The organism is Citrobacter sp. Cm046, from assembly GCF_030333065.1.
GTDB classification, from domain to species: domain Bacteria; phylum Pseudomonadota; class Gammaproteobacteria; order Enterobacterales; family Enterobacteriaceae; genus Citrobacter; species Citrobacter murliniae.
Map to the genome: position 1 here is coordinate 1 of NZ_JAOWGP010000034.1, position 57,671 is coordinate 57,671.

At 51.8% G+C, this 57,671-nt stretch carries 54 protein-coding genes and 1 riboswitch (1 of these 55 running past the window's edge); of the genes, 32 read left to right on the forward strand and 22 right to left on the reverse strand.

Features of this window, described 5'->3' with window-relative positions:
• Window positions 1–290 precede the first annotated feature (290 nt).
• Window positions 291–1,334 (forward strand): quinolinate synthase NadA, encoded by a 1,044-nt coding sequence (nadA, locus tag OGX98_RS04870; RefSeq protein WP_286594977.1) that lies wholly within the window; start codon window positions 291–293, stop codon window positions 1,332–1,334.
• Window positions 1,335–1,361: 27 nt separating this feature from the next.
• Window positions 1,362–2,081, forward strand: coding sequence for a nicotinamide riboside transporter PnuC (pnuC, locus tag OGX98_RS04875; RefSeq protein WP_286594912.1), 720 nt, complete (start codon window positions 1,362–1,364; stop codon window positions 2,079–2,081).
• Here pnuC and zitB read toward each other — a convergent pair.
• Both zitB and OGX98_RS04885 read right to left on the reverse strand, forming a co-directional pair.
• The gene (gene zitB, locus OGX98_RS04880) at window positions 2,078–3,019 is read right to left on the reverse strand and encodes a CDF family zinc transporter ZitB (RefSeq protein WP_200010609.1); all 942 of its coding nucleotides are present in this window, start codon (window positions 3,017–3,019) and stop codon (window positions 2,078–2,080) included. The genes pnuC and zitB overlap by 4 nt on opposite strands.
• 112 nt (window positions 3,020–3,131) lie before the next feature.
• Window positions 3,132–3,506 (reverse strand): YbgS-like family protein, encoded by a 375-nt coding sequence (locus OGX98_RS04885; protein WP_045449506.1) that lies wholly within the window; start codon window positions 3,504–3,506, stop codon window positions 3,132–3,134.
• Window positions 3,507–3,829: 323 nt separating this feature from the next.
• On the opposite strand from OGX98_RS04885, the gene aroG reads away from it, so the two are divergent.
• The 5 genes from aroG (at window position 3,830) to OGX98_RS04910 (ending at window position 10,084) form a co-directional block, all read left to right on the forward strand.
• Window positions 3,830–4,885 carry a 3-deoxy-7-phosphoheptulonate synthase AroG gene (aroG, locus tag OGX98_RS04890; RefSeq protein WP_045441125.1) on the forward strand — a complete coding sequence of 352 codons (1,056 nt, stop codon included), beginning with the start codon at window positions 3,830–3,832 and terminating at the stop codon, window positions 4,883–4,885.
• A gap of 171 nt (window positions 4,886–5,056) precedes the next feature.
• Window positions 5,057–7,225 carry a TonB-dependent siderophore receptor gene (locus OGX98_RS04895; RefSeq protein ID WP_286594913.1) on the forward strand — a complete coding sequence of 723 codons (2,169 nt, stop codon included), beginning with the start codon at window positions 5,057–5,059 and terminating at the stop codon, window positions 7,223–7,225.
• 11 nt (window positions 7,226–7,236) lie between these two features.
• Window positions 7,237–8,223, forward strand: a complete 987-nt coding sequence (locus tag OGX98_RS04900) for an ABC transporter substrate-binding protein (protein ID WP_286594978.1) — start codon at window positions 7,237–7,239, stop codon at window positions 8,221–8,223.
• Window positions 8,224–8,240: 17 nt separating this feature from the next.
• A complete protein-coding gene (locus OGX98_RS04905; protein ID WP_370637064.1) occupies window positions 8,241–9,311 on the forward strand; it encodes a FecCD family ABC transporter permease in 1,071 nt (356 codons plus the stop codon).
• A complete protein-coding gene (locus OGX98_RS04910) occupies window positions 9,308–10,084 on the forward strand; it encodes an ABC transporter ATP-binding protein (protein WP_045441129.1) in 777 nt (258 codons plus the stop codon). Before OGX98_RS04905 ends, OGX98_RS04910 begins: the two co-directional genes overlap by 4 nt.
• Window positions 10,085–10,144: 60 nt before the next feature.
• Here OGX98_RS04910 and gpmA read toward each other — a convergent pair whose 3' ends face one another.
• The 7 genes from gpmA to modE form a co-directional block, all read right to left on the reverse strand.
• The gene (gene gpmA / locus OGX98_RS04915; RefSeq protein ID WP_045441130.1) at window positions 10,145–10,897 is read right to left on the reverse strand and encodes a 2,3-diphosphoglycerate-dependent phosphoglycerate mutase; all 753 of its coding nucleotides are present in this window, start codon (window positions 10,895–10,897) and stop codon (window positions 10,145–10,147) included.
• Between the two features lie 232 nt (window positions 10,898–11,129).
• A complete protein-coding gene (gene galM / locus OGX98_RS04920) occupies window positions 11,130–12,170 on the reverse strand; it encodes a galactose-1-epimerase (protein WP_286594914.1) in 1,041 nt (346 codons plus the stop codon).
• Complete coding sequence (gene galK / locus OGX98_RS04925; RefSeq protein WP_225760672.1) at window positions 12,164–13,312, reverse strand: galactokinase; 1,149 nt, start codon at window positions 13,310–13,312, stop codon at window positions 12,164–12,166. The genes galM and galK overlap by 7 nt, the downstream gene beginning before the upstream one ends.
• 3 nt (window positions 13,313–13,315) lie before the next feature.
• Window positions 13,316–14,362 carry a galactose-1-phosphate uridylyltransferase gene (galT, locus tag OGX98_RS04930; protein ID WP_045441133.1) on the reverse strand — a complete coding sequence of 349 codons (1,047 nt, stop codon included), beginning with the start codon at window positions 14,360–14,362 and terminating at the stop codon, window positions 13,316–13,318.
• Between the two features lie 9 nt (window positions 14,363–14,371).
• Window positions 14,372–15,388, reverse strand: a complete 1,017-nt coding sequence (galE, locus tag OGX98_RS04935; RefSeq protein ID WP_045441134.1) for a UDP-glucose 4-epimerase GalE — start codon at window positions 15,386–15,388, stop codon at window positions 14,372–14,374.
• A 217-nt stretch (window positions 15,389–15,605) separates the two neighbouring features.
• A complete protein-coding gene (gene modF, locus OGX98_RS04940; protein ID WP_286594915.1) occupies window positions 15,606–17,078 on the reverse strand; it encodes a molybdate ABC transporter ATP-binding protein ModF in 1,473 nt (490 codons plus the stop codon).
• Between the two features lie 67 nt (window positions 17,079–17,145).
• A complete protein-coding gene (modE, locus tag OGX98_RS04945) occupies window positions 17,146–17,934 on the reverse strand; it encodes a molybdenum-dependent transcriptional regulator (RefSeq protein ID WP_048221822.1) in 789 nt (262 codons plus the stop codon).
• A 130-nt stretch (window positions 17,935–18,064) separates the two neighbouring features.
• Here modE and OGX98_RS04950 point away from each other — a divergent pair, with 130 nt between their 5' ends.
• The 4 genes from OGX98_RS04950 to modC all read left to right on the forward strand — a co-directional run bounded on the left by OGX98_RS04950 (window position 18,065) and on the right by modC (window position 20,974).
• Window positions 18,065–18,214 carry an AcrZ family multidrug efflux pump-associated protein gene (locus OGX98_RS04950; RefSeq protein ID WP_045441137.1) on the forward strand — a complete coding sequence of 50 codons (150 nt, stop codon included), beginning with the start codon at window positions 18,065–18,067 and terminating at the stop codon, window positions 18,212–18,214.
• 236 nt (window positions 18,215–18,450) lie between these two features.
• Window positions 18,451–19,224, forward strand: a complete 774-nt coding sequence (gene modA, locus OGX98_RS04955; RefSeq protein ID WP_045441138.1) for a molybdate ABC transporter substrate-binding protein — start codon at window positions 18,451–18,453, stop codon at window positions 19,222–19,224.
• Window positions 19,224–19,913 carry a molybdate ABC transporter permease subunit gene (modB, locus tag OGX98_RS04960; RefSeq protein WP_045441139.1) on the forward strand — a complete coding sequence of 230 codons (690 nt, stop codon included), beginning with the start codon at window positions 19,224–19,226 and terminating at the stop codon, window positions 19,911–19,913. Before modA ends, modB begins: the two co-directional genes overlap by 1 nt.
• 2 nt (window positions 19,914–19,915) lie before the next feature.
• Window positions 19,916–20,974 carry a molybdenum ABC transporter ATP-binding protein ModC gene (modC, locus tag OGX98_RS04965; RefSeq protein ID WP_286594916.1) on the forward strand — a complete coding sequence of 353 codons (1,059 nt, stop codon included), beginning with the start codon at window positions 19,916–19,918 and terminating at the stop codon, window positions 20,972–20,974.
• Here modC and OGX98_RS04970 read toward each other — a convergent pair whose 3' ends face one another.
• The gene (locus tag OGX98_RS04970; protein WP_045441141.1) at window positions 20,975–21,793 is read right to left on the reverse strand and encodes a pyridoxal phosphatase; all 819 of its coding nucleotides are present in this window, start codon (window positions 21,791–21,793) and stop codon (window positions 20,975–20,977) included.
• A 164-nt stretch (window positions 21,794–21,957) separates the two neighbouring features.
• On the opposite strand from OGX98_RS04970, the gene pgl reads away from it, so the two are divergent.
• Entirely contained in the window at window positions 21,958–22,953 is a 996-nt protein-coding gene (pgl, locus tag OGX98_RS04975) for a 6-phosphogluconolactonase (protein WP_286594917.1), read from the forward strand.
• A 55-nt stretch (window positions 22,954–23,008) separates the two neighbouring features.
• Here the strand turns inward: pgl and OGX98_RS04980 are convergent, their stop codons facing one another.
• Window positions 23,009–23,962 (reverse strand): LysR family transcriptional regulator, encoded by a 954-nt coding sequence (locus OGX98_RS04980; protein WP_286594918.1) that lies wholly within the window; start codon window positions 23,960–23,962, stop codon window positions 23,009–23,011.
• A gap of 178 nt (window positions 23,963–24,140) precedes the next feature.
• Here OGX98_RS04980 and OGX98_RS04985 point away from each other — a divergent pair, with 178 nt between their 5' ends.
• The 3 genes from OGX98_RS04985 (at window position 24,141) to OGX98_RS04995 (ending at window position 29,053) form a co-directional block, all read left to right on the forward strand.
• Window positions 24,141–25,193: a 4-oxalomesaconate tautomerase gene (locus tag OGX98_RS04985; protein ID WP_286594919.1), complete on the forward strand. Its 1,053-nt coding sequence runs from the start codon at window positions 24,141–24,143 to the stop codon at window positions 25,191–25,193.
• Window positions 25,194–25,276: 83 nt separating this feature from the next.
• A complete protein-coding gene (locus tag OGX98_RS04990) occupies window positions 25,277–26,710 on the forward strand; it encodes an anion permease (protein ID WP_048221819.1) in 1,434 nt (477 codons plus the stop codon).
• A gap of 81 nt (window positions 26,711–26,791) precedes the next feature.
• Window positions 26,792–29,053 (forward strand): hydratase, encoded by a 2,262-nt coding sequence (locus tag OGX98_RS04995; protein WP_286594920.1) that lies wholly within the window; start codon window positions 26,792–26,794, stop codon window positions 29,051–29,053.
• Window positions 29,054–29,115: 62 nt separating this feature from the next.
• Here the strand turns inward: OGX98_RS04995 and OGX98_RS05000 are convergent, their stop codons facing one another.
• The gene (locus OGX98_RS05000) at window positions 29,116–30,399 is read right to left on the reverse strand and encodes a putative acyl-CoA thioester hydrolase (protein ID WP_200010625.1); all 1,284 of its coding nucleotides are present in this window, start codon (window positions 30,397–30,399) and stop codon (window positions 29,116–29,118) included.
• A gap of 224 nt (window positions 30,400–30,623) precedes the next feature.
• Between OGX98_RS05000 and hutI the strand changes: the two genes are divergently transcribed.
• The 5 genes from hutI to hutH all read left to right on the forward strand — a co-directional run bounded on the left by hutI (window position 30,624) and on the right by hutH (window position 36,942).
• On the forward strand, window positions 30,624–31,847 hold the full coding sequence (hutI, locus tag OGX98_RS05005; RefSeq protein ID WP_286594921.1) for an imidazolonepropionase: 1,224 nt from the start codon (window positions 30,624–30,626) through the stop codon (window positions 31,845–31,847).
• The gene (gene hutG, locus OGX98_RS05010) at window positions 31,844–32,785 is read left to right on the forward strand and encodes a formimidoylglutamase (protein ID WP_286594922.1); all 942 of its coding nucleotides are present in this window, start codon (window positions 31,844–31,846) and stop codon (window positions 32,783–32,785) included. The genes hutI and hutG overlap by 4 nt, the downstream gene beginning before the upstream one ends.
• An 85-nt stretch (window positions 32,786–32,870) precedes the next feature.
• Window positions 32,871–33,596, forward strand: a complete 726-nt coding sequence (locus OGX98_RS05015) for a histidine utilization repressor (RefSeq protein WP_045441147.1) — start codon at window positions 32,871–32,873, stop codon at window positions 33,594–33,596.
• Between the two features lie 138 nt (window positions 33,597–33,734).
• A complete protein-coding gene (gene hutU / locus OGX98_RS05020) occupies window positions 33,735–35,420 on the forward strand; it encodes a urocanate hydratase (protein ID WP_045441148.1) in 1,686 nt (561 codons plus the stop codon).
• A gap of 1 nt (window position 35,421) precedes the next feature.
• Window positions 35,422–36,942 carry a histidine ammonia-lyase gene (gene hutH / locus OGX98_RS05025; protein ID WP_045441149.1) on the forward strand — a complete coding sequence of 507 codons (1,521 nt, stop codon included), beginning with the start codon at window positions 35,422–35,424 and terminating at the stop codon, window positions 36,940–36,942.
• Window positions 36,943–36,982: 40 nt separating this feature from the next.
• On the opposite strand, the gene OGX98_RS05030 is transcribed toward hutH, so the two are convergent.
• On the reverse strand, window positions 36,983–37,459 hold the full coding sequence (locus OGX98_RS05030) for a kinase inhibitor (protein ID WP_045441150.1): 477 nt from the start codon (window positions 37,457–37,459) through the stop codon (window positions 36,983–36,985).
• 57 nt (window positions 37,460–37,516) lie between these two features.
• On the reverse strand, window positions 37,517–38,806 hold the full coding sequence (gene bioA, locus OGX98_RS05035) for an adenosylmethionine--8-amino-7-oxononanoate transaminase (RefSeq protein ID WP_286594923.1): 1,290 nt from the start codon (window positions 38,804–38,806) through the stop codon (window positions 37,517–37,519).
• Between the two features lie 76 nt (window positions 38,807–38,882).
• Between bioA and bioB the strand changes: the two genes are divergently transcribed.
• From bioB to bioD, 4 genes are read left to right on the forward strand one after another with little or no spacing between them, the layout of a single operon-like run.
• Entirely contained in the window at window positions 38,883–39,923 is a 1,041-nt protein-coding gene (bioB, locus tag OGX98_RS05040) for a biotin synthase BioB (RefSeq protein WP_200010631.1), read from the forward strand.
• On the forward strand, window positions 39,920–41,074 hold the full coding sequence (gene bioF / locus OGX98_RS05045; RefSeq protein ID WP_286594925.1) for an 8-amino-7-oxononanoate synthase: 1,155 nt from the start codon (window positions 39,920–39,922) through the stop codon (window positions 41,072–41,074). Before bioB ends, bioF begins: the two co-directional genes overlap by 4 nt.
• Window positions 41,061–41,816, forward strand: a complete 756-nt coding sequence (gene bioC / locus OGX98_RS05050) for a malonyl-ACP O-methyltransferase BioC (protein ID WP_045441154.1) — start codon at window positions 41,061–41,063, stop codon at window positions 41,814–41,816. Before bioF ends, bioC begins: the two co-directional genes overlap by 14 nt.
• Window positions 41,809–42,507: a dethiobiotin synthase gene (gene bioD, locus OGX98_RS05055; protein ID WP_045441155.1), complete on the forward strand. Its 699-nt coding sequence runs from the start codon at window positions 41,809–41,811 to the stop codon at window positions 42,505–42,507. The genes bioC and bioD overlap by 8 nt, the downstream gene beginning before the upstream one ends.
• Here the strand turns inward: bioD and OGX98_RS05060 are convergent.
• A complete protein-coding gene (locus OGX98_RS05060; protein WP_045441156.1) occupies window positions 42,473–43,195 on the reverse strand; it encodes an ABC transporter ATP-binding protein in 723 nt (240 codons plus the stop codon). The genes bioD and OGX98_RS05060 overlap by 35 nt on opposite strands.
• Window positions 43,196–43,966: 771 nt before the next feature.
• On the opposite strand from OGX98_RS05060, the gene uvrB reads away from it, so the two are divergent.
• On the forward strand, window positions 43,967–45,988 hold the full coding sequence (gene uvrB / locus OGX98_RS05065) for an excinuclease ABC subunit UvrB (protein ID WP_045441157.1): 2,022 nt from the start codon (window positions 43,967–43,969) through the stop codon (window positions 45,986–45,988).
• A gap of 90 nt (window positions 45,989–46,078) precedes the next feature.
• On the opposite strand, the gene yvcK is transcribed toward uvrB, so the two are convergent.
• Complete coding sequence (gene yvcK, locus OGX98_RS05070) at window positions 46,079–46,987, reverse strand: uridine diphosphate-N-acetylglucosamine-binding protein YvcK (protein WP_045441158.1); 909 nt, start codon at window positions 46,985–46,987, stop codon at window positions 46,079–46,081.
• Between the two features lie 264 nt (window positions 46,988–47,251).
• A riboswitch (molybdenum cofactor riboswitch) is annotated at window positions 47,252–47,397 on the forward strand.
• Between yvcK and moaA the strand changes: the two genes are divergently transcribed.
• The 6 genes from moaA (at window position 47,385) to OGX98_RS05100 (ending at window position 50,834) form a co-directional block, all read left to right on the forward strand.
• Complete coding sequence (moaA, locus tag OGX98_RS05075; protein ID WP_045441159.1) at window positions 47,385–48,374, forward strand: GTP 3',8-cyclase MoaA; 990 nt, start codon at window positions 47,385–47,387, stop codon at window positions 48,372–48,374. (Overlaps the previous riboswitch by 13 nt.)
• Before the next feature lie 21 nt (window positions 48,375–48,395).
• Window positions 48,396–48,908, forward strand: a complete 513-nt coding sequence (moaB, locus tag OGX98_RS05080; RefSeq protein ID WP_045441160.1) for a molybdenum cofactor biosynthesis protein B — start codon at window positions 48,396–48,398, stop codon at window positions 48,906–48,908.
• A gap of 2 nt (window positions 48,909–48,910) precedes the next feature.
• Complete coding sequence (moaC, locus tag OGX98_RS05085) at window positions 48,911–49,396, forward strand: cyclic pyranopterin monophosphate synthase MoaC (RefSeq protein WP_045441161.1); 486 nt, start codon at window positions 48,911–48,913, stop codon at window positions 49,394–49,396.
• Window positions 49,389–49,634, forward strand: coding sequence for a molybdopterin synthase sulfur carrier subunit (gene moaD / locus OGX98_RS05090; RefSeq protein ID WP_045441162.1), 246 nt, complete (start codon window positions 49,389–49,391; stop codon window positions 49,632–49,634). Before moaC ends, moaD begins: the two co-directional genes overlap by 8 nt.
• Before the next feature lies 1 nt (window position 49,635).
• The gene (gene moaE, locus OGX98_RS05095) at window positions 49,636–50,088 is read left to right on the forward strand and encodes a molybdopterin synthase catalytic subunit MoaE (protein WP_048221808.1); all 453 of its coding nucleotides are present in this window, start codon (window positions 49,636–49,638) and stop codon (window positions 50,086–50,088) included.
• 41 nt (window positions 50,089–50,129) lie between these two features.
• Window positions 50,130–50,834: a Bax inhibitor-1/YccA family protein gene (locus OGX98_RS05100; protein WP_040230421.1), complete on the forward strand. Its 705-nt coding sequence runs from the start codon at window positions 50,130–50,132 to the stop codon at window positions 50,832–50,834.
• Between the two features lie 55 nt (window positions 50,835–50,889).
• Here OGX98_RS05100 and OGX98_RS05105 read toward each other — a convergent pair whose 3' ends face one another.
• From OGX98_RS05105 to OGX98_RS05115, 3 genes are read right to left on the reverse strand one after another with little or no spacing between them, the layout of a single operon-like run.
• Window positions 50,890–51,852: a lysylphosphatidylglycerol synthase domain-containing protein gene (locus OGX98_RS05105; protein ID WP_286594926.1), complete on the reverse strand. Its 963-nt coding sequence runs from the start codon at window positions 51,850–51,852 to the stop codon at window positions 50,890–50,892.
• Entirely contained in the window at window positions 51,852–53,093 is a 1,242-nt protein-coding gene (gene clsB, locus OGX98_RS05110) for a cardiolipin synthase ClsB (RefSeq protein ID WP_045441165.1), read from the reverse strand. Before clsB ends, OGX98_RS05105 begins: the two co-directional genes overlap by 1 nt.
• On the reverse strand, window positions 53,090–53,851 hold the full coding sequence (locus tag OGX98_RS05115) for an endonuclease/exonuclease/phosphatase family protein (protein WP_286594927.1): 762 nt from the start codon (window positions 53,849–53,851) through the stop codon (window positions 53,090–53,092). The genes clsB and OGX98_RS05115 overlap by 4 nt, the downstream gene beginning before the upstream one ends.
• A 130-nt stretch (window positions 53,852–53,981) precedes the next feature.
• On the opposite strand from OGX98_RS05115, the gene OGX98_RS05120 reads away from it, so the two are divergent.
• Window positions 53,982–54,392: a YbhQ family protein gene (locus OGX98_RS05120; RefSeq protein ID WP_045441167.1), complete on the forward strand. Its 411-nt coding sequence runs from the start codon at window positions 53,982–53,984 to the stop codon at window positions 54,390–54,392.
• On the opposite strand, the gene OGX98_RS05125 is transcribed toward OGX98_RS05120, so the two are convergent.
• The 3 genes in view from OGX98_RS05125 to OGX98_RS05135 are tightly spaced (at most 10 nt apart) and all read right to left on the reverse strand, a layout consistent with a single transcriptional unit that may run on beyond the window.
• Window positions 54,354–55,460 carry an ABC transporter permease gene (locus OGX98_RS05125; protein WP_045441168.1) on the reverse strand — a complete coding sequence of 369 codons (1,107 nt, stop codon included), beginning with the start codon at window positions 55,458–55,460 and terminating at the stop codon, window positions 54,354–54,356. The two genes, OGX98_RS05120 and OGX98_RS05125, sit on opposite strands and share 39 nt — an antisense overlap.
• A 10-nt stretch (window positions 55,461–55,470) precedes the next feature.
• On the reverse strand, window positions 55,471–56,604 hold the full coding sequence (locus tag OGX98_RS05130; protein WP_048221805.1) for an ABC transporter permease: 1,134 nt from the start codon (window positions 56,602–56,604) through the stop codon (window positions 55,471–55,473).
• On the reverse strand, window positions 56,597–57,671 hold the 3' portion of the coding sequence (locus OGX98_RS05135) for an ATP-binding cassette domain-containing protein (RefSeq protein WP_284096544.1). Its footprint extends 662 nt past the window's final position; only the last 1,075 of its 1,737 coding nucleotides appear in the window; the start codon falls outside the window, past its right edge; its stop codon occupies window positions 56,597–56,599. The genes OGX98_RS05130 and OGX98_RS05135 overlap by 8 nt, the downstream gene beginning before the upstream one ends.

Below are 57,671 nucleotides of genomic sequence, written 5' to 3' on the forward strand. Positions count from 1 at the left end.
GGCCCGGAGGGCGAGCGAAGCGAGTCATCCTGCACGCCCCACCAGTGTAAAAAGGCGCCCTAAAGGCGCCTTTTTGCTATCTGCGATTTATAAGATTCGAACCTGCTTCCCTGATGCGCTTCGCTTATCAGGCTTACAAAACATATCCGGCATTCATCAAACGCAATTATTGTGACTTTTATACGCCAATCCGCTATCTTGTTTAGCATATAAAACAAATATAGCCGATTGCAGCGTGCATCTCGCTTTAAGTCGGTTGTTTCGTTAAGCCAGTAAAACGAGAAAGCATGATGAGCGTGATGTTTGACCCTGAAGCTGCAATCTATCCGTTTCCGCCGAAGCCTGCACCGCTGGGTGTGGATGAAAAGCAATTCTATCGCGAAAAAATCAAGCGCCTGTTGAAAGAGCGCGATGCAGTGATGGTTGCGCACTATTATACCGATCCTGAAATCCAACAATTGGCTGAAGAGACCGGCGGTTGTATTTCTGACTCACTTGAGATGGCGCGATTCGGATCAAAACACCCAGCATCCACACTGCTGGTTGCGGGCGTCAGATTTATGGGAGAAACGGCCAAAATTCTTAGCCCGGAAAAAACTATCCTGATGCCAACGTTGCAGGCGGAGTGTTCATTAGATTTGGGCTGTCCGATCGACGCCTTCAGTGCATTTTGTGATGCTCACCCGGATCGCACAGTAGTGGTTTACGCTAATACGTCAGCCGCCGTTAAAGCGCGTGCTGACTGGGTGGTAACATCCAGTATCGCCGTTGAACTTATTGAGCATCTTGATAGTTTAGGTGAAAAAATCATCTGGGCACCGGACAGACATCTCGGCAACTACGTGCAAAAACAGACCGGTGCGGATGTGCTCTGCTGGCAGGGAGCCTGCATTGTCCATGACGAATTTAAGACCCAGGCATTAACGCGCATGAAAGGGCTTTATCCTGACGCGGCTGTTCTGGTACACCCTGAATCCCCTCAGTCGATTGTTGATATGGCCGATGCAGTGGGGTCAACCAGTCAGCTAATTAACGCAGCTAAAACGTTACCGCACAGACAACTTATTGTGGCGACTGATCGGGGCATTTTTTACAAAATGCAGCAGGCTGTTCCTGATAAAGAGTTGCTCGAGGCTCCGACGGCTGGTGAGGGGGCAACCTGTCGCAGCTGTGCACATTGTCCGTGGATGGCGATGAACGGCCTTAAGGCGATCGCTGAAGGTCTTGAGCAGGGTGGAGTGGCTCATGAGATACAGGTTGATGCAGCACTGCGAGAAGGGGCACTATTGCCGTTAAACCGCATGCTGGAATTTGCGGCTACACTACGAGCTTAATTATCGCGTTTCGCTCTGGGGGGAAAGATGGATTTTTTTAGCACGCAGAATATTCTGGTTCATATTCCGATTGGTGCAGGTGGTTACGACCTGTCATGGATTGAAGCGGTAGGTACTGTCGCTGGTTTACTGTGTATTGGCCTGGCTAGCCTGGAGAAAATCAGCAATTATTTCTTTGGTCTGATCAACGTTACGTTATTTGCGATTATTTTTTTTCAGATCCAACTCTACGCCAGCCTGTTGTTACAGGTGTTCTTTTTTGCCGCCAACATCTACGGCTGGTATGCATGGTCCCGGCAAACCAGTCAGCATGAGGCTGAACTGAAAATTCGCTGGCTGCCGTTACCAAAAGCGCTAAGTTGGCTGGCTGCTTGCGTGGTGGCGATTGGTTTGATGACGGTGTATATCGATCCGGTGTTTGCGTTTTTGACCCGCATGGCAGTGAATATTATGCAGGGGCTGGGGTTACAGGTTGCCGCACCAGAACTTCAACCCGACGCTTTCCCGTTCTGGGATTCCTGCATGATGGTGCTGTCAATTGTGGCGATGATCCTGATGACACGCAAATACGTCGAGAACTGGCTTTTGTGGGTGGTCATTAACGTTATTAGTGTGGTGATCTTTGCCCTGCAAGGCGTGTATGCCATGTCGCTGGAATATATGATCCTGACGGTTATTGCCCTCAACGGCAGCAGGATGTGGATAAACAGCGCGCGCGAACGCGGCTCACGCGCGCTTTCCCATTAGTGATGGTGATGTGAATGACCGGACAGTCCCTGATAAAGGTGACAGTCCGGTCCATTACATGGCTGATACTCCATCTGAATGGTCGCGTGTTCAATTTGATAGTGATGCGTCAGGAAGTGCTGAATGCGCTCCAGCAAGGCATCATGATCGTGCGGTGGGATCACCTGCACATGCAATGTGATTACCGGTTTTTCTCCCACCATCCAGACGTGCACGTGATGCACATTGCGAACTTCAGGAATATCCCGACTAAGATGGCGCTGTAGTGCAGCAATATCCAGTGCAAGCGGCGCACCTTCCAGCAATTCATTCACGCTATCTTTCAATAAACGCCAGGCGCTGCGCAGTACCAGCACGGAAACCAGGATAGAAAGAATGGGATCCGCAGGCGTCCAGCCGGTCCATATAATGATCAGCGCAGCGATAATCGCACCTACCGAACCGAGTAAATCGCCCATCACGTGTAGTGCAGCGGCGCGGACGTTGAGGTTTTTCTCTTCACTTCCGCGATGCAGAACCCAGAAGGCGAGTACATTAGCCAGCAAACCCGCGACGGCGATAACCATCATCATTCCGCCAGCTACTGGTCGGGGCGTATGGAAGCGCTCAATCGCTTCCCAGACGATTAAAATAGTGATCACCACCAGCGCAATAGCGTTAACAAACGCGGCCAGTGTGGTGAGTCTCAGCCAGCCGAATGTGTGGCGGATAGTGGGAGGACGACGGGAAAACTGGACGGCCAGCAGTGCGAAAAGTAGCGCAGCCGCATCGGTAAGCATGTGCCCCGCATCCGCCAGTAGCGCCAGAGAGCCTGAAAGTATTCCTCCCACCACCTCAACCAGCATAAATCCTGCTGTAATACAGAATGCGAACAGCAGTCGACGGGCATTGTTATCTTTGTGCTGGTCCGGGGAAGTATGAGTGTGCGAGTGAGCCATAGTGTCATCCCTTTGTTATTCTCATCTTTACTGTATGACATCATACCGGGTTTGGGCTGACAAAATTAAAAAGGAGAGCTTTTGCTCTCCTGTTATTAGCCATATTTTAGCTTTACTGGGTGGTACCATCAGTTTTGGTATCGACATCATTATTGATGCCGTTTCCGGTCTCGACCTTCTTATTCACATCCGGACAGCGACCGTCTTTACACATAGAGTTTTTGTGCACCTCGTCTTTTGTCATTCCTTCATGGTTCATCGATGAACCGTTCGGGTGCAGCATGGTTCCACCCGAATTGATTTTGTTATTGTTGACGTTATTTGGTGCAACGTTTTCACGGGCGTCAGGTGCTACTTGACCAGCATCCGCCGAAGAATTTGCCTGGCCGTTATTGGACTGAGCGTTTGTTTCTGCAGCCAGCGCTGCGCCGCTGGCGAGGCTAAGAGTTGCAGTAAGAAAGAGTGAGGCCAGCTTTGTCATTGTCATTTGCATAATATGCTCCTGTAATGGTCAATATGTCGGATAACCTCTTCCAACAGTGCATGTGCCAGTTAAATCGTCAGGGTGTGGTTTAATGTTTCAGTATGGAAATAAAAAACAGCATAGAATCTTGAAAATAATAAAAAAGTAAGTTGTTACAGTTAAAAATTGTAGTTTAGATCTCGTTTTTCGCTACTTTATTGCGTTTTTTTGATTGATTCCAGGATTAATCCGTCCAAACTGTAAAACCCCGTTTACACTTTATGATTGAAGATATAGATTGGAGGGATTGCATTCATTTATATAAGTATGGCAACGCTGGAATAATCATGAATTATCAGAACGACGATTTACGTATTAAAGAGATCAACGAGTTATTACCGCCAGTCGCACTGCTGGAAAAATTCCCTGCTACTGAAAATGCCGCAAATACGGTTGCTCACGCCCGTAAGGCGATCCATAAGATCCTGAAAGGGAGCGACGATCGTTTGCTGGTTGTTATCGGACCGTGTTCTATCCATGATCCGGCCGCAGCCAAAGAGTATGCTGCTCGCCTGCTGGCACTGCGTGAAGAGTTGAAAGATGAGCTTGAAATCGTCATGCGCGTCTATTTTGAAAAGCCGCGTACTACCGTGGGCTGGAAAGGGCTAATCAACGATCCGCATATGGACAACAGCTTCCAGATCAACGACGGTCTGCGCATAGCGCGTAAGTTGCTGCTGGATATTAACGATAGCGGCTTACCGGCTGCGGGTGAATTCCTTGATATGATCACCCCGCAATATCTCGCGGACCTGATGAGCTGGGGCGCGATTGGTGCACGAACTACCGAGTCCCAGGTGCACCGTGAGCTGGCCTCTGGTCTTTCCTGCCCGGTTGGATTCAAAAATGGTACCGATGGCACAATTAAAGTCGCCATTGATGCAATCAATGCCGCAGGTGCGCCGCACTGTTTCCTGTCTGTGACCAAATGGGGTCACTCCGCAATTGTGAATACCAGTGGTAATGGCGATTGCCATATCATTTTGCGCGGGGGCAAAGAGCCGAATTACAGTGCTCAACACGTTGCTGACGTGAAAGGAGGGTTGGTCAAAGCGGGTCTGTCTCCGCAGGTCATGATCGACTTTAGCCATGCGAATTCCAGCAAGCAATTTAAAAAGCAGATGGATGTTGCTAAAGACGTGTGCGGGCAGATTGCCGGTGGCGAAAAAGCGATTATTGGCGTGATGATTGAAAGCCATCTGGTTGAAGGTAATCAGAACCCGGATAGCGGCGAACCGCTGACTTACGGTAAGAGCATTACCGATGCCTGCATTGGCTGGGAAGATACTGACTCTGTGCTGCGCCAACTGGCAAAAGCGGTGAAGGTTCGTCGCGGCGAGTAATACCCTTTTCTTTGTTTATAAACCGGCTAAACAGGCCGGTTTTTTTATCTCTGATTTCTCATAATCACAAAGAGTTAGATACGCTCTTAAAAGTTTTGACGTGACTGAGATCAAAATTTTACACCTATATCGATCGTAATATAAATTTTTACATAACGATTGATAATACAAATGAATAAACCTACTTACTTAGCAACACTGTTGCCTGTTCTCATTACTCTGGCATCCCAAAGTGTCCACGCTGAAGCGGCGTCTGAAGATGAAATTGTCGTCACCAGTCAGCCTTCCGGCAATCCAGCTTCTGCGCCTTCCGGTGCAGGATTTAAAACGAATGATATTGATGTTGGTCCGCAGGGAAATAAAGCCTGGGTCGATACGCCATATTCGACGACCACGGTCACTAAAATGATGATTGAAAATCAGCAGGCGCAAAGCGTGAGTGAGTTGTTGAAATATTCACCCAGTACGCAAATGCAGGCACGTGGCGGTATGGATGTTGGTAGGCCGCAAAGCCGTGGTATGCAGGGTAGCGTTGTTGCCAACAGTCGCCTGGATGGCCTGAATATTGTTTCAACAACAGCGTTCCCGGTTGAAACACTGGAACGTCTGGATGTACTGAATAGCCTGACGGGGGCATTGTATGGCCCGGCCAGCCCGGCGGGGCAATTTAATTTTATTGCAAAACGTCCGACGGAAGAGACGCTACGTGAAGTGACTCTGGGTTATCAGAGTCGCAGTGCGTTCACCGGGCACGTTGATCTGGGAGGGCATATTGATGATGACAACCGTTTTGGCTATCGCGTTAATATCCTGAATGAGGAAGGGGAAGGAAACCTGGACGATAGTACGTTGCGTCGTAAGCTTCTCTCCGTGGCGATGGACTGGAATATTCAACCCGGTACGCAGTTGCAGTTGGATGCCAGCCACTATGAGTTTGTCCAGAAAGGATATCCGGGCAGCTTCAGCTATGGTCCAGGTATTAAATTACCTTCTGCGCCTGATCCCAAAAATAAAAATCTTGCACTCAGTACTGCCGGTAACGATCTGACGACGGATACCGTCAGTACACGGCTGATTCATTATCTGAATGATGACTGGTCGGTAACGGCTGGTGTTGGCTGGCAGCAGGCGGATCGCGCGATGCGCAGCGTATCGAGCAAAATAATAAATGATCAGGGTGATATCAGCCGCACGATGAAAGACTCCACTGCAGCGGGGCGTTTTCGTGTACTGAGCAATACTGCCACTCTCAATGGTCATGTGGATACTGGCTCCATTGGGCACGATATTGCACTTTCAACTACGGGTTATGTTTGGTCTTTGTACAGTGCAAAAGGCACCGGCTCTTCTTATAACTGGGGCACCACTAACATGTATAACCCTTCGGAGATGACGGAGAAAGGCGACGGAAAAATCAGAACCAGCGGTGATCGCTATAAATCCGGAGTGAATACACAACAGAGTATTACCGTGGGCGATACGATCACGTTGACACCGAAATGGTCAACAATGTTTTACCTCAGCCAGAGTTGGATCCAGTCACAGAGTTATAATAAGAACGGGCATAAAACCAGCCAGATTGATGAGGATGGATTAAGTCCGAATGCGGCGCTGATGTATAAAATTACGCCAAATGTGATGACCTATATTAGCTATGCAGAGTCCCTGGAACAGGGGGGAACCGCACCAATCAACAGCGATGTGAAAAATGCCGGACAAACGCTGGATCCGTACCGCAGTAAGCAATATGAAGTAGGGCTTAAAGCGGATGTTTCAGGGTTGAATTTGGGCGCGGCTCTGTTCCGGCTCGAACGTCCTTTTGCCTATGTAGATCCCAATGATGATGTCTATAAAGAACAGGGTAATCAGGTAAATAATGGTCTGGAACTGACTGCATCCGGAAACGTCTGGCAGGGATTAAACGTTTATAGTGGTGTGACGTTCCTCAATCCAAAATTGAAAGATACGGCCAGCGATTCAACCAGCGACAAGCAGGTGGTCGGGGTTCCCAAAGTACAGGCTAATATGTTGGCTGAATACAGTTTACCTTCTATACCGCAATGGGTTTATAGCGCGAATATTCACTACACCGGTAAGCGAGCGGCTAACGACACTAATACCGCGTGGGCTGGCAGCTACACCACGTGGGATTTAGGAACTCGCTATACAACCAAAATCAGCAATGTGCCTACCACCTTCCGGGTTGTCGTGAACAACGTGTTCGATAAGCATTACTGGGCCTCCATCTTCCCGTCAGGGACTGATGGTGATAACGGTTCGCCGAGCGCATTTATCGGCAGCGGACGCGAAGTTCGTGCTTCCGTGACGTTAGATTTCTAAAGGCTGGAATGATGACGTTAACCCGTATTTTCCCCGCACTGATCTGTCTGGTGGCGGGGAGCTTATTTGCCGCGCAACCGCAAAGCGATGTCCGTATCGCATCGCCATGGCCCGCACAAAACACCATTATCACTATGTTAGGTTATGGCGAAAATATTGTTGGTACATCAATGATAGCGAAGAAAATACCGCTTTTCCGCCAGAGTTTACCGCGTATTGATGATGTCGCTGTCGTCAGTGTTAACAGCGGTCATGAGTTGGATCCGGAGCAAATTATCTCGCTTGATACGCAACTGTTATTCGTGCCGAAATCGATGACTGTACCAGGCGAATCATTACTCCAGCAGGCTGGTGTGCGTATTCTTGCCTTCGAAGCGAATTCCATGACTGCATTAACGTCCCGGGTACAGAAAACGGCGGATGTTCTTGGACCTGATGCTCAGCAGAAAGCCTTGCGTTACCAACGCTATTTTGACCATAACGTGGGGCTGGTGAAGGACCGTTTAAAAGATCTTTCTGACAATCAGCGAGTGACGATATATCACAGTATGGGCAACCCGCTGACAACCAGCGGTCGCCCCTCTCTTAATCAGGATTGGATGGATCTGGCTGGGGCAAGGAATATTGCCGAGCACTGGTTTGACAGCAAATCAAACCGAACGGGGGAGGTGGCGCTGGAACAGATCGTTGCGGCTAATCCGGCGGTTATTGTAGCAATGAATAAACGCGACGCAGAAGCCATTATGGCTTCCCCTCAGTGGGCGCAAGTCGATGCAGTGATTCATCATCGAGTCTATGTTAATCCGAAAGGTATGTTCTGGTGGTGTCGGGAGACCAGCGAAGAGGCGCTGCAATTTCTCTGGCTGGCTAAAACGCTTTACCCACAACGTTTTGTTGACATAGATATGCGCCAGGAAGTTCGTGATTTTTATCACGATTTTTTTGGTATCTCGCTCAGTGACTCACAGGTCAGTGATGTGCTCACTCCGCCGAAATGATTCGGCAGATAAGGAAAATGATGTCGTCATCTGCTGATATACAGATGCGGGAGTCAATTGACGAACGCTATCGTCTTGTTATCCGTAAGCGATGGGTGCTGGCGCTGGTGATTATTTTGGCGATAGCAGCCTCATTGGTGCTGGATTCGACCCTTGGCCCGTCTGGCCTGGCTCTTGCCGATCTCTGGCAAGCGCTACTCCATCCGCTAAGTGTCAACGCCGGAACCCGCGTAATAGTCTGGGATATCCGCTTACCTTACGCGCTAATGGCGTTGTTGGTGGGAATGGCGCTCGGACTGGCGGGGGCGGAGATGCAAACTATCTTAAATAACCCGTTGGCGAGCCCGTTTACGCTTGGTGTCTCGTCTGCGGCAGCCTTTGGTGCGGCACTGGCGATTGTATTGGGTATTGGTATTCCGGGGGTATCCGCCACGTGGTTTATCCCTGCGAATGCCTTTATTTTTGCGCTGCTCTCCGCCTTACTGCTTGACGGCATCACCCGCTGGACCCGTGTAGCAACATCCGGTGTGGTGCTGTTTGGCATCGCGCTGGTCTTTACCTTTAACGCGCTGGTGTCAATGATGCAGTTTGTTGCCGATGAAGACACACTACAGGGACTGGTTTTCTGGACAATGGGTAGTCTGGCCCGCGCTTCGTGGGAAAAACTTGGCGTACTGGCCGTCGCTGTTGTCATTGTCTTTCCATGGTCAATGCGTAGCGCCTGGCAACTCACGGCGCTGCGCCTGGGCGAAGATCGGGCGATGAGTTTTGGCATTGATGTGCGGCGGCTACGCCTGTCATCGCTTCTGCGCATCAGCTTATTGTCGGCGTTGTCGGTGGCTTTTGTAGGCCCCATCGGCTTTATCGGGCTGGTTGCACCGCATATTTCACGCATGCTATTTGGTGAAGACCATCGTTTTTACCTGCCCGGAAGTGTACTGACGGGGGGACTGGTGCTCTCGCTGGCCTCTATTGCGTCGAAGAACATTATTCCCGGTATCATTATCCCTGTTGGAATAGTCACATCGCTGGTGGGGGTCCCCTTTTTCCTGAGCATTATTCTGCGGCATCGGGGGAGCATGTCATGAGTGGGCTAATTCTCCGGGGAGTGGACGCGGGATATCCTAAACAACCAGTGATTCATAATCTCAATGTCGCCGAGCTGCCACGGGGTAAAATCACTGTATTACTGGGACCTAACGGTTGCGGGAAGTCAACATTGCTACGTTCGCTGGCAGGGTTGAATAAAGCCAGCGGTGAGGTGATTCTTGACGATGAGAATTTAACATCGTTGCCGTTTGCTAAACGTGCTGAGAAGGTGGTGTTTTTACCACAGTCGCTGCCGCAGGGTGTTCATTTGCATGTGCTGGAGTCAATTATCGCTGCACAGCGGGCGTCCTGCAGAAGAGACGATGAAAGCAGTAACGCTCAGGCGCTGGCAATACTTGAACAACTTGGGATTGCGCATCTGGCGCTGCACTACCTCGATCAACTTTCTGGAGGGCAGCGACAACTGGTCGGTCTGGCGCAGTCTTTGATCCGTCGACCTGACCTGCTGTTGTTAGATGAACCACTCAGTGCACTGGATTTAAACTATCAGTTCCACGTGATGGATTTAATCCATCGCGAAACACTGGCGCGCAATATGGTCACCGTAGTTGTGGTACATGATATTAATATCGCGCTGCGCCATAGCGAATACGTGTTAATGCTCAAAGACGGGAAACTGGTTGCCAGCGGTGAGCCTGAGGAGGTCATTACCGCAGAGAGTTTGGCTGAAGTGTACAATGTTCGGGGTCGTGTGGAACGGTGTTCACAGGGAAGGCCGCAGGTGATACTCGACGGCGTGATTGACGTATAAAAAGAACAGCAGAATAAGCAATAGTAGGCCCGGTAAGCTTGCGCTACCGGGCAAAATACATTACTTCGCTTTACCCTGGTTGGCAACGGCAGCAGCTTTTGCTGCGATTTCGTCGGCGTTACCCAGATAGTAATGTTTGATTGGTTTGAAGTTTTCGTCAAACTCATACACCAGCGGTACACCGGTCGGAATGTTGAGTTCCAGAATTTCATCTTCGCCCATATTATCCAGGTACTTCACCAGCGCACGCAGGGAGTTACCGTGAGCGGCGATAATCACGCGCTCACCGCTTTTCATGCGCGGCAGAATGGTTTCGTTCCAGTATGGGATAACACGATCGATGGTTAGCGCCAGGCTTTCAGTTAGCGGTAGCTCTTTGTCGGTCAGTTGTGCATAACGCGGATCGTGACCCGGATAGCGCTCATCGTCTTTGGTCAGTTCTGGCGGGGTTACCGCAAAACCACGACGCCATTGTTTAACCTGCTCGTCACCGTATTTTTCTGCGGTTTCTGCTTTGTTCAGACCCTGCAGCGCACCGTAGTGACGCTCATTCAGTTTCCAGGATTTTTCAACAGGCAGCCAGGCCTGATCCAGTTCATCCAGCACGTTCCACAGGGTGTGGATGGCACGTTTCAGCACAGAGGTGTAAGCAAAATCGAAGCTGTAGCCTTCCTCTTTCAGCAGTTTACCTGCTGCCTTTGCTTCGCCCACGCCTTTCTCTGACAGATCGACATCATACCAACCGGTGAAGCGGTTTTCGTTGTTCCACTGACTTTCACCGTGACGTACCAGAACCAGCTTAGTTACAGCCATACTCTCACTCCTCAAGCTTTATCGAATGATAATAATTCTCATTATATTGCCGTGATGCGTCAGCGGCAATGCTTACGCATAACCATAGCGAAAATAGCGACACAGTGTAAGGTTCTTGTGAACTCAAGGTTGCTATTTTGTCTTTGAACGGTGGGATTATGAGCGGGTTTGATGTGGGTAATAAACAACGAGCCCGATAAACTTACGCTATCGGACTCGTTACGGTTAATTATCAGGCAGGAATAAATCGATATTCCGTCACGCTGGCGTACTCTTCGCCAGGGCGCAGGAAGCAGTCTGGTTGAGGCCATTCCTGATGATTCGGGCTGTCCGGCAGGAATTCACTTTCCAGCGCCAGACCCTGCCAGTCGGCATAAGCTTCTGGTCCACGAGAGGGGGTGCCGCCGAGGAAATTCCCGGAGTAGAACTGCAATGCCGGAGCAGAGGTATAGACCTCCATGTGCAGTCTTTCATCCTGCGACCACAGGTGAGCGACCGGTTTGCGGATATCGCCCTGTGCCTGTAGCAAGAAGGCATGATCGTAACCCTTAACCTTGCGCTGGTCGTCGTCGGCCAAAAATTCGCTATCGATAACTTTTGGTGCGCGGAAATCAAAAGAGGTTTCCGCAACGGATTTCAGGCCAGCGCTTGGGATCCCTGTTTCATCAACCGGCAGGTACTCATCGGCCAAAATCTGTAGCTTATGTTGACGAACATCGGTTTTGTCACCGTCGAGATTAAAATAAACGTGATTCGTCATATTCACCGGGCAGGGCTTATCGACCGTCGCGCGGTAGGTGATCGAAATGCGATTATCGTCAGTCAGGCGGTACTGCGCCGTTGCGCAAAGATGGCCAGGGAAGCCCTGGTCGCCATCTTCAGACGTTAATGCAAACAACACCTGACGGTCGTTTTGATTCACTATCTGCCAGCGTCGTTTATCGAAACCGTCTGGCCCGCCATGTAGCTGGTTTTCACCCTGGCTTGGCAGTAATTCGATGATTTCACCAGCGAAAGTGTAACGACTGTTAGCGATACGGTTAGCATAGCGACCTATTGAAGCGCCCAGAAACGCGGCCTGATCCGGGTATTGCTCCGGGCTGGCACAGCCAAGCAATGCTTCGCGCACGCTACCATCGCTGAGCGGAATGCGGGCAGACAAAAGAGTCGCGCCCCAGTCCATCAAGGTGACAACCATCCCTGCGTCATTACGCAGGGTTAGCAGGCGAAACGGCTGGCCGTCGGGGGCCAGTACGGGAATTTCATTCAGCACTGTCCGGCTCCTTGTGAAGGTTTACAGACGTAGAAGGTCTCTTTGATACCTGTTTTTGCTTCGTACTGTGTGGCGACAGCCTGCTGTACGGCAGGAACCAGAGCTTGCGGGATCAGCGCCACAATGCAGCCGCCAAAACCGCCGCCGGTCATGCGCACACCGCCCTGATCGCCGATGGTAGCTTTAACAATCTCGACAAGCGTATCAATCTGCGGCACGGTGATTTCGAAGTCATCGCGCATTGAAGCATGAGATTCTGCCATCAGTTGGCCCATACGCAGCAGGTCGCCTTTTTCCAGTGCGTCTGCCGCTTCAACGGTGCGGGCATTTTCTGTGATCACGTGGCGAACGCGTTTGGCTACGATCGGATCAAGCTCGTGCGCGACGGTGTTAAATGTCTCAAGGCTGACATCACGCAGTGCTGGTTGCTGGAAGAAACGCGCGCCGGTTTCGCATTGTTCACGACGGGTGTTGTACTCACTGCCAACCAGCGTACGTTTAAAGTTGCTGTTGATGATCACGACAGCAACACCTTCAGGCATGGAAACCGCTTTAGTGCCCAGCGTACGGCAGTCGATCAGTAGCGCATGATCTTTTTTGCCCAGTGCGGAGATTAGCTGATCCATGATGCCGCAGTTACAACCAACAAACTGGTTTTCGGCTTCCTGACCGTTCAGGGCAATCTGTGCGCCATCGAGCGGCAGATGATAAAGCTGCTGGAACACGGTGCCTACGGCCACCTCCAGCGAGGCGGAGGAACTTAAGCCCGCGCCCTGTGGCACATTGCCGCTAATCACCAGATCGGCACCGCCAAAGGTGTTATTACGCTTTTGCAGATGTTTCACGACGCCACGCACATAGTTTGACCATTGCTGGCTGTCATGGGCGATAATCGGTGCATCAAGAGAGAACTCATCAATCTGATTGTCGTAGTCAGCTGCGATCACGCGGACCTTGCGATCGTCCCGCGTCGCACAACTGATAACGGTTTGGTAGTCGATGGCGCAAGGCAGGACGAAACCGTCGTTATAATCGGTATGTTCGCCAATCAAATTAACGCGACCCGGAGCCTGAATAGTGTGGGTGGCAGGGTAGCCAAAAGTTTCTGCAAACAGAGATTGTGTTTTTTCTTTCAGACTCATTATTTAAACTCCGGATTCGCGAAAATGGATGTCGCTGACCGCACGCAGACGTTCAGCGGCTTGTTCTGCCGTCAGGTCGCGCTGGGTTTCCGCCAGCATTTCGTAACCGACCATAAATTTACGTACGGTAGCGGAACGCAGCAGGGGCGGATAAAAATGCGCATGCAACTGCCAGTGCTCATTTTCTTCGCCATTAAATGGCGCACCGTGCCATCCCATGGAATAGGGGAAAGAGCACTGGAACAGGTTGTCGTATCGACTGGTCAGTTTTTTCAGTGCCAGCGCCAGGTCGGTACGTTGCTCGTCGGTCAAATCGGTAATACGCAGCACATGTGCTTTCGGCAGCAGTAGCGTTTCGAACGGCCATGCTGCCCAGTAAGGTACTACCGCCAGCCAGTGTTCGGTCTCCACAACCGTACGGCTGCCATCCGTCAGTTCACGCTGGACATAATCGAACAGCATTGGCGTGCCCTGTTCGGTGAAATATGCTTTTTGCTGCCTGTCTTCGCGTTCGGCTTCGTTGGGCAGGAAACTATTGGCCCAAATCTGCCCGTGTGGATGCGGGTTTGAGCAGCCCATCGCCGCGCCTTTATTTTCAAACACCTGAACCCAGGGGTAGGTTTTCCCCAGATCTGCTGTCTGTTCTTGCCAGGTTTTCACTATTTCCGTCAGCGCAGGAACGCTGAGTTCCGGCAACGTTTTACTGTGATCGGGCGAGAAGCAAATAACGCGGCTGGTACCGCGTGCGCTCTGGCAACGCATCAATGGATCGTGGCTGTCTGGCGCGTCCGGGGTATCGGACATCAGGGCAGCAAAATCATTGGTAAAGACAAAGGTACCCGTGTAATTCGGATTTTTATCGCCAGTGACGCGTGTGTTGCCCGCACACAGGAAACAGTCCGGATCATGAGCGGGCAAAACCTGCTTAGACGGTGTTTCCTGCGCCCCTTGCCAGGGACGCTTAGCGCGATGTGGCGAAACGAGTATCCACTGCCCGGTAAGTGGGTTAAAGCGGCGATGTGGATGATCGATGGGATTAAATTGTGTCATGACAAATCCTTAGTCCGGGTATCCTTGCGGATGGCGTGACTGCCAGTGCCAGGTATCCTGTGCCATTTCATCCAGCGTACGGGTAACCCGCCAGTTCAGTTCGCGGTCAGCTTTGCTGGCATCAGCCCAGTAAGCAGGAAGATCGCCGTCACGGCGTGGCGCAAAATGGTAGTTAACTGGTTTACCGCAGGCTTTGCTGAAGGCGTTGACCACGTCCAGAACGCTGCTGCCGACGCCGGCTCCGAGGTTGTAAATATGCACGCCCTGAATACCAGCCAGTTTTTCCATAGCGGCAACGTGACCGTCAGCGAGATCCATCACGTGGATATAATCACGAACGCCAGTGCCATCTTCGGTAGGGTAGTCGTTGCCAAATACGGCAAGAGACTCGCGGCGGCCAACGGCAACCTGAGCGATGTAAGGCATCAGATTATTTGGAATACCTTGCGGATCTTCACCCATATCACCTGATGGGTGTGCGCCAACCGGATTGAAGTAGCGCAGTAGGGCAATGCTCCACTCTGGTTGTGCTTTTTGCAGATCGGTCAGGATCTGCTCCACCATCAGTTTGCTTTTGCCGTACGGGCTTTGCGGAGTACCAGTGGGGAAACTTTCAACGTAAGGAATTTTTGGCTGATCGCCATAGACTGTTGCGGAGGAACTGAATATGAAGTTCTTCACGTTAGCAGCGCGCATAGCGTTTACCAGACGCAGAGTACCATTCACGTTGTTGTCGTAGTACTCCAGCGGTTTGGTGACAGATTCACCAACAGCCTTCAGGCCAGCAAAGTGAATGACCGTATCAATGGCATGATCGTGCAAAATTTCGGTGAGCAGTGCTTCGTTACGAATATCACCTTCAACGAAGGTCGGATGCTTTCCACCTAAACGTTCGATCACCGGCAGGACGCTGCGCTTACTGTTGCAGAGGTTATCAAGGATCACGACGTCGTGACCGTTTTTCAGTAACTGCACACAAGTGTGGCTTCCTATGTAACCGCTACCACCTGTAACCAATACTCTCATAATTCGCTCCGTTAAGCCTATGGTATGCAATAACCATAGCATAACAAAGATGCGAAAAGTGTGACATGGAATAAATTAGTGGAATCGTTTACACTTGGATAAAATCACAAGTTGACGTCAATTATTTGATTGTAACTCATAGAGTTTCTTAATGATTGCGCCTTTTATCCGAAAAAGATCGTGAAAAAAGGCGCCTCTAAATGCCAGCGAATGAAAACTAACGCAGGGATGTTTGTCGATAGGTATAGATATCGCCGTCAGGGATAAACTCCAGTCGATGAGTTATACAGGTTGGCGCATCTTCGGCGTGGTGAGAAACAAACAACAACTGAGTTTCTCCTTCACTGATAAGGATATCGACAAAACGGCGGATCAACTGACGATTTAGCGGGTCCAGCCCTTGCAACGGTTCGTCGAGGATCAGCAGAGTAGGATGCTTGACCAGCGCGCGGACAATCAGTGCCAGCCGTTGCTGTCCCCAGGAAAGACTGTGGAACGGGGCATCCGCAGTGCGTTTATCCATTCCCAAAATGTCTAACCAACGTTGCGCCAGCTTATGTTGCCGGTCTGAAACCGCCTGATAGATGCCGATTGAATCAAAGAAACCCGAGAGAATAACGTTGCGCACCGTGGTACTCACCCGGTAATCCAGATGCAGACTGCTGCTGACATAGCCAATGTGCTTTTTAATATCCCAGATGGTTTCACCGCTGCCACGTCGGCGGCCGAACAGGGTCAGATCGTTGCTATAACCTTGCGGATGATCGCCGGTGATTAAACTGAGCAGGGTCGATTTCCCTGCGCCATTAGGGCCGACAATTTGCCAGTGTTCACCCGGCTTTACCTGCCAGCTCAGGCCATGGAGAATAGGACGATCATTATAAGAGACTACGCCATCTTTGAGCACAATGCGGGCATCGTCTGTGGGAAGTGCGAGGCTGACTGAAGGTTCATCAGGCTCGGGCAACGTAATACCGTCAAGTTGTTCGCTGTGAGCAAGTTGGGCAATCAGCGCCTGTTGCAGTAAGTCGGCTTTCTCGCCGCTTTCTGTCAATGTGCAATCGGCAAGCACGCCTGCAAACTGCACGAAGTCTGGAATTTCATCAAAGCGGTTGAGGACCAGTACCAGCGTATAGCCCGTCTGATGCAACGAAGCGAGCAGATCCGCTAACTGTTGACGTGACGCAACGTCCAGCCCGTCAAACGGTTCATCAAGTATCAGTAACTCCGGTTCCGACATCAGCGCCTGACAAAGTAAAGCTTTGCGTGTTTCACCGGTAGAGAGGTATTTGAAACGTCGGTCGAGCAGGGAGGTAATACCAAACTGTTGCGCCAGCGTTGAACAACGGGCGGGATCGTTAACTTCAGCCTGGATAATCTCTGCGGTGGTTCGTCCGGTATCGTCTTCACCCGGACTAAGAAGATCGGTATTGTTACGCTGCCATTCATCGCTGACCAGCTTTTGTAGCTGCTCAAATGAGAGTCGGGTTATACGCGTGAAGTGGCACTGGCGTTCACCTTTGAGTAGCGGTAGCTCTCCCGCCAGTGCCCGGGCCAGTGCGGATTTCCCGCTGCCATTAGAGCCAACAAACGCCCAGCTATCACCTGCGTTCAAAACAAAGGTATTCAACTGCAGCGTTTTGGTGTCGCTCAGACGAAACGTGCCTTGCGAAATTTGCAACGATGACATTTTGTATCCCATTTATTGCAGCGATTAATAACAGGGATACGTGTTCTGCGGGTCGATGTCAATCGACTTAGCACAACGTGGCGATAATCACTCGGTCGGCATTGAAATACGCTGTCACAGCGGTGCCTTCTGTCAGGTCTGCCGCCTCTTCACGTGGCAGGGTGGCACATAGCGTCTGGCCATCGGGTAGGGTCATTAACACCTCGCACTGTTCTGTCCCGCGCTCAATATGGCTAATTGTCCCTTGCAACTGGTTGTCAGCGGCCTGAGCCACGCGTTTATCCTGCGTAATCCCTACCCACGGTGCTTTAAGCAGAACCAGAACTTCTTTGCCTTCTTCAAGCCCGAGACGTTCACCGCTTTGCGCCGTCAGTGCGACTTTTAGCCGCGTTTCGCCATCGGCCAGCAGGACATCGACATGCTGCTGAACCTGATTGTGGTCGCGAGCGGTAATAGTGCCAAACCACTGATTTCGGGCACTGGTTTGCAGTGAAAAACGGGAGATAGCCGCCAGCAAGCTATTGAGCGGGAGCGCATCGTCATCGCTCAGAACATCAAACGCTTTTTGTTGGATTTGTGCGAGTAAATCATACAGTTGAATCAGGCGCTGACCATAACGGGTCAATACCGCGCCGCCGCCGCCTTTGCCACCAGTAGCACGCTCAACCAACGTCTGCTCGCTGAGCTGGTTCATTTCGTTAATGGCATCCCAGGCACTTTTATAACTGATGCCCGCATCCTTCGCGCCCTGGCTGATGGAGCCGGAAAGCGCAATGTGCTTTAGCAGAGAAATGCGGCGGGGATCGGCAAACAGTTTTTCCTGAAGTTTCAGGGTAAGGAGGATTTCGGCCTGCATAACGAGCTCCTGGCAAAAAAGGGTATTGTGACGGAAAACCGCGCGCGCGCAAAGCCGACAGCACAAAAGGGGAGTGCTTTTCTACGTTATGTGGTTAGAATACAACTAAGGACTATATCTGGAGTTGACCATGTTAGAGTTATTGAAAAGTCTGGTATTCGCCGTAATCATGGTACCTGTGGTAATGGCCGTCATTCTGGGTCTGATTTACGGACTGGGTGAAGTGTTCAACATTTTTTCCGGTATCGGTCAGAAAGACCAGTCCAGACAGAATCATTGATTCCCCAAACGCCCGCTCAGTCGGGCGTTTTATCTTCTTCGTCCTTTAAGTCGCATTTTTGTTATTTGCCTCCGCTCAATATCACTCGAAATCCTTTGTGCATCGTTCCTCAAGATCCTGCTTTTCTTGCCGATATTTTCTTTGTGTAACCTCTAATTGGTATCAATAACCACTGGGAAAACCCTGGTTTAATCGTTATATTGTTGCATACATAACGAAACTCAAAGGAGTTACAGATGGCACGTTCATGGTTACGCTTGTTTGCAGGGGCAACGCTCTCTCTTTCTGTTGCCGGGCATGCGCTGGCGGATGAAGGTAAAATTACGGTGTTCGCAGCGGCTTCGTTGACAAACGCGATGCAGGACATTGCAGCGGTTTATAAAAAAGAAAAGAATGTCGATGTTGTCTCCTCTTTTGCCTCATCTTCTACGCTGGCGCGTCAGATTGAAGCTGGAGCACCAGCCGATCTATTTATTTCTGCCGACCAGAAATGGATGGATTATGCGGTAGAGAAGAAGTCTATCGATACTGCAACGCGTAAGACGCTGCTTGGGAACAGCCTGGTTGTTGTGGCTCCTAAAGCTAGTGAACAGAAAGACTTTACCATTGACAGCAAAACTAACTGGACCAGTCTGTTGAACGGTGGACGTCTGGCTGTTGGTGACCCGGAACATGTTCCGGCGGGCATTTATGCCAAAGAAGCGCTGCAAAAACTGGGAGCATGGGATACCCTGGCACCAAAACTGGCGCCTGCTGAAGACGTCCGTGGTGCGCTGGCGCTGGTAGAGCGTAATGAAGCGCCGCTGGGGATCGTTTACGGTTCCGATGCTGTTGCCAGCAAAGGCGTAAAAGTTGTGGCGACTTTCCCGGAAGATTCACACAAAAAAGTGGAATACCCTGTCGCGATTGTTGATGGGCACAAAAACGCAACGGTCAGCGCGTTCTATGACTATCTGAAAGGACCGCAGGCTTCTGAAATCTTTAAACGTTATGGATTTACGACCAAGTAATGATACTCAGCGATCCTGAATGGCAGGCCGTTATACTGAGCCTGAAAGTTTCTTCCCTGGCCGTGCTGTTTAGTCTGCCGTTTGGGATCTTCTTTGCCTGGTTGCTTGTGCGATGCAAGTTTCCAGGTAAAGCGCTGCTCGACAGCGTTTTGCATTTGCCTCTGGTTCTGCCGCCGGTGGTAGTGGGTTATCTGCTGTTGATCGCCATGGGGCGGCGCGGATTTATCGGCGAGCGGTTGTATGACTGGTTTGGTATTACCTTTGCGTTTAGCTGGCGCGGTGCAGTTCTTGCCGCGGCAGTGATGTCCTTCCCACTAATGGTGCGGGCTATCCGTCTGGCGCTTGAGGCAGTCGACGTCAAACTGGAGCAGGCAGCTCGAACGTTGGGCGCTGGACGCTGGCGCGTATTCCTGACCATCACATTACCATTGATGCTGCCTGGGATCATTGTTGGTACAGTACTGGCGTTTGCCCGATCACTCGGTGAGTTCGGTGCGACCATTACCTTTGTTTCCAACATTCCAGGTGAAACTCGCACGATCCCTTCTGCGATGTATACCCTAATCCAGACGCCTGGCGGCGAAAGCGCGGCGGCAAGGTTATGCATTATTTCTATTGTGCTGGCCCTGATTTCACTGCTTATTTCTGAATGGCTGGCGCGGATTAGCCGCGAGCGGACGGGGCGATAACCATGCTGGAACTTAATTTCTCTCAGACGTTAGGAACCCACTGTCTGACGCTCAATGAAACGCTGCCTGCCAGCGGTATTACGGCTATTTTTGGCGTTTCCGGCGCAGGTAAAACATCGCTGATTAACGCGATTAGCGGACTGACTAAGCCGCAATCCGGACGCATTGTACTCAACGGTCGGGTGTTGAATGACGTTGAAAAGGGAGTTTGCTTAACTCCTGAAAAACGCCGGGTGGGCTACGTTTTCCAGGATGCGCGACTGTTCCCGCATTATAAGGTACGCGGTAATCTGCGCTACGGCATGGCGAAAAGCATGACCGGACAGTTTAATAAGCTGGTAGCGCTGCTGGGAATTGAGCCGTTGCTTGACCGTTTGCCGGGTAGCCTTTCCGGCGGTGAAAAACAGCGTGTAGCTATTGGTCGGGCGTTGCTTACCGCACCGGAGTTGTTGCTGCTGGATGAACCGTTAGCGTCGCTGGATATTCCGCGTAAACGGGAACTGTTGCCTTACCTGCAACGCCTTGCGCGTGAAATCAATATTCCTATGCTATATGTCAGCCACTCTCTGGATGAGATTTTGCATCTGGCCGATAAAGTGATGGTGCTGGAAAACGGGCAGGTAAAAGCGTTTGGCTCGCTGGAAGATGTCTGGGGCAGTAGCGTTATGCACCCCTGGCTGCCAAAGGAACAACAGAGCAGTATTCTGAAAGTCAGTGTGCTGGAGCACCACCCGCATTATGCCATGACCGCGCTGGCGCTCGGCGATCAGCATCTGTGGGTAAACAAGCTCGATGAGCCGCTGCAAAGCGTGCTGCGTATCCGCATTCAGGCATCTGATGTTTCACTGGTATTACAACCGCCGCAGCAAACCAGTATTCGCAACGTATTACGCGCGAAGGTCGCGCAGTGTTATGACGATAACGGGCAGGTGGAAGTTCAGCTTGAGGTGGGCGGTAAAACGTTGTGGGCAAGAATCAGCCCATGGGCCAGAGATGAGCTGGGCATCAAACCTGGCCTGTGGTTGTACGTACAAATTAAGAGCGTATCGATTACCGCCTGATTACAACAGGTGAGAATAGATAAACTTCGCGATGCTGTCAGTGGTGTTGTCGCCAATCACAATATTGGCGCGAGCTTTGACGGCATCGTCTGCATTACCCATCGCAACACCGGTTCCTGCGGCTTCCAGCATGCTGATATCGTTAAAGTTATCGCCAAAAGCTATCACATTCTCCATTGAGCCGCCTTGCGCTTCAATCCACTGGGTAAGGCGTCTTCCCTTGCTGTTGCCTTTACGGGCAATATCGACCTGATCGTGCCAGGACCATTCGCATTCCAGTCCCAGTTGTTGCTCAACGTGTTTACCAAACTGCTGCAGTTTTGGAATATCTTCGTCGGTCAGAGCAAATTTCCACACGGCATTAACGTCACGTGCGGCCTGTGCCAACGACGACACCTGAGTGAATGTTGGACGCTGTTCCGGCGGCAGGGTTTGCGCCCAGTTAGCGGTACGAACCACATGCCCGGTCGGGCGCTCATACAACATGGCCTCATCTACGTACATCAGACCATGGATCTGATGCTCATCCAGCATATCGATCAGCTGCAATGCCTGCTCCACAGGAAGCGGATCGGATTCCAGTACGTTTTTTGCCTGATAATCATACAAGTAAGTACCGTTACAGCAAATTGCAGGTGTATCCAGCGCCAGTGCCTGATAAAAAGGATGAATAGCAACGTGATGGCGACCTGTGACAATGATAAGTTGGTAGCCTGCTTCCCTTGCACGAGAAAGGGCCTCGAGGGAGGATGGTAACAAGGTTTTTTTCGGTGTCAGCAAGGTACCGTCTAAATCCAGGGCAATCACGCGTGCGGTCATAGGTTTTTCCAGATTAAGGTTGATAATTTTGTCTGCAGGAATGGTACACCGAGTCGGGAGCCGGACAAAATTATGAGCCTTAATTAAGCATTCCCCGTTAAAAGCGTCTACTTTAGGCGTGTATCAGGCAATTGCAGCCACTTGCCAAAAGCAAAGGAGTATTCATGAAGCAAACCGTTTATACCGCCAGCCCTGAGAGTCAGCAAATCCATGTCTGGAGCCTGAATCACGAAGGTTCGCTAACGCTTGTGCAGGTGGTTGATGTACCGGGTCAGGTACAGCCGATGGTTGTCAGCCCGGATAAGCGCTACCTCTATGTTGGTGTGCGCCCGGAGTTTCGTGTGCTGGCGTACCGTATTGCGCCAGATGACGGTGCGCTGACCTTCGCTGCGGAATCCGCACTGCCGGGAAGCCCGACGCATATTTCCACCGACCATCAGGGGCGTTTTGTCTTTGTTGGATCGTATAACGCCGGTAGCGTTAGTGTGACGCGTCTGGAGGATGGTTTGCCGGTTGAATTGGTGGATGTGGTGGAAGGTCTGGACGGATGCCACTCGGCTAATATCTCACCGGATAATCGCACTCTGTGGGTTCCCGCATTGAAGCAGGATCGTATCTGCCTGTTTGGCCTCAGTGATGATGGCAAACTGATAGCGCAGGATCCCGCGGAAGTGACCACCGTCGAAGGTGCAGGGCCACGCCATATGGCGTTCCATCCGAATCAGCAATATGCCTACTGTGTCAATGAGCTGAACAGTTCGGTTGACGTCTGGGAATTGAAAGATCCGCACGGCAAAATTGAGTGTGTACAGACGCTGGATATGATGCCTGCTGATTTTTCTGATACCCGCTGGGCTGCGGATATCCATATCACGCCGGATGGCCGCCATCTGTATGCCTGTGACCGTACCGCCAGCCTGATTACTGTGTTCCGCGTTTCAGAAGACGGTAGCGTGCTGACTAAAGAGGGCTTCCAGCCAACCGAAGCGCAGCCGCGTGGATTCAATATCGATCACAGTGGTAAATACCTGATTGCTGCCGGGCAGAAGTCACACCATATTGCGGTGTATGAAATCGCTGGTGAGCAGGGACTTCTGACTGAGAAAGGTCGCTATGCGGTAGGACAAGGCCCAATGTGGGTAGTGGTTAACGCGTATTAAGGTTTTATGCCAAATGGCCTACGATGAGCGCAAGTCTCGTAGGCCGGATAAGGCTCTAGCAACCATCAGGCAAGGTGTTTCCCTGGAGATCGGAAATCGGTCTCCATAAATTGTCCTTATCATCAGCCCATAAATTCAATAGCAGAGAGAAAAAGCGTTCAGCGGGTGGGGAGAGAGCTACGTCTTTACGCCGAATAATCCCCAGGGTGCGCCTGATCACCGGTTCAACCAGCGGGATGCCAATAAGCGTTGAATGGGGTATTTGCGGCATTGCCAGTCCCGGTAGCGCAGAAACTCCCAGGCCAGCCTCAACAAGACCAAGTGACGTCGATAAATGGCGAACCTCGTAAAACCAATCTAGCCTCCACGGTTTGTCTGCCAAATATTGCTCAATCAGCAATCGATTACCGCTTGATGAACGAACGCCAATCAGCTTGTAATTCAGCAATTCCTGCCACTCAACCAGTTGTTTATTGGCGAGTGGATGATCGCGTCGACATGCCAGAACAAACGGTTCGTTAACCAGCGGAGTGAAGTCGATAGAGGAATTTGTGATGTTATTCATGTTTATTCCAAAATCAGCCTCGTTGCAAAGTACGGACTCCATACAACTATTCGTACCTTGTTCAATTATTCGCACTTTAATATTGGGATACAGCTCATTAAATTTTCTGATCACCAGGGGTAAAAAATAGAAAACGGCTGTTGGAATACACGATAACGTCACAATTCCATGATGATACGCATTCATTTTGCTAATGTTAAAGATGGTTTCATCCAATGATCTAATTAATTCTCTGGCTTCAGGTAGCAGCATTCGGCCCGCTTTTGTTAATGTGACTTTTCTGGTCGTTCTCTCAAAGAGTTGAGTGTGTAAATATTCTTCCATTTTTTTAATTCTGCGTGTTAATGCAGGTTGCGTAATATTAAGTGATTTTGCAGCATTGTTAAAAGAACCAGACTCAGCCAACGTAACAAATGCCTTTATGCTCGAGAGTTCATGTTTCATTCTGACTCCAACCTAAATAAGGAATGTCCAGCTTTAGATGAAAGTAACCAGTCTACCTGCAATCCTGAAATTTCAATTAATGAAAATAAGTTATTAATCACATAGGCAATGTCATTAGTCACATTATTTTTCACATGTAACTATGTTCTCAGTAAAAACAATATTTGAGGGCATTGTCGTGAAAAAAATACCTTGCGTTATGATGCGCGGAGGAACTTCCAGAGGCGCATTTTTATTAGCAGAACATTTACCTGAAGAAAAAAGACAGCGTGATGATATATTGATTAAAATAATGGGGTCCGGGAATACCCTGGAAATTGATGGTATTGGTGGTGGCAATCCACTAACCAGTAAAGTCGCGATCGTGAGTCGTTCCCACGATTCCCGAGCAGATATCGATTATTTATTTGCTCAGGTGCTGGTCCATGAGCAACGTGTCGATACCACGCCGAATTGCGGTAATATGCTTTCCGCTGTTGGAGCGTTCGCCATCGAAAAAGGGCTGGTTACACCCTCAACGCCGACGACCTGTGTACGTATTCGCAATGTAAACACCAATACGTACATCGAAGCTGAGATACAAACACCGTATGGTGATGTTGAGTATGAAGGTACAGCAAGAATAGACGGTGTGCCGGGAACATCTGCACCTGTTGGGTTGACGTTCCTGAATGCAGCCGGTTCCAAAACCGGGCATATCTTTCCGACAGGCCAAATTATCAATTATTTCGATTCTGTCCCTGTGACCTGCATGGATATGGCGACACCGGTCGTTATTATTCCTGCAGAGTCCTTAGGTAAAACCGGATATGAATTACCGGATGAGTTAGATAGTGACAACGAATTATTGACACGGATAGAGTCTATCCGCTTGCAGGCGGGTCAGGCAATGGGGCTGGGTGATGTCAGTAATATGGTCATTCCCAAGCCTATTCTTATTTCAGCAGCCAAAAAAGGCGGGGTAATTAATGCCCGTTATTTCATGCCTCACACATGTCATAAAGCTCTGGCGATTACAGGAGCAATTGCCATTGCCAGCAGTTGTGCTATTGAAGGAACCATTACGCGTCAGATAACGCCAGGGGTTAGTTACGGAAATATCAATATCGAACATCCTGGCGGCAGTCTTGATATTCATTTGACTAATAATGGGCAGGATATTTCTACTATTCGAGCCTCGGTTATTCGTACTGCCAGAAAAATATTTTCAGGTGAAGTTTATCTTCCCTGACTGTATTTAATTTATTTTTTTCTGTGGTTACGGATGTTGAATAGAAGATTCTGTATTTTTATACGGATTAATCAGGACTAAAAATGAACATAAAATCATTATGGAAGCTAATATTAATATTAGCGATCCCTTGTATTATAGGACTCATTCCTGCACCAGCAGGATTAAGTGAGTTGGCTTGGGTACTTTTTGGGATCTATCTTGCCGCTATTGTTGGCCTGGTTATTAAACCTTTTCCCGAACCCGTGGTGTTGTTAATTGCCGTTGCTGCATCAATGGTCGTTGTTGGAAATTTAGGAGCTGGGGTACTGAAAACCAGTAGCGTGCTGAGCGGTTATGCCTCCGGTACGACATGGCTGGTCTTCTCTGCATTTACGCTTAGTGCGGCCTTCGTAACGACCGGTTTGGGTAAGCGAATTGCCTATATTTTGATCGGTAAGATCGGCAATACCACTTTGGGGCTGGGTTACGTCACCGTTTTTCTTGATCTGGTGCTGGCTCCAGCAACGCCCTCCAATACTGCGCGAGCGGGAGGGATTGTGTTGCCAATCATCAATAGCGTGGCGGTTGCTTTGGGTTCCGAGCCTGACAAGAGTCCACGCCGTGTCGGTCACTATTTGATGATGACCATTTATATGGTCACTAAAACAACCAGCTATATGTTTTTTACTGCGATGGCTGGAAATATTTTGGCGTTGAAAATGATCAATGATATCTGCCATCTGCAATTAAGCTGGGGGGGATGGGCGCTGGCGGCGGCTTTGCCGGGGCTGGTAATGCTACTGTTGACGCCATTAATTATCTATTTTATGTATCCGCCAGAAATTAAAAAAGTCGAAAATAAAACTATCGCTGAAGCGGGTCTTCAGGAATTGGGGCCGATGAAGGGGCGTGAGAAAATGCTGTTGGGCATTTTTGTTCTCGCGCTATTGGGATGGATCTTCAGTAAGAGTCTCTGTGTCGATGAATCAACGATTGCCATTGTCGTAATGGGGTTGATGTTATTGCTGAGAGTTGTGACCTGGGATGATGTGGTTAAAAATAAAGGTGGTTGGAATACCTTAATTTGGTATGGTGGAATTATTGGACTAAGCTCTTTATTATCAAAAGTCAATTTTTTTGTCTGGTTAGCGGAACTCTTTAAAAACAACCTCTCTTTTGGCAACCATGGGAACGTAGCATTCTTTGTTATTCTATTCCTGAGTATTATTGTTCGTTATTTCTTTGCTTCCGGGAGTGCTTATATTGTTGCGATGATGCCAGTATTTGCCATGTTAGCGAATGTCTCAGGTGCCCCGCTGATGTTGACCGCATTGGCATTACTCTTTTCTAACTCCTATGGTGGAATGGTAACACATTATGGTGGTGCTGCGGGGCCTGTTATTTTTGGGGTCGGATATAACGATATTAAATCGTGGTGGCTGGTTGGAGCAATGCTGACATTTTTGACATTTCTTGTTCATATCACACTGGGTATATGGTGGTGGCAGTTATTAATTGACTGGAACATGTTGTAATTAGAAAGTAAGTCACAGATTGAATAAATCTATTTGTTGTCAGCTATGCTTACGCGCAGATATAGTAATTCGGAGTATCAAATGATTAAGTTATACGAGAAAGGGATTTATCTATCCTCTAATAATAAAATTCTTGCTGAAGAATGTGTTACAGAACATGCCGATAAAAATGAGTTGAAAAAAGGAACTATCACATGGTCGATTCTCTCTTCACATAATACATCCGGTTGCATGAACAAACTTAAAATTAAGTTTGATGCATTGGCATCACATGATATTACTTTTGTGGGTATTATTCAGACGGCAAAAGCTTCAGGTATGGAGCGTTTTCCATTACCTTATGTTCTTACTAACTGCCATAATTCATTGTGTGCGGTAGGAGGAACCATTAACGGTGACGATCATATTTTTGGTCTGTCAGCGGCGCAGCGCTATGGCGGTATTTTTGTGCCACCGCATATTGCGGTAATCCATCAATATATGCGCGAAATGATGGCGGGTAGCGGTAAAATGATCCTTGGTTCTGACAGCCATACCCGCTATGGTGCTTTGGGAACTCTGGCCGTTGGGGAAGGGGGCGGAGAGCTGGTTAAACAGCTGCTAAATGATAGCTGGGATATCGATTATCCCGGCGTGATTGCGGTTTATCTGACAGGAAAACCCAAGCCTGGTGTCGGCCCGCAGGATGTGGCATTGGCTATCATTGGCGCAGTGTTTAAAAGTGGCTATGTCAAAAATAAAGTCATGGAGTTTGTCGGTCCAGGCATCAGTCATCTCTCTACTGATTTTCGTAACAGTGTTGATGTGATGACGACGGAAACCACCTGTCTCAGTTCTGTCTGGCAAACGGATGATCAAACTCGCAGTTGGCTGGCGTTACACGGTCGCGAGCAAGACTACCGCCAACTCAATCCGCAGCCAATGGCCTATTACGATGGGTGTATATATGTCGACCTGTCTGCAATTAACCCGATGATTGCGCTACCGTTCCATCCCTGTAATGTTTACGAGATTGATACTCTCAATGAGAATCTGATGGATATTCTTCGCGAGATTGAAATTGAGTCTGCGCGTATCACGCAAGGGAAAGCCAGTCTCTCGTTGCTGGATAAAGTTGAAAATGGTCGCTTAAAGGTTCAGCAAGGGATCATTGCCGGATGTTCGGGTGGCAACTATGAGAATGTTATTGCCGCCGCTAACGCGCTACGCGGTCAGTCCTGTGGCAATGATACTTTCTCGCTGGCCGTATACCCCTCTTCGCAACCCGTGTTTATGGACCTGGCGAAGAAAGGTGTAGTGACGGATTTGATTGGTGCTGGTGCGATAATCAGAACGGCTTTCTGTGGCCCTTGCTTCGGTGCAGGTGACACGCCAATTAATAATGGACTTAGCATCCGCCATACCACGCGTAATTTCCCGAACCGTGAAGGCTCTAAACCAGGTAATGGTCAAATGTCCGCCGTTGCGTTAATGGATGCTCGTTCGATAGCTGCTACGGCGGCAAATGGTGGATTTCTGACTTCCGCGACGGAGCTGGATTGCTGGGACAACGCGCCAGACTATACGTTTAATATCTCGCCTTACAAAAGTCGTGTCTATCAGGGGTTCATCAAAGGAGCAACGCAGCAATCACTCATCTACGGACCAAACATTAAAGACTGGCCGGAGCTGGGTGCACTGACTGACAATATTCTGCTGAAAGTGTGCTCAAAAATTCTCGATGACGTGACTACTACCGATGAGCTGATTCCATCCGGGGAAACCTCCTCCTATCGTTCAAATCCACTGGGACTGGCGGAATTTACGCTTTCGCGCCGGGATCCAGAGTATGTGGGAAGGAGCAAAGCCACTGCTGAATTGGAAAAACGGCGGCAGGCTGGTGATACGAGTGAAGTGGCGTTGATTTTTGAACGCATTCAGCAGATTGCCGGTCAGGAAAATATTAACCCTCTGGAAACGGAGATTGGCAGCATGATATACGCCGTAAAACCAGGCGATGGCTCAGCGCGTGAGCAGGCGGCAAGCTGCCAGCGTGTGATTGGCGGGCTGGCAAATATCGCCCAGGAATATGCCACCAAGCGTTACCGTTCTAATGTCATCAACTGGGGGATGTTGCCGTTGCAAATGGCAGGCGAACCGCATTTTGAGGTGGGTGAGTATATCTTTATTCCAGGTATTCGATGTGCACTGGATGAGTGCCGTAGTGTGATAAAAGCGTACGTTCTTAATGAGGATGCATCTGTCAGGGAAATCAGTATGTATATGGAGAGCCTGACTGCGGAAGAACGAGAAATTATTAAGGCAGGAAGTTTGATTAACTTTAATAAAGCGCGTTTGATGTAAGGCAATCAAGAAGGGTCGCTACGCGTTCGTAGCGACCCTTTTGTAGGTTGGATAAAACGAAATTACTGCTTCGGCTCTGCAACCACTTTACTACCGACACCGCGGTTGTTGTATTCCCACATGCGGTTAAAGTTGGTGTCGTTCAGGTTACGCTGAATTTCACCTTTATCATCTTCCGCACCGGTGTTACCCGCGAATGGACGCTTGGCGATAACACTGTCAGCCCATGGTTTCGCCATGTTAAAGCCTTCGTTGATCACGCTGTCACGAATAACCACCTGACCATTAGTGTTCGCATCAACATCCAGCGAGCGGCCCAGTTGCGCCACACCATCGCCACTTGCCGTAAAGCGGCTGTTGGTGGCGAGGAAGCCGTAGTAAATGTTCGACAGCGTTGCCGGGGCAAATACGTAAGCTTCCTGCTGAGTTCGTGAGTTCACCACACGGAAATCAGTATTATCAAACACCACCGCGCCGCGACCAGACACGATATCCACATCGCCTTCAATGTAGCTGTTAGTGACCAGTGTACGCGGTTGACGATCGTTTTCCAGACGGTTTTGCACGCCGCTGTTAGTGACGAAGAAGGTATTCTGGCGACCCAGGATATTGACGTTGTTAATCTGAACTTTATCGCCATCGGTACGCAGCGCAACTGCCGGGTGATTACCTGCATCAACGCTGTCACCCAGATTGTTTTCAATGGTCAGATTCTGCAATTGCAGGCCGTTGTTTTGTGACCAAACCACCGCAGAACACATCACGCCAATATTCGGACCGCGCTTGTTCTGGCAGTTATCGAACATATACCACGCCGGTTTGCCTGGCATATATTTACCACCCGGGTTCACTGAACGACGCCAGTCTGCGGTGCTCATATCACCGTCAATGGCCTGGCCGATTTTCACATCAAGCGGTTTTTCGCCTGTACCGTATAAGGTCAGGCTACCCGTGGCAGCAGGGATGTAGACCGTGCCCTGATATTCACCCGGCATAATGGCGATATATTGACGTTTATTGGTACGTTTTATGATTGCTGCATCAACCGCCGCCTGAATAGTGGTGTGGGTAACGCCTTGCGTACCTGCCGGGCCGACAACAAAATCAGGCTGCGCTGGCAGGGAAATAGAAGAAGGGGTCCACGGCGCAGTATTTGGCGTCAGTGCTGAAAAATAGTGTGCGGCAACGAAATTTTTGGCTTCACTCGCCGACAGAATCGGGCGCGAGGAGGTGCCAGGCGCGGTCTGATCGGAAGGAATTTGATCGGGCGAGGTTGAGCTACAGGCAGTCAGCGTCACGCCAAAAGCCATAGCCAGCGCCAGACGGGAAACTGATGATATGTTCACAGGTTGCTCCGGGCTTTGAAAGTTATCCATTGAAGCCTGCTTTTTTATACTAAGTTGAGCGAAACGGGAAGGCGAAAAGGTAAAAAGTTGTTTTTTATCGCAGCAATGTCTGGCGTTGAGAGTCCTTATATCACAATTAGATAACAATTGTGGTCCATCAGGTTGACAACATCCGCAGGATGCAAAATAAATGTCTATACAACCTATGACAAGTGGTGAGTCGAATGCAGCAGTTTTTCCCTGATGATGCTATCTGGCGCAATGTCCGCCTGGCGACCATGGATCCTGAACGTGATACACCGTATGGCCTGGTGTATGGCCATGCGCTGATCGTCCGTCAGGGTAAGATTCGAGATATTGTGCCTGAATCATCGTTATACCTTACCCACGATAATACATTTGATATGCAGGGGCGGCTGATTACACCGGGTCTGATTGACTGTCATACGCACCTGGTGTTTGGCGGGAATCGCGCAGGCGAATGGGAACAGAGACTGAACGGAGTTTCCTATCAGCAAATCAGCGCCCAGGGGGGAGGAATCAATGCTACCGTCTCTGCGACTCGTCGCGCTTCAGCCGAACAACTCTTTCGCGTAGCGCAGGCGCGGATGGCGCAGCTAAAAAACGAAGGCGTTACGCTACTCGAGATTAAATCAGGTTACGGCCTGGATTTAGCGACTGAAGAGAAGATATTACGCGTGGTGTCAGCACTGGCGGCGGAAAATATCATTGAAATCAGCCCTACGCTGTTGGCTGCGCATGCCACGCCTGTGGAGTACCGTGACGACCCTGATGGCTACATTACGCTGGTATGCGAGACTATTTTGCCGCAGTTGTGGAAAAAAGGTCTGTTTGAGACCGTCGATCTGTTTTGTGAAAGCGTCGGGTTCACGCTGACACAGAGTGAACGTGTATTTCAGGCCGCTCAGGCACTGGGCATCCCGGTTAAAGGTCATGTTGAGCAACTCTCATTGCTTGGTGGTGCGCAACTGGTAAGCCGTTACCACGGTTTGTCAGCCGATCATATTGAATACCTGGATGAAGCCGGAGTGGTGGCGATGAGCCAAAGTGGTACGGTCGGGGTTCTGTTGCCGGGTGCATTTTACTTCCTCAAAGAACAGCAGCGCCCACCAGTGGAATGGCTGCGTCACTATCAGGTGCCAATGGCGGTGGCAACGGATTTCAATCCTGGCACCAGTCCGTTTATTAGCCTGCACTGGGCGATGAATATGGCCTGCGTACAGTTTGGCTTAACGCCAGAGGAGGCCTGGGCTGGCGTAACCCGTCATGCGGCTCGTGCGCTTGGTCGTCATGACACTCACGGACAACTGAAGGCCGGATTCGTTGCCGATTTTGTGGTCTGGGATGCGCAACTGCCGGTGGAAATTCTCTACGAACCTGGCCGCAACCCACTTTATCAACGTGTATTCAGAGGGCAGATATCATGATGAACTGGCAACCCGCATCACCTGCGCTCTGGCAGGGACGCGATGATCGTGTTGAGTCAGCGAATGCGTTGCGTCTGTTTCAAACCATCACGCTCAGTCCAGCGTTCGCCCCTGAAATGTATCGTGAACAGATTGCGCTGCTTGGATTTGCCTGCGACGAAGGTGTGAAACGTAATCAGGGGCGTGCGGGGGCGGCCGGTGCACCCGACGCGCTGCGTAAGGCGCTGGCAAATTTAGCCAGTCACAGAGGTCATGACAGACTGGTGGACCTGGGAAATATTGTAGCGCAGTCCCCGGACCTTGAAGGTGCACAGCAGGCGCTACGCAGTGCGATACAACGCTGTCAGCTGGCAGAGATGCGCACCTTTGTATTAGGTGGCGGGCACGAAACCGCATTCGCTCACGGTGCAGGTCTACTGGATGCGTTCCCGCGTTCAAAAGTGGGTATAGTGAATCTCGATACACATCTGGATTTACGTCATGCCGAACAGGCCACATCAGGGACGCCGTTTCGCCAGCTGGCAGAGCTTTGCGACGAGCAGCAGCGCGAGTTTTATTACGCCTGCGTGGGTGTCAGTCGGGCGGCAAACACTCAGGCGTTGTGGGATGAAGCGCTACGCCGCGGTGTCACTGTGGTAGAAGATTTGCATTGCCATCAGGCGCAGGCACAGATAGCACAGTTTGTCGCCAGCGTAGATGTTATCTATCTGACGATTGACCTCGACGTTTTACCGGTCTGGGAAATGCCGGCGGTGTCTGCGCCTGCTGCGCTGGGCGTTCCGCTGGCGACGGTACTGGGGTTAATTGAACCTCTTTGTTGCAGTGGTAAATTACAGGCGGTGGACATGGTTGAATTTAATCCCCGCTTTGACGATGATGGCAGGGCAGCACGCGTTGCGGCGCGGCTTGGCTGGCAAATCGCGCACTGGTGGCGCTGACATGCCTGATAGTGGTTCGCTTATCAGGCCGATGCCGTGGTCGCTATCTGGCAATTAAAACTCTCTGCTTAAGGAAGGCTTACGCATGCTCCCATCCCGCAACCGTTCAGCTCCGGCCCCTTTTTACGAAAAGGTCAAACAGGAGATCAGCGACAAAATTGCCAGTGGCATCTGGCAAGCGCACGACCGTATCCCGTCGGAAGCGGAACTGGTGGCGCAGTATGGTTTTAGTCGAATGACCATTAACCGGGCGCTGCGTGAGCTAACGGATGAAGGATTGTTGGTGCGCTTGCAGGGGGTCGGGACATTTGTCGCCGAGCCAAAAGGTCAGTCTGCGCTGTTCGAAATTCGCAGTATCGCGGATGAAATCATTGCCCGGCAGCATCAGCACCGGTGCGAGGTTTTGACGCTGGAAAGAACTCAGGCAAGTGCTCTGCAGGCTACGGCGTTGAACGTTGCAGAGGGCACGTCCATTTTTCACTCCATCATGGTGCACTATGAAAACGATCAGCCGGTGCAGATTGAAGATCGCTGTGTGAATGCGGAAATTGTGCCGGAATACCTGACGCAGGATTACAGCCAGACTACGCCGCACGCTTACTTGTCGCTGATTGCGCCGCTGACAGAAGGTGAGCATATTGTGGAAGCCGTGCGAGCCAGTGCAGAAGAGTGTGCGCTACTGAACATTAAAGAACACGATCCCTGTCTGCTAATCCGTCGCCGGACCTGGTCGGCGTCACATATTGTCTCCCATGCCCACTTGCTCTTTCCGGGTTCCCGCTACCGTCTGCAGGGACGTTTTATGTCCTGATACGAGGACGCAAAAACCGTGATTGCTGACGCAATATAACAAAAATGTATCTCAATTGTTAAATGCGGCCTTGCGACAACTTGTATAGACAAGTATATGTTACTTATCTGTCCGATCGTTCGTGAGGAGTGTTTTACCATGCCCCAAAGCAAGTATCGTCAGCAGGATATTCGGGCCCCAAGAGGCACGAACTTAACAGCCAAAAGCTGGTTGACCGAAGCGCCGCTGCGCATGTTAATGAATAACCTTGATCCCGAGGTGGCGGAAAATCCCCACGAGCTGGTGGTTTACGGCGGGATTGGTCGCGCCGCGCGTGACTGGGAATGTTATGACGCCATCATCAAGGCGCTGACCGGACTGGAAGCCGACGAAACTTTGTTAGTGCAGTCCGGTAAACCGGTCGGCGTGTTCAAAACCCATGACAATGCACCACGGGTCTTAATCGCCAACTCCAATCTGGTCCCGCACTGGGCGACCTGGGAACACTTTAACGAACTGGACGCGAAAGGGCTGGCGATGTACGGCCAGATGACTGCCGGGAGCTGGATCTACATTGGCAGTCAGGGCATCGTGCAGGGAACCTATGAGACCTTCGTCGAAGCAGGACGTCAGCATTATCAAGGCAACCTGAGCGGACGCTGGGTGCTGACCGCCGGATTGGGGGGGATGGGCGGGGCGCAACCGTTGGCCGCAACCCTGGCGGGCGCCTGTTCGCTGAACATTGAATGTCAGCAAAGCCGTATCGACTTCCGTCTGCGTACCCGCTATGTGGATGAGCAGGCTACTTCGCTTGATGACGCACTGGAGCGTATCGAAAAATACACCCGCGCGGGGAAAGCGGTTTCCATTGCGCTGTGTGCCAACGCCGCTGACATTGTGCCTGAACTGGTCAAGCGTGGTGTGCGTCCGGATATGGTTACCGACCAGACCAGCGCCCATGACCCGCTGCACGGTTATTTGCCGTCCGGCTGGAGCTGGGAAGAGTATCAGGCGAAAGCAATATCCGATCCGCAGGGTACGGTTCAGGCAGCGAAACGTTCGATGGCGACGCATGTGCAGGCGATGCTGGCCTTTAGCAAACTGGGCGTTCCGACATTTGACTACGGCAATAACATTCGTCAGATGGCAAAAGAGATGGGTGTGGAAAATGCCTTTGATTTCCCTGGATTTGTGCCGGCCTACATTCGGCCGTTGTTCTGTCGCGGCATTGGCCCGTTCCGCTGGGTGGCGCTTTCCGGCGATCCGCAGGATATTTATAAGACCGATGCCAAAGTAAAAGAGATCGTGGCCGACGATAAGCATCTCCATCACTGGCTGGATATGGCGCGTGAGCGGATTAATTTCCAGGGGTTACCTGCGCGTATCTGTTGGGTAGGGCTGGAGTGGCGACAAAAGCTGGGTCTGGCGTTTAACGAGATGGTGCGTAGTGGTGAAGTTTCCGCACCTATCGTCATTGGTCGCGATCACCTGGATTCTGGATCGGTTGCCAGCCCTAACCGTGAAACCGAATCCATGCGTGACGGTTCAGACGCCGTGTCCGACTGGCCGCTGCTGAACGCGCTCCTTAATACTGCCAGCGGTGCGACCTGGGTATCACTGCACCATGGCGGCGGGGTAGGAATGGGCTTCTCCCAGCATGCCGGGATGGTGATTGTCTGCGATGGTACTGATGAAGCCGCCGCACGTATCGCCCGGGTATTACATAACGATCCGGCGACGGGCGTGATGCGTCATGCCGATGCCGGGTATGACATTGCTGTGGAATGTGCTGTCGAAGAAGGGCTGAACTTGCCGATGGTTGCCGCAACGCAGGGGAAACGCTGATATGAATACCATTACCTTAACGCCGGGCCATCTGAGCTTTGCACAGTTGCGCGATATCTGGCAGCAGCCGGTACAGTTGAGACTGGATACCAGCGCGGTTGACGCCATTAATGCCAGTGTGGACTGCGTCAATAAAATTGTTGCCGAAGGCCGCACGGCTTACGGCATCAATACGGGTTTTGGCCTGCTGGCCCAGACCCGTATTGCCACTGAAGATTTGCAAAATCTCCAGCGTTCGCTGGTGCTTTCTCATGCGGCGGGCGTCGGTGAACCGCTGGATGATGCGATGGTGCGTCTGATCATGGTGCTGAAAATCAACAGTCTGGCGCGCGGTTTCTCCGGTATTCGCCTGAGCGTGATTGAAGCGCTGATTGCACTGGTGAATGCGGAGGTTTACCCGTTGATCCCGGCGAAAGGCTCGGTCGGGGCATCGGGCGATCTGGCTCCGCTGGCGCATATGTCGCTCACCTTGTTGGGTGAGGGTAAGGCACGCTGGCGGGGAGAATGGCTTCCGGCCGCAGAAGCGCTGAAGAAGGCCGGGCTGGAGCCGATCACGCTGGAGGCGAAGGAAGGACTGGCGTTGCTGAATGGTACACAGGCATCCACGGCTTTTGCTCTGCGCGGGTTGATTGAAGCGCAGGAACTGTTTGCCTCGGCGACAGTATGCGGGGCGCTGACCACCGAAGCGGTGCTGGGCTCCCGACGTCCGTTTGATGCCCGTATTCATGCCGCCCGGGGACAGCGTGGGCAAATTGATGCCGCCTCTCTTTATCGCCACGTGCTGACCGATTCCACAGCGCTTTCGCAGTCGCACCATAACTGCGAAAAAGTGCAGGATCCATATTCTTTGCGCTGTCAGCCGCAGGTGATGGGGGCGTGCCTGACGCAAATGCGCCAGGTTATGGAGGTGCTGCTGGTGGAAGCCAATGCAGTTTCAGATAACCCGCTGGTGTTTGCCGAAGAGGGCGATGTTATTTCTGGCGGCAATTTCCATGCGGAACCGGTGGCGATGGCGGCGGATAATCTGGCGCTGGCGATTGCGGAAATAGGTGCTTTATCAGAGCGACGTATTGCGTTGATGATGGATAAGCACATGTCACAGTTACCGCCTTTCCTGGTCAAAAACGGCGGGGTCAACTCCGGCTTTATGATTGCTCAGGTCACCGCCGCCGCGCTTGCCAGCGAGAACAAAGCACTGGCGCACCCGCACAGCGTAGACAGTTTGCCGACCTCGGCTAACCAGGAAGACCATGTGTCAATGGCGCCTGCGGCCGGTCGTCGACTGTGGGAGATGGCGGCCAATACGCGCGGGGTGATTGCCGTGGAGTGGCTGGCGGCCTGTCAGGGAATCGATTTACGAGAAGGACTGACCTCAAGCCCGCTGCTGGAACAGGCGCGTCAGGCATTGCGTGGACAGGTTTCACACTATACACAGGACCGTTTTTTCGCCCCGGATATTGAGTGCGCGACCGAGTTGTTAGCGCAGGGAACCTTGCTGAAGCTGGTGCCCGAGTTTCTGTAAGAAAATGCCGGATGGCGCTGACGCTTATCCGGCTCAGAGATTAACTGAACAGTGCGGTGATTGACGCGCTGGCGAGCGAGTGGAAATGGACGTTAAATCCGACCATCGCTCCGCTGGCGCCCTCATCAACATCAAGACGCTCCACATCCAGCGCATGAACCGTAAAGATATAACGATGCGTTTCTCCTTTTGGTGGCGCCGCGCCGCCATAGCCCGCTTTACCAAAATCCGTGCGTGTCTGAATGACTCCCTCCGGCAGCGCAACCAGACCGGAGCCGAATCCTTGTGTCAGTACACGGGTATCTGCAGGCAGGTTGACTACCACCCAGTGCCACCAGCCGGAGCCGGTTGGCGCATCAGGATCGTAACAGGTCACAACAAAGCTTTTGGTCCCGGCAGGTACATCATCCCATAGCAGATGCGGGGAGATATTATCTCCGTCATACCCCATACCGTTAAATACATGGCGATGCGGGAGCTTCTCCCCGTCGCGCAGATCGTTACTCATTAGTTTCATGCTGACTCCTCTCGTTAGCCAAAAAGTGTAGCCAGAAACCTCATAACTTACCGCCGATTATTGGCTAAAAAATGTTTCATTGCGCACAGCATCGTTCACGACCTGCGTCAGGCGACGCAGTTGATCTGGCTGGATAATGTACGGCGGCATCAGGTAGATGAGTTTGCCAAACGGCCGGATCCACACGCCTTGTTCAACGAAGAACTTTTGTAACGCCGCCATATTCACCGGATGCGTGGTTTCTATCACACCGATGGCGCCGAGTACGCGTACATCGGCGACATATGCGGAATCAGCTGCAGGTGCCAGTTCGCTGCGCAATTGTTCTTCAATAGCTGCGACCTGCGCACGCCACTCGCCTGTTTCCAGCAGAGACAAACTGGCGGAGGCGACGGCGCAGGCCAGCGGGTTACCCATAAAAGTCGGGCCGTGCATAAAGCAGCCAGCCTCGCCGTTGCTGATGGTTTCCGCAACCTGACGGGTGGTCAGAGTGGCGGAAAGTGTCATCGTCCCGCCGGTTAATGCTTTACCAAGGCACAAAATATCCGGCGCAATGTTGGCGTGTTCACAGGCAAACAGCTTCCCGGTACGGCCAAACCCGGTGGCGATTTCATCGGCAATCAGCAGGATCCCTTCGCGGTCGCACATCCTGCGAATGCGTTTTAACCATTCAGGATGGTACATGCGCATGCCGCCTGCACCCTGCACAATCGGCTCCAGGATAATGGCTGCAATCTCATGGCGATGCGCGGCCATCAAACGGGCAAAGGGCACGATGTCCAGCTCATTCCATTCGCCGTCCATCCGACTCTGCGGGGCTGGAGCGAAGAGGTTTTCCGGCAGATACCCTTTCCACAGGCTGTGCATTGAGTTGTCGGGATCGCAAACCGACATCGCGCCGAAGGTGTCTCCGTGATAGCCGTTACGAAATGTCAGGAAACGCTGACGAGATTCGCCTTTTGCCTGCCAGTATTGCAGCGCCATTTTCATTGCCACTTCGACGGCAACAGAGCCTGAATCCGCGAGGAAAACGCATTCCAGTGCCTCTGGCGTCATGGCGACCAACTGGCGGCACAGTGAAATGGCAGGGGCATGGGTAATGCCGCCAAACATCACATGTGACATGTCATCGATCTGCGTTTTCATTGCGGCGTTCAACTGCGGGTGGTTGTAACCGTGGATTGCCGCCCACCAGGATGACATGCCGTCAATCAGTCTCTCACCGCTGGATAAAATCAGTTCGCAACCTTCGGCACGCGCTACCGGATACACCGGTAACGGGGAGGTCATGGAGGTGTAAGGGTGCCAGATATGGCGTTGGTCAAAGGCAATATCGTCAGTTGTCATAATCGACTTGTAAACCAAATTAAAAAGATTTAGGTTTACAAGTCTACACCAAACTAACAACGAAACGTACACCAATATGGCTCACTCTTCTCGCTGGACAATGTCGCAAGTCACCGAATTATTTGAAAAACCCCTGCTGGATCTGCTGTTCGAAGCGCAACAGATCCACCGTCAGCATTTTGACCCGCGGCAGGTACAGGTGAGTACACTGCTGTCGATTAAAACCGGTGCCTGCCCGGAAGACTGTAAATACTGCCCACAAAGTTCCCGCTATAAAACCGGTCTGGAAACAGAACGATTGATGGAAGTTGAGCAGGTACTGGACTCTGCGCGTAAAGCCAAGCAAGCGGGTTCAACACGTTTCTGCATGGGGGCGGCATGGAAGAATCCGCACGAGCGCGATATGCCTTATCTGGAGCAGATGGTACAGGGCGTGAAAGAACTGGGACTGGAAGCCTGTATGACGCTGGGAACGCTGGATGAAACGCAGGCCCAACGTCTTGCCCGTGCGGGGCTGGATTACTACAACCACAACCTCGACACTTCGCCAGAATTCTACGGCAATATCATCACGACTCGTTCCTATCAGGAACGTCTTGATACGCTGGATAAAGTGCGTGAGGCCGGGATCAAAGTCTGCTCAGGCGGTATCGTCGGGTTAGGTGAAACGGTCACCGATCGCGCCGGGTTGTTGCTGCAACTGGCGAATCTTCCCACGCCGCCGGAAAGCGTGCCCATCAACATGCTGGTGAAGGTGAAAGGTACTCCACTGGCGGATAACGACGATGTGGATGCATTTGATTTTATCCGCACTATCGCTGTAGCGCGGATCATGATGCCGACCTCGTACGTGCGTCTTTCCGCTGGCCGCGAGCAGATGAATGAGCAAACTCAGGCGATGTGTTTTATGGCCGGGGCCAACTCTATTTTCTACGGCTGCAAACTGTTGACCACGCCGAACCCGAACGAAGATAAAGATCTGCTGCTGTTCCGCAAGCTGGGGCTTAACCCGCAGCAAACGGCGGTACTGGCGGGCGATAACGAACAGCAACAGCGTCTGGAGCAGGCTCTGCGTACGCCGGACACTGATGATTACTACAATGCGGCGACAGTATGACCTGGCAGCAAAAAATAGACGATGCGCTGGCGGTGCGTCGTTCTGCCGATGCCCTGCGCCGCCGTTATGCGGTGACGCAGGGGGCAGGACGCTGGCTACAGGCCGATGGTCGCCAGTATCTGAATTTCTCCAGTAATGATTATCTCGGTTTAAGCCACCATCCGCAGATTGTGTGCGCGTGGCAGCAGGGTGCAGAACGCTTTGGCGTTGGCAGCGGTGGCTCAGGTCACGTAAGCGGCTATTCCATCGCGCATCAGGCACTGGAAGAGGAGCTGGCGCAGTGGCTGGGCTATTCACGTGCGCTGTTATTTATCTCCGGTTTTGCCGCCAATCAGGCAGTCATTACCGCACTGATGGAAAAAAACGATCGTATCGTCGCCGATCGCCTCAGTCATGCTTCACTGTTGGAGGCCGCAAGCCTGAGCCCGGCAGTGTTGCGCCGTTTTAGCCATAACGATCCGCAGCATCTGGCCCGCCTGCTGGCTACCCCCTGTCCGGGGCAGCAACTGGTGGTGACTGAAGGTGTGTTCAGCATGGATGGTGACAGTGCACCACTGGCGGAAATCCACGCGGCGGCGCAACAGCATAATGGCTGGCTGTTGGTGGATGATGCGCACGGCATTGGCGTGACCGGTGAAGAAGGGCGCGGTTCGTGTTGGCGGCATCAGGTTAAGCCTGAGCTGTTGGTAGTGACGTTCGGGAAAGGGTTTGGCGTCAGCGGTGCGGCAATTCTCTGCTCTGACAGTGTAGCCGATTATCTGCTGCAGTTTGCCCGTCACTTGATCTACAGCACCAGTATGCCTCCGGCTCAAGCTCAGGCGTTGCGTGCTGCGCTGGCAGTGATCCGCAGTCGTGAAGGTGATGAGCGGAGAGCAAAGCTGGCGATGCTAATTCAACGTTTTCGGGCAGGTGTGGATACCCCAGATTTAAAACTGGTGAGTTCAGACAGCGCCATTCAGCCGCTGATCGTTGGTGATAACCATAAAGCCTTACGGCTGGCCGATGCCCTGCGCCAGCAGGGATGTTGGGTGACAGCAATCCGTCCTCCCACCGTACCCGCCGGTACAGCCAGACTGCGACTGACGCTGACGCAGGCACATGAAACCCAGGATATCGATCGTTTGCTGGAGGTATTGCATGGCGCTGGTTAATAAGCAAGCCATTGCGGCTGCGTTCGGACGTGCTGCTACCTATTATGAACAACACGCCGGGTTACAGCGCCAGAGCGCTGATGCGTTACTGGCGCTACTGGCGGGTCGTGAATATGCACATGTACTGGACGCCGGTTGTGGACCCGGACGCATGAGTCTTTACTGGCGGGAGCGGGGGTGTGATGTCACCGCCCTGGATCTTTCGCCTCAGATGCTGGCGGAGGCGCAACGACAAAATGTTGCCCATCACTATCTGATGGCGGATATCGAAGCCATTCCGCAGGATACAGCGACCTTCGACCTGGCCTGGAGCAACCTGGCTGTGCAGTGGTGTGGTGATTTACGCAGCGCGTTAAGCGAGCTTTACCGGGTTGTACGCCCTGGTGGGACGGTGGCTTTTAGTACGCTGGTACACGGCTCCATGCCGGAGTTGCGTCAGGCATGGCAGGCTGTAGATAACCGGGCGCATGCCAATAATTTTTTGTCTGTGGAGCAACTTAAAAATGCCCTGCATGGCTGGGATGCTGGCTACCACACCCATGCCGTGACGTTATGGTTTGACGACGCGCTGAGCGCGATGCGTTCGCTCAAAGGTATCGGAGCAACGCATTTGCATGAAGGTCGTGAACAGCGTGTGCTGACCCGCTCACAGCTACACCAGTTACAGTTAGCCTGGCCCTGTCAGCAGGGGAGATATCCGCTGACGTATCATCTTTTTTTGGGAGTGATTCAACGTGACTAAAACGTATTTTGTCACCGGGACGGACACCGAGGTAGGTAAAACCGTCGCCAGCTGCGCACTGTTACAGGCAGCCGCAGAGAGGGGGTACCGGGCAGTCGGGTATAAGCCAGTGGCTTCGGGGAGTGAAATGACCGCTGATGGCCTGCGTAACAGTGATGCTCTGGCGCTGCAGCGCAACAGTACGCTGGAGATAGAGTATGTGGATATTAATCCGTATACCTTCGCTGAACCCACTTCGCCACATATTATCAGCGCTGACGAAGGAAGACCGATTTTGGCCCCGGTGATGTCTGCCGGTTTACGTGCGCTTGAAGAGCAGGCTGACTGGGTGCTGGTGGAAGGGGCTGGTGGATGGTTTACACCGCTTTCGCCGACGCTGAGTTTTGCTGACTGGGTACAAACGGAGCAATTGCCGGTCATTCTGGTCGTTGGCGTGAAGCTTGGTTGTATCAACCACGCCATCCTGACCGCGCAGGCGGTGCTGCAGGCTGGCCTGACGCTTGCCGGATGGGTCGCTAATGACGTGATGCCGCCGGGTAAACGTCACGCTGAATATATGGCGACGCTGACGCGTTCTCTCCCGGCACCGTTGCTGGGAGAGATCCCATGGCTGGCGGAAGATCCGCTGCGGGTATCGACAGGGCAATATATCGATCTTAGCGTTTTATCTCTGGCGTCCCCCAGTCGTTGAGAAGCGGATCGTTGAGTTGTGTCATCGCTCCCTGTGCGACATTGCGCCCGCGATGCAACAGGCAATAGCAGTCGGCGACCCGGCGAATGAATGGCAAACTTTGCTCCGCAAGCATAATCGCGATGCCCAGCTCCTGGCTCAGCCGCACGATCAAATTTCCCAGCTTGTGGATATACGCTTGGCCCGTCCCCCGCGTCGGTTCATCGAGGATCAGCAGACGTGGGCGCGTGACCAGAGCGCTGGCGAGTGCCAGCTGGTACTGATTGTCATCTGACAATATCGCCCCTTTGCTGCGACGCAGAACGTACAACTGTGGGAAGAGGCGGTAAATATCGCTGCTGCTCATTGCCTCGCTTTCGCCAACTGCCTTACGCGCAATATGCAGATTCTCTTCTACCGTCAACTGCGAAAAAATACGCCGCTCTTGTGAAACGTAGCCAATACCCAGCGCGATGCGACTGGCCGCGGGGATTGGACGCAGATCGCGCGGTGGCGCACCGGCCTGATGCCAGAACATGGTGCCACTTTCGATAGGTAAATTACCGGTGATGCAATTCACCAGTGTGGTTTTTCCCATTCCTGGCAGTCCCAGCACGCCAGTACACTTACCGGGCATCAGGTCGAGATCCACATCCCATAGCGTGTGCTGATTACCGTAATAGTGATTCACTGCGCGAAGACTTAGCATAGATTTTCTCCATCATGATGTTATCCACCCCACGAGCAGGGAGTGGGTAGAAAAGTGCAAATCTCTTGCCAGAAGAGGAACCTGGGAGATAAACAGTGTGATAAGCGATTTGCGTACATCAAATGACAAAGCACAGAGATGATTTCCTGCACCAGGGTGCACATTGCCAGTGCTTGTGAGCGTCATAGTGGTGCAGATAGCAAAATGATGAAAATGCGAGCAAGATCTCGGCTGCTGCAGGTCGCTTCGTTAGCTGATAAATATCAAAAATTAGCGATAATTTTTTTTTATTACCCCAGAAAAGACCATAGATGTGTTTTCGCCAGGCGGCAGTCAGTACGGGCTGGAGGCAGTTATCCACTATTCCTGTGGATAACCTTGTGCATTAGAGTTAGAAAACACAATGTAAGCGAGAGAAGACGCGGCTTGCGACTAAATTGGTGCGAAAGACGTCTCGAGAGAATAGTCATTTAAATACAAATTGTTAGATAAAATCAATGGCTGTCGCAGAAGTGTCATGCGTTGCCACAAAACTTTCATCCGGTAGCTTGACAAATGTTAAAAAAGTCATTGGTCTGGGGATAACACATTTTTACTGGTGTTTTATCTCGTCAGCGCCAAAATTTTCGTCCACAGTGACGGGCTTTCTGATGGCGTAACAGATATATTCTGGCGCGTTACTGTTTTTTCATCCAGTATATTTTACTGGCAAAATGTACGACTGCGAGTAAAATTACACACCTGCCCGCCCATTGCTTCAGGTAGCTGCTCATGAGTAAACCGTTCAAACTGAATTCCGCTTTTAAACCCTCTGGCGATCAGCCTGAGGCGATTCGTCGCCTGGAAGAAGGGCTGGAGGATGGGCTTGCGCATCAAACGCTGCTGGGCGTAACGGGGTCGGGAAAAACATTCACCATTGCCAACGTGATAGCTGACTTACAGCGTCCCACAATGGTGCTGGCGCCTAACAAGACGCTGGCAGCCCAGCTATATGGTGAGATGAAAGAGTTCTTTCCGGATAATGCGGTTGAGTATTTTGTCTCCTACTACGACTATTATCAGCCGGAAGCGTATGTGCCGAGTTCTGATACGTTTATCGAGAAAGATGCGTCGGTAAACGAGCATATTGAGCAGATGCGACTGTCGGCGACCAAGGCGCTGCTGGAGCGTCGGGATGTGGTGGTCGTGGCCTCGGTTTCCGCGATCTATGGTTTGGGTGACCCGGACTTGTATCTGAAAATGATGCTGCACCTGACGGTGGGGATGATTATCGATCAGCGGGCCATTCTGCGCCGTCTGGCGGAGTTGCAATATACCCGTAACGATCAGGCATTCCAGCGCGGTACTTTCCGTGTGCGCGGTGAAGTGATCGACATCTTCCCGGCTGAGTCTGACGATATTGCGCTGCGCGTGGAGCTGTTTGATGAAGAAGTTGAGCGTCTGTCACTGTTTGACCCGCTGACCGGGCAGGTTGAATCAACCATACCGCGCTACACCATCTATCCTAAAACACACTACGTGACGCCTCGCGAACGCATTGTGCAGGCCATGGAAGACATTAAAGTCGAGCTGGCCGAAAGACGTAAAAACCTGCTGGCGAACAACAAACTACTGGAAGAACAGCGCTTAAGCCAGCGTACGCAGTTCGATCTGGAAATGATGAACGAACTGGGATACTGCTCTGGCATTGAAAACTATTCCCGTTATTTGTCCGGGCGAGGGCCAGGCGAGCCGCCGCCGACGTTGTTTGATTACCTGCCAGCCGACGGTCTGTTGGTAGTGGATGAGTCCCACGTCACCATTCCGCAAATTGGCGGGATGTATCGCGGCGACCGGGCGCGAAAAGAGACGCTGGTTGAGTACGGTTTCCGTCTGCCGTCTGCGCTGGATAACCGCCCACTGAAGTTTGAAGAGTTTGAAGCACTGGCGCCGCAAACCATCTATGTGTCTGCGACACCAGGTAATTATGAACTGGAGAAATCCGGTGATGAAGTGGTCGATCAGGTCGTACGACCAACCGGTCTGTTGGATCCGGTTATTGAGGTGCGTCCGGTAGCGACGCAGGTCGACGATCTGCTCTCTGAAATTCGTATCCGCGCGGCGATTAATGAGCGCGTACTGGTCACGACGCTGACCAAACGGATGGCGGAAGATCTCACGGAATACCTCGAAGAGCACGGCGAGCGAGTGCGCTATCTGCACTCGGACATCGACACCGTGGAGCGGATGGAAATCATCCGTGACCTGCGCCTGGGCGAGTTTGACGTGTTAGTCGGCATCAACCTGTTACGTGAGGGCCTGGACATGCCTGAGGTCTCTCTGGTGGCGATTCTGGACGCAGATAAAGAAGGGTTCCTGCGTTCTGAGCGATCGCTTATCCAGACCATTGGTCGTGCGGCACGTAACATCAACGGAAAAGCGATCCTCTACGGCGATAAAATTACCGCCTCGATGGCGAAGGCGATTAGTGAAACCGAACGTCGTCGCGAGAAGCAGCAGCAGTACAACGAAGAGCACGGTATTACTCCTCAGGGACTGAACAAGAAAGTGGTCGATATTCTGGCGTTGGGTCAGAATATTGCCAAAACAAAAGCCAAAGGCAGAGGGAAGTCTCGCGCCGGGGCGAAGTCCGAGGTAGTTGAGCTGGATATGACGCCGAAGGCGCTGCAGCAGAAAATCCATGAGCTGGAAGGGCTGATGATGCAGCATGCGCAGAACCTGGAGTTCGAAGAGGCAGCACAGATCCGTGACCAGTTGCATCAGCTTCGCGAGCTGTTTATTGCGGCGTCTTAACGCGTTGCCGGATGGCGGGGTAAATCCCTTATCCGGCCTACAAACGTCAAGGTCGGTGTAGGCCTGATAAGCGTCATCAGGCAAATTCGCTCAGCCTAAAGCCTGTACTACTTTTTCCAGCGCGGTGTGCAATAGCTGGCGGTCGTGGCGATAAGGAATATCGCTGGCTTCCAGCACGTCCTGAATCACAATGCGGTCAGTAACGGCTGAAACATCCACCTTCGGCCCCACAATTACCGCATCAATGACCTTCTTCCCGACGTACTGTTCGATGATTGCCAGCTTATCTCTGAGCGTCAGGCTGGCGGCTGGCAGGCTTAATTCACGCCCCAGATTGCCAATATAAACCATCGGTGCCGGAGTGCGACGCAATGCCTGCGCCAGTTCATCGAGCAGCAGGATCGGCATCAGGCTGGTGTAAAAGCTGCCCGGTCCTATCAGAATCAAATCCGCTTCCGCGATAGCTTCAATCGCTTCCCGCGTGGCCGGGACCTTTGGCGAAAGCATCAACTCCTGAGGGGGAATAGTGAGCTGATCAATATTCACTTCGCCATAGACCTCATGTCCCTGATCGTCGATAGCCATAAGATCCACCGGCAGCTCTGACATCGGAATTAAATGCGCATCCACTTTCAGTAGACTGCGAATTAAATTGATGGCTTCCAGAGGCCGCACGCTCAGGTGATCCAGCGCCTTTAACATCAGATTTCCGAGGTTATGCCCGGAAAGCTCGCCATTACCGCCAAAACGATACTCAAACATGGCGGATGCGACGCTTGGCTGGGTAATTAACTGGTTCAGGCAATTACGCATGTCTCCCCAGGCAATACCCCCTTCGGAGCGCCGAATGCGGCCTGTGGAACCGCCATTATCGGTGGTGGTAACAATGCCCGTCAGGCGTGAGCCTAAAGGGGAAAGTGAAGAGAGAACGCGTCCTAATCCATGCCCTCCGCCGAGAGCGACAACGCGATCCAGATCCGCCAGCGTGCGAGTACGCATATATTTTCCTGATATCAATTGATCAGCGTACAGTAGCGTAAATTGCGTGTTTTCAGCAATTAGCCAGCGGGTTTCAGAGAAAAAATTTTCTGTGATCTACCTCTTTCTGACGAGGCTCACCTTACGACAAGATGATGTATATCAATGCAAAAGTGTGGTTTTTACTTATTCTGTAGCGAAAATGCACGATCATGTCGTTATATACGTGTTTATACAGCGAAAGTGTACATGGCAAAACTACCATTTACACGCTAGTATCGGCATAACCACAATAAACACTCTAGCCACTGCACCTGGGTCAAATGATACGGTGCTTTGGCCGTGACAATGCTTATATGAGATTGTCACCAGGGCGCAGGAAGAAATGACTTCGCCTCCCGTATTTGGAAAGGTGTACATGGGCTCTCAACTTACTGATGCTTTCGCTCGTAAGTTTTACTACTTACGTTTGTCGATTACCGATGTGTGTAACTTTCGTTGCACCTACTGTCTGCCGGATGGCTATAAGCCCGGCGGCGTTACCAATAACGGCTTTCTGACCGTTGATGAAATTCGTCGTGTCACACGTGCGTTCGCCAGCCTGGGAACGGAAAAAGTGCGTCTGACGGGAGGCGAACCGTCCTTGCGTCGCGACTTTACCGACATCATCGCCGCCGTGCGTGAAAATGACGCTATCCGTCAGATTGCGGTAACCACCAACGGGTACCGTCTGGCGCGGGATGCCGCTACCTGGCGCGAAGCGGGACTCACGGCGCTGAACGTCAGCGTCGACAGCCTTGATGCTCGCCAGTTTCACGCCATTACCGGACAGGACAAATTTCAGCAGGTAATGGCTGGTATTGATGCTGCATTTGATGCCGGTTTTGAAAAAGTGAAAGTGAACACCGTGCTGATGCGCGACGTGAACCATCATCAACTGGATACCTTCCTTGCCTGGATCCAGCCGCGTCCAATCCAGTTGCGCTTTATTGAACTGATGGAAACCGGCGAAGGCAGTTCTCTCTTTCGTAAACACCATATCTCCGGGCAGGTTCTGCGCGATGAACTGCTGCGTCGCGGCTGGATCCACCAGCTACGCCAGCGCAGCGACGGTCCGGCGCAGGTTTTCTGTCATCCTGATTATGCCGGCGAGATCGGCCTGATCATGCCTTATGAAAAAGACTTCTGCGCCACCTGTAACCGTCTGCGCGTTTCTTCTGTCGGCAAACTTCATTTGTGTTTATTTGGTGAAGGCGGCGTTAGCCTGCGTGATTTGCTGGAGGATGATGCGCAGCAGCAAGCGCTGGAAGAGCGCATCTCTGCCGCGCTGCTAGAGAAAAAGCAAACCCACTTCCTGCATCAGAACAATACCGGCATAACCCAGAACCTCTCATATATCGGTGGATAATCTACAAAAAGGAGATTAAAGATGAGTCAGGTAAGCGCTGAATTTATCCCGACACGCATTGCTATTCTTACTGTTTCCAGCCGTCGTGGTGAAGAAGACGACACTTCAGGTCATTATTTGCGTGACTCTGCACTGGAAGCAGGTCATCAGATTGTTGATAAGGCAATTGTCAAAGAGAACCGTTACGCTATTCGCGCCCAGGTGTCTGCCTGGATTGCCAGCGACGACGTGCAGGTAGTGCTCATTACTGGTGGCACGGGGTTGACTGAAGGAGACCAGGCGCCGGAAGCGCTGCAGCCGTTGTTTGACAGAGAAGTCGAAGGTTTTGGCGAAGTGTTCCGTATGCTCTCTTTTGAAGAGATTGGTACTGCGACGCTGCAATCCCGTGCGATTGCCGGGGTCGCCAATAAAACGCTGATTTTCGCTATGCCGGGTTCGACTAAAGCGTGTCGTACCGCCTGGGAAAACATTATTGCGCCGCAGCTTGATGCCCGTACACGTCCGTGTAATTTCCACCCACATTTGAAGAAATAAGTATGTCGCAACTGACTCATATTAACGCCGCTGGCGAAGCGCACATGGTGGATGTCTCCGCCAAAGCGGAAACCGTACGTGAAGCGCGTGCTGAAGCATTCGTCACCATGCGCAGCGAAACTCTGGCAATGATTATCGACGGTAGCCACCATAAAGGCGACGTTTTCGCTACGGCCCGAATTGCCGGTATCCAGGCGGCCAAACGCACCTGGGATCTTATCCCGTTGTGTCACCCACTGATGCTCAGCAAGGTTGAAGTTAATCTGCGCGCCGAGCCGGAGCACAACCGTGTGCGCATTGAGTCGCTGTGTCGTCTGACCGGTAAAACCGGTGTCGAAATGGAAGCTTTAACGGCGGCATCGGTGGCTGCGTTGACCATCTACGACATGTGCAAAGCGGTACAAAAGGATATGGTGATTGGTCCGGTGCGGCTGTTGGCGAAAAGCGGCGGCAAGTCGGGAGATTTTAAGGTGGATGCGCATGATTAAAGTTCTTTTCTTTGCCCAGGTACGTGAACTGGTGGACACGGATGCGTTAGACGTCACAGCAGAATTTCCTACGGTAGAGGCGCTGCGCCAGCATCTGGCCGCCAAAAGCGATCGTTGGGCGCTGGCTCTCGAAGACGGCAAACTGCTGGCTGCGGTTAACCAGACGCTGGTCAGCTTTGATTATCCCGTTAAAGCGGGAGATGAAGTCGCCTTCTTCCCGCCGGTAACCGGAGGCTGAGATGGCTGAAACGCGAATTGTTGTTGGACATGCTCCGTTTAGCGTCGGGGAAGAATATCCCTGGCTGGCAGAGCGCGACGAAGATGGCGCGGTGGTCACTTTCACCGGTAAAGTCCGGAACCACAACCTCGGCGACAGCGTAAAGGCGTTAACGCTGGAACACTATCCAGGCATGACCGAGAAAGCGCTGGCAGAAATCGTCGAAGAGGCGCGTGAACGCTGGCCGTTAGGTCGCGTAACGGTTATACATCGCATCGGCGAACTGTGGCCTGGGGATGAAATCGTCTTCGTCGGCGTAACCAGCGCACATCGCAGCAGCGCGTTTGATGCCGGCCAGTTCATTATGGATTATCTGAAGACTCGCGCGCCGTTCTGGAAGCGTGAAGCAACGCCGGAAGGCGAACGTTGGGTGGACGCCCGTGACAGCGATAAACAAGCAGCAAAACGCTGGTAGAGTACAATTGTTGTAGGCTCATACTGATTCAGGAGATTGTCATGGACCGATTCCCACGATCCGATTCTATTGTACAGGCCCGTTCCGGTCTGCAAACGTATATGGCGCAGGTGTACGGCTGGATGACCTGTGGGTTGTTACTGACGGCCTTTATTGCGTGGTATGCGGCGAATACGCCAGCGGTAATGATGTTTGTCTTCTCAAGCAAAATTACTTTCTTTGGGCTGATTATTGCCCAGCTTGCGCTGGTGTTTGTTCTTTCGGGCATGGTGCAAAAGCTCAGTGCCGGAATGGCGACCACGCTGTTCATGCTCTACTCGGCATTAACCGGCCTAACGCTGTCGAGTATCTTTATCGTTTATACCTACTCGTCTATCGCCAGCACCTTTGTGGTTACCGGCGGAATGTTCGGCATCATGAGTCTGTATGGTTACACCACCAAACGCGATCTCAGTGGTTTCGGCAATATGTTGTTTATGGCGTTGATCGGCATAGTGCTGGCTTCGTTGGTTAACTTCTGGCTGAAGAGTGAAGCGCTGATGTGGGCGGTGACCTACATTGGAGTGATCGTGTTTGTCGGCCTGACTGCCTATGACACGCAAAAGCTGAAAAATATCGGCGAGCAGATCGACTTGCGTGACAGCTCTAACCTGCGTAAATACGCGATTCTCGGGGCGTTAACGCTGTATCTGGACTTCATCAACCTGTTCCTGATGCTGCTGCGTATTTTCGGCAATCGTCGTTAAATATCTGTTGCCGGATGGCGGTGTTAACAATGCTATCCGGCAATAAATCTCACGGCTATTTTGCCATCGCCTTCTCGTTCTTTACCCGCAGCTTTTTCGCCCGACTCTCCAGTACCAGATAACACACCAGCGCCAGCAGCAACGGAATAAAATAGTAGAGCACCCGGTACGCGAGCAGGGCGGCGATGATCAAGCCTTGCGAGGTCTCTTCTCCTGCCAGCAAGGCGATAAATACGGCTTCAAGTACACCGATCCCCGCAGGAATGTGCACGATCACCCCGGCAATACTGCTCACCAGTAGCACCCCGAGTACAAAGAAATAATCCACGCCCTGGCCTAACAGCAGCCAGATAATTGCCCCCATGACTATCCAGTTGGTACTGGATATTGCCATCTGAACAAGGGCGAATTTCCATGATGGAAGTACCAGTTTTTGACCTTTAATCGTGATGTGGCGATGTTTGGCAAATGCGCAAAACCACAGATACACGACAATAATCAGCAGCAGCGACACGCCCAGAATGCGTAGCGTAAGCTCATCGATATACCAATGCGCGGGTAACTGAACGACGCCGAAGGTAAAAATAAAACCGCCCAGCAGGATGTAGCCCAGCCAGTTGGTGGTAATACTGAGCGAGAAAATGCGCGTGATAGTACTTCCCGGCAATCCAAGGCGCGAGTAAAGCCGATAGCGCATCCCAATACCACCGACCCAGGTACTTAATGTCAGGTTGAAGGCGTAACAGATAAACGATACCAGCATTACCTGGCGTTTTGACAGTTTATGCCCGCAATAATACCGTCCAAGCAGGTCATAAAAGCCATAGAACAAATAGCTGACGATCACGAGTCCAATCGCGCTGAGCAGGGCGAGCCGATTGTAATCACGGATAACCGTCCACACCTCTTCCCAGTTCACCTTGCTGGCATAAATAACCAGTAACACGATGACTGCTATAAAAAAGAGCCAGGTGAGGATTTTTTTCGCTAATCGCCAACGCGGATGAGATTTTGCCATCAGGGTTTCCCTCCGGCATCTTCTGCCTGAATGCGATCCTGTGTTTCCATAGTGGGCTGGGCAGGCGGCTCAACCTGGGCAAGGCGCGGAGTGTGTGCGGGTAACCAGCCGACCAGCGCCGGAAAATGGCGCAAAAAGTGGAATGCCATCACGCTCTTGGTCAGATTCCACCAGGTGCGTTTTGGAAGCATGGATTCATCAACGCGTTTGCAGTCTTGCGCAATAATAGGGTCCAGATTGTCACGCAGGGTCTGGTTAAAGGCGCGGTCATGAATAATGATATTTGCTTCCAGGTTGAGCGACAGGCTGAGTGGGTCGAGATTGCTGGAGCCAACCGTTGCCCAGTGATCGTCCATCAGTGCCACTTTGCCATGAAGAGGTTTGCGTCGGTATTCATAAACGTGGACGCCGCCCTTCACCAGATAGTTGTACAGCAGGCGAGCACCAACCTTTACAATCGGCATATCCGGCTCCCCCTGGACGATAAGCTTCACCCGTACCCCGCGTCGTGCAGCTTTGCGCAGCGCATGCAGCAGTCGATAACCTGGGAAGAAATAGGCATTGGCAATGATCACTTCCCGTCTGGCCTGAGTCAGCATTTTCAGATAATGACGTTCAATATCATCGCGATGCTCTTCGTTATCGCGCCAGACAAATAGCGCCTGCGCTTCGCCAGGTTGACGATTCTCAATCGCCCGATGATGGCGCCGCCACCAGCGGCGTACGGCGCTTTGTCCTGGCAGGTTTTCCAGTACAAATGTCAGGATATCGACCACGATAGGACCCTCAACCCGCACGGCATAATCCTGCTTAGCTTCAGGGCCATAATCAGACATATGTTCGGCGGAATAATTAATTCCGCCGACGAAGGCGACGCGATCGTCAATCACGACTATTTTGCGATGCATCCTCCGAAACAGGTTAGTGCGCATGCCCAGCAGGCGAGGGCGCGGATCGTAATAACGAAAAACAATTCCGGCGGCGGTCAATTCGTCGACAAAACGATCGCTGAGATCTGGTGAACCGTAGCCGTCCAGTAGCACTTCTGCTTTGATCCCGCGTTGAGCGGCTCTCAGCAGCGCAGCATGCAGCCGTATTCCGACTTCATCTTCAAACCAGATAAAGGTCTCAAGGATTATCTTTTGTTGTGCCTGCTCAATAGCTTCAAAGACGGCGGGATAGTATTGGTCGCCATTTTCCAGTAGCTGAATTTGATTGCCTTCACGCCAGCCATTTTTCATAAATGAATCTCCGCGCTGAGGGGGGCATGGTCAGACAAATGTCGCCAGTTGTGGAGCGCCAGCGCAGTTGGCGTACTGGCGTTGGCATTTTTTACGTAGATCCTGTCGAGGCGTAGTAGCGGCAGATGCACCGGAAAGGTTCGCGCCGGGCGTCCGTGGGCCCGGGTAAAAATCTCTTCAAGACCGGCCTGGGCTTTCAACGGATGATTAGCCTTTTGCCGCCAGTCGTTGAAATCCCCGGCGACGATGACAGGTTCGTCATCGGGCAGGGCATTCACCCAATCGGCCAGCATTGACAACTGTGCCTGGCGATGAGCTTCACGTAACCCAAGATGTACGCACATCACATGGATAGGGCGAGGTAACATTGGCGGCACGATGCGACAGTAAAGCACGCCGCGTTTTTCGCTTCCCCCGACTGAAACATCGCGATTTTCATCATGTTCGATGGGATAACGTGACAATACCGCATTGCCGTGATGCCCTTGTGGATAAACGGCATTACGCCCGTAAGCAAAGTCGCTCCACATCGTATCAGCCAGAAATTCGTAGTGTGTGGTATCCGGCCAGTTCTCCACATGCAACGGGTGAATGTCGTGCGCTCCCATCACTTCCTGCAGACACACAATATCCGCACCGACCGTCCTGACGGCATCACGTAGCTCAGGCAAAATAAAGCGTCTGTTAAAGGCGGTAAAACCTTTATGCGTATTAATAGTGAGCACATTGAATGAAAATCGATCGGTTGGTTCGGTCATGGGTCTCCTGTCGGCGTCATTTTTCTTTTAAATAGTGTAGTCGGCGTCACAAAAGGATGCGGTGTTACGGAATTTTCCGTAAAGTCCGGTACTCTGAATAATTAGTTAAAAATCCTTCAGGAGAAAAGCCATGAGGTGGCAACAACGTGTTCGTGTCGCAACGGGTCTTAGTTGCTGGCAGATTGTGTTGCATTTACTGGTAGTGGCGTTGCTGGTAATGGGCTGGATGAGTGGCACGCTGGTGCGCGTCGGTCTGGGATTATGCGTCATTTATGGCGTAACAGTTTTACTGATGCTGGCGTTACAGCGTCATCATGAGCAGCGCTGGCGCGATGTGGCCGATGTGCTGGAAGAGCTCACGACCACGTGGTATTTCGGTGCGGCGATGATCGTACTGTGGCTGCTGTCCCGCGTGCTGCAAAATAACGTGTTACTGGCACTGGCGGGACTGGTTATCCTTGCCGGCCCCGCAGTGGTCTCACTGCTGGCGAAAGACAAGAAACTACATCACTTTGCGTCTAAACATCGCATACGCCGCTGAACCGGTTGTGGCCGCAATAACCAAAAGCGGCCACAAACTTCCCCAGACAATCTTCAGACTCGCATCCTTCAGGTAAATCTGTTTCGTGATGTCCGTGAAATGGCGGATAGGGTTTATCCACGTCAGGTTCTGCAACCATACCGGCATATTTTCGACCGGAGAGACATACCCTGAGAGTAAAATTGCGGGCATCATAAAGACAAAAACGCCGATAAATGCCTGTTGCTGTGTTGAGCACAGCGATGAAATCAGTAAACCAAAGCCCACCAACGACAACCCATAAATCACCATCGTAAAGTAGAACAACCCCAGCGAACCGGCAAAGGGGATGTGATACGCCCAGATGCCAATTGCCAGCACGATGGTGGCCTGAAAAGTGGCAACGATCAGCGCAGGCACCGCTTTACCGATGAAAATCTGCCAGGTGGTGAGCGGGGAAACCAGCAGTTGGTCCAGCGTACCTTGTTCGCGCTCGCGGGCAACCGACAGCGAGGTGACGATCATTACGCCGATAGTGGTGATCATGGCGATCAGTGACGGCACCACGAACCATTTATAATCCAGATTCGGGTTATACCAGTTACGCACCACCAGTTCACTGTTGTTCGGTTTAGCTTTACCCTCCATCAGCTCCTGCTGGTATTCTTTGACGATCTGCTGCAGATAATTTGCGGCGATCTGCGCGCTGTTAGAGTTACGCCCGTCGAGGATTAGCTGCATGGGCGCCTGCTGGAAGGTATCCAGATTGCGCGAAAAATCGGCCGGAAAACGCACCAGCAGTAGTGCTTTTTGCGTGTCGATGGTGGGCTGGATCTCCTGCGGATTTTTCAGCAGCAGGATATGAGTAAAGGCGCTGGCGCGGGAAAAACGCTGGGTTAACTCCACCGAATGTTTGCCGTTGTCTTCGTTATAGATGGCGATAGTGGCGTTGGTCACTTCCAGTGTTGCAGCGAAAGGAAACAGGATGACCTGAATCAGCACCGGTAAAATCAGGATTGCGCGTGTCTGCGGCTCGCGCAGTAGCGATTGCAGCTCTTTGCGAATTAATGTCCATAAGCGATGAAACATGCCTGTCCCCTTAATCCAGCCGACGTTTGGTTTTAAGCCACGTCAGACCAATAAACATCACCGCCGAAGCGATTAAAAACAGCACGTTGATAATCAACACTACCGGAATATTTCCCGCCAGAAACAGGCTTTGCAAGGTACTGACAAAATAACGGGCGGGGATAATGTAGGTCACCGCGCGGATAATTGCCGGCATGCTGTCTATCTGGAAGATAAATCCCGACAGCATAATCGACGGCAGGAAAGCGGCGTTCAGTGCCACCTGTGCGGCGTTAAACTGATTGCGGGTGATGGTGGAGATCAGCAATCCCATCCCTAACGTGCTGAGCAAGAACAGGCTGGTGATAAAAAACAGGATCAGCAGCGAACCGCGGTAGGGAACACCAAGAATAAACACCGACACCAGCATGCAGAGCAGCATCGCCAGCATGCCAAGAAAGTAATAGGGGATCAGTTTGCACAGCAGTAATTCGACGCGGGTCACTTCAGTAGAGAGCAGTGCTTCCATCGTCCCGCGTTCCCATTCTCGCGCAACCACTAATGAGGTGAGGATCGCGCCAATCACCGTCATAATGATGGTGACTGCGCCAGGAATAATAAAGTGCTGGCTGATGGCCGCCGGGTTAAACCAGTAGCGCGTTTGCACGTCAATCAGCGGCTCGAATGATTCTCCCCGATCTTCCGCCCGTTGTTTTTGCCAAATCTGCCAGATGCCTTCCACATAGCCCTGCACAAAGTTAGCTGTGTTGGGTTCGCTGCCATCGGTGATCACCTGGATCGGGGCGATGTCGTTTGGCCGCGCCATCTGCTGAGCAAAATCTACCGGGATAACCACCAGTCCGCGAATTCGCCCGGCCTGCATCTTCTCAATCAATTCCTTGCGGCTATCGCTAATGGTGGCGTCAATATATGGCGAGCCGGTCATGGCGTGGGTAAAGTCCAGTGCCTCTTCGCTCTGTTGTTCGAGCAGAATCCCCACCCGAAGCTTGCTGGAGTCGAGGTTAATGCCGTAGCCGAAGATAAACAACAGCAGTAGCGGGATCACCACGGCAATCAGCCAGCTACTGGGGTCGCGAACGATCTGGCGCGTTTCTTTCACACACAGCGCACGCACGCGTCGCCAGGAAAGAGTATGGTTACTCATGCGCATGCTCCTTATCCCAGTCATTGATAAGCGTAATAAACGCCTGTTCCATGGTTGGGTCCGGCGTATCATTATCGGCGGCTTGCGCTTTCAGGTCATCCGGCGTGCCGCTGGCAATCAGCTTACCGCGATACACCAGTCCGATACGGTCACAATATTCCGCCTCGTCCATAAAATGGGTGGTAACCATCACCGTAACGCCTTTTTCCACCATGCTGTTGATATGCAGCCAGAACTCCCGGCGGGTGAGGGGATCGACCCCGGAGGTCGGTTCATCAAGGAACAGGATATCGGGTTCATGCATCAGTGAGCAGGCCAGCGCCAGACGCTGCTTAAACCCCAGAGGCAACTCGTCAGTGGCATGGGAGGCGATGCTTTTCAGGCCGAACGCCTCGCTCATACGATCAATTTTTTCTTTCTGCGCACGACCGCGCAGGCCGTAAACGCCAGAGAAAAAGCGCAGATTCTGTTCAACCGTCAGGTTGCCATACAGGGAGAATTTCTGCGCCATATAGCCCAAATGTTGGCGCGCTTTCCCTGAACTGACTTTCAGGTCCATATCCAGCACCAGTGCTTTACCGGAAGTGGGGACCAGCAGGCCACACATCATTTTAAAGGTGGTGGATTTGCCTGCCCCGTTTGGCCCTAACAGGCCAAAAATTTCACCGCGCTGTACGGCGAAATCCACATGGTCGGTGGCGGCAAAGTCGCCAAATTTTTTGGTCAGCGCTTTGGCCTCAATGACCGTTTCACCCGCTTTTCCTTCCACGGTGTGCAGGATGGCGCCCAGCGGAGATTCAGAGGTTCCCGCTCCGCCGAGCAAATCGATAAAGGCGTCTTCGAAGCGTGGGGCAGTCCCGGTGATATTAATCTCCGGCATGCCATCGGCATGACGAATATCATCCGCTGTCGCCTCTTTTTTCAGGATCAGTCGAACAGATTTGCCCTGAATCATCCCGTCGCTGACCTGCGGCAGTTTTAACGCCCGTTGCAGCAGCTTCCGGTTGTTTTCCTGCGGACTGCTCATTAAAAAGCTACGTCCCGCCATGGTTTGCGTAAGTCGGGTC

Coding starts and splice junctions, on each gene's coding strand:
- uvrB (WP_045441157.1), top strand. CDS start 43,967: ATGAGTAAACCGTTCAAACTGAATTCCGCTTTTAAACCCTCTGGCGAT.
- OGX98_RS05120 (WP_045441167.1), top strand. CDS start 53,982: ATGAGGTGGCAACAACGTGTTCGTGTCGCAACGGGTCTTAGTTGCTGG.
- OGX98_RS05060 (WP_045441156.1), bottom strand. CDS start 43,195: ATGCTAAGTCTTCGCGCAGTGAATCACTATTACGGTAATCAGCACACG.
- clsB (WP_045441165.1), bottom strand. CDS start 53,093: ATGAAAAATGGCTGGCGTGAAGGCAATCAAATTCAGCTACTGGAAAAT.
- OGX98_RS05105 (WP_286594926.1), bottom strand. CDS start 51,852: ATGGCAAAATCTCATCCGCGTTGGCGATTAGCGAAAAAAATCCTCACC.
- OGX98_RS04910 (WP_045441129.1), top strand. CDS start 9,308: ATGAGTGGGCTAATTCTCCGGGGAGTGGACGCGGGATATCCTAAACAA.
- modA (WP_045441138.1), top strand. CDS start 18,451: ATGGCACGTTCATGGTTACGCTTGTTTGCAGGGGCAACGCTCTCTCTT.
- OGX98_RS04990 (WP_048221819.1), top strand. CDS start 25,277: ATGAACATAAAATCATTATGGAAGCTAATATTAATATTAGCGATCCCT.
- hutU (WP_045441148.1), top strand. CDS start 33,735: ATGCCCCAAAGCAAGTATCGTCAGCAGGATATTCGGGCCCCAAGAGGC.
- moaD (WP_045441162.1), top strand. CDS start 49,389: ATGATTAAAGTTCTTTTCTTTGCCCAGGTACGTGAACTGGTGGACACG.
- OGX98_RS04905 (WP_370637064.1), top strand. CDS start 8,241: ATGATGTCGTCATCTGCTGATATACAGATGCGGGAGTCAATTGACGAA.
- galT (WP_045441133.1), bottom strand. CDS start 14,362: ATGACACAATTTAATCCCATCGATCATCCACATCGCCGCTTTAACCCA.
- moaB (WP_045441160.1), top strand. CDS start 48,396: ATGAGTCAGGTAAGCGCTGAATTTATCCCGACACGCATTGCTATTCTT.
- nadA (WP_286594977.1), top strand. CDS start 291: ATGAGCGTGATGTTTGACCCTGAAGCTGCAATCTATCCGTTTCCGCCG.
- OGX98_RS04970 (WP_045441141.1), bottom strand. CDS start 21,793: ATGACCGCACGCGTGATTGCCCTGGATTTAGACGGTACCTTGCTGACA.
- modE (WP_048221822.1), bottom strand. CDS start 17,934: ATGCAGGCCGAAATCCTCCTTACCCTGAAACTTCAGGAAAAACTGTTT.
- zitB (WP_200010609.1), bottom strand. CDS start 3,019: ATGGCTCACTCGCACACTCATACTTCCCCGGACCAGCACAAAGATAAC.
- modC (WP_286594916.1), top strand. CDS start 19,916: ATGCTGGAACTTAATTTCTCTCAGACGTTAGGAACCCACTGTCTGACG.
- modF (WP_286594915.1), bottom strand. CDS start 17,078: ATGTCATCGTTGCAAATTTCGCAAGGCACGTTTCGTCTGAGCGACACC.
- hutG (WP_286594922.1), top strand. CDS start 31,844: ATGATGAACTGGCAACCCGCATCACCTGCGCTCTGGCAGGGACGCGAT.
- OGX98_RS05015 (WP_045441147.1), top strand. CDS start 32,871: ATGCTCCCATCCCGCAACCGTTCAGCTCCGGCCCCTTTTTACGAAAAG.
- moaC (WP_045441161.1), top strand. CDS start 48,911: ATGTCGCAACTGACTCATATTAACGCCGCTGGCGAAGCGCACATGGTG.
- gpmA (WP_045441130.1), bottom strand. CDS start 10,897: ATGGCTGTAACTAAGCTGGTTCTGGTACGTCACGGTGAAAGTCAGTGG.
- OGX98_RS04900 (WP_286594978.1), top strand. CDS start 7,237: ATGACGTTAACCCGTATTTTCCCCGCACTGATCTGTCTGGTGGCGGGG.
- bioB (WP_200010631.1), top strand. CDS start 38,883: ATGGCTCACTCTTCTCGCTGGACAATGTCGCAAGTCACCGAATTATTT.
- OGX98_RS04950 (WP_045441137.1), top strand. CDS start 18,065: ATGTTAGAGTTATTGAAAAGTCTGGTATTCGCCGTAATCATGGTACCT.
- OGX98_RS04885 (WP_045449506.1), bottom strand. CDS start 3,506: ATGACAATGACAAAGCTGGCCTCACTCTTTCTTACTGCAACTCTTAGC.
- pnuC (WP_286594912.1), top strand. CDS start 1,362: ATGGATTTTTTTAGCACGCAGAATATTCTGGTTCATATTCCGATTGGT.
- pgl (WP_286594917.1), top strand. CDS start 21,958: ATGAAGCAAACCGTTTATACCGCCAGCCCTGAGAGTCAGCAAATCCAT.
- OGX98_RS05100 (WP_040230421.1), top strand. CDS start 50,130: ATGGACCGATTCCCACGATCCGATTCTATTGTACAGGCCCGTTCCGGT.
- hutH (WP_045441149.1), top strand. CDS start 35,422: ATGAATACCATTACCTTAACGCCGGGCCATCTGAGCTTTGCACAGTTG.
- bioC (WP_045441154.1), top strand. CDS start 41,061: ATGGCGCTGGTTAATAAGCAAGCCATTGCGGCTGCGTTCGGACGTGCT.
- OGX98_RS04980 (WP_286594918.1), bottom strand. CDS start 23,962: ATGAAACATGAACTCTCGAGCATAAAGGCATTTGTTACGTTGGCTGAG.
- OGX98_RS04995 (WP_286594920.1), top strand. CDS start 26,792: ATGATTAAGTTATACGAGAAAGGGATTTATCTATCCTCTAATAATAAA.
- OGX98_RS05115 (WP_286594927.1), bottom strand. CDS start 53,851: ATGACCGAACCAACCGATCGATTTTCATTCAATGTGCTCACTATTAAT.
- hutI (WP_286594921.1), top strand. CDS start 30,624: ATGCAGCAGTTTTTCCCTGATGATGCTATCTGGCGCAATGTCCGCCTG.
- bioF (WP_286594925.1), top strand. CDS start 39,920: ATGACCTGGCAGCAAAAAATAGACGATGCGCTGGCGGTGCGTCGTTCT.
- modB (WP_045441139.1), top strand. CDS start 19,224: ATGATACTCAGCGATCCTGAATGGCAGGCCGTTATACTGAGCCTGAAA.
- galK (WP_225760672.1), bottom strand. CDS start 13,312: ATGAGTCTGAAAGAAAAAACACAATCTCTGTTTGCAGAAACTTTTGGC.
- aroG (WP_045441125.1), top strand. CDS start 3,830: ATGAATTATCAGAACGACGATTTACGTATTAAAGAGATCAACGAGTTA.
- bioA (WP_286594923.1), bottom strand. CDS start 38,806: ATGACAACTGACGATATTGCCTTTGACCAACGCCATATCTGGCACCCT.
- OGX98_RS05130 (WP_048221805.1), bottom strand. CDS start 56,604: ATGAGTAACCATACTCTTTCCTGGCGACGCGTGCGTGCGCTGTGTGTG.
- OGX98_RS05030 (WP_045441150.1), bottom strand. CDS start 37,459: ATGAAACTAATGAGTAACGATCTGCGCGACGGGGAGAAGCTCCCGCAT.
- yvcK (WP_045441158.1), bottom strand. CDS start 46,987: ATGCGTACTCGCACGCTGGCGGATCTGGATCGCGTTGTCGCTCTCGGC.
- moaA (WP_045441159.1), top strand. CDS start 47,385: ATGGGCTCTCAACTTACTGATGCTTTCGCTCGTAAGTTTTACTACTTA.
- moaE (WP_048221808.1), top strand. CDS start 49,636: ATGGCTGAAACGCGAATTGTTGTTGGACATGCTCCGTTTAGCGTCGGG.
- OGX98_RS05125 (WP_045441168.1), bottom strand. CDS start 55,460: ATGTTTCATCGCTTATGGACATTAATTCGCAAAGAGCTGCAATCGCTA.
- OGX98_RS04895 (WP_286594913.1), top strand. CDS start 5,057: ATGAATAAACCTACTTACTTAGCAACACTGTTGCCTGTTCTCATTACT.
- galE (WP_045441134.1), bottom strand. CDS start 15,388: ATGAGAGTATTGGTTACAGGTGGTAGCGGTTACATAGGAAGCCACACT.